General features: G+C 65.7%; 57 protein-coding genes and 2 tRNA genes (2 of these 59 cut by a window edge). 31 read left to right on the top strand and 28 right to left on the bottom strand.

Annotated elements, in window-relative coordinates; genetic code table 11:
* A tRNA-Val gene (locus tag KZ498_RS17795) sits at positions 1–61 on the bottom strand; it reaches 14 nt to the left of the window's first position.
* Between the two features lie 179 nt (positions 62–240).
* On the opposite strand from KZ498_RS17795, the gene trpD reads away from it, so the two are divergent.
* The 4 genes from trpD to trpG are packed head-to-tail and all read left to right on the top strand — an operon-like array spanning position 241 to position 4,098.
* On the top strand, positions 241–1,236 hold the full coding sequence (gene trpD / locus KZ498_RS17790) for an anthranilate phosphoribosyltransferase (protein WP_312620545.1): 996 nt from the start codon (positions 241–243) through the stop codon (positions 1,234–1,236).
* Complete coding sequence (locus tag KZ498_RS17785; protein WP_312620543.1) at positions 1,233–1,877, top strand: phosphoribosylanthranilate isomerase; 645 nt, start codon at positions 1,233–1,235, stop codon at positions 1,875–1,877. The genes trpD and KZ498_RS17785 overlap by 4 nt, the downstream gene beginning before the upstream one ends.
* Positions 1,874–3,478 carry an anthranilate synthase component I gene (gene trpE, locus KZ498_RS17780; RefSeq protein WP_312620541.1) on the top strand — a complete coding sequence of 535 codons (1,605 nt, stop codon included), beginning with the start codon at positions 1,874–1,876 and terminating at the stop codon, positions 3,476–3,478. The genes KZ498_RS17785 and trpE overlap by 4 nt, the downstream gene beginning before the upstream one ends.
* Positions 3,475–4,098: an anthranilate synthase component II gene (trpG, locus tag KZ498_RS17775; RefSeq protein WP_312620540.1), complete on the top strand. Its 624-nt coding sequence runs from the start codon at positions 3,475–3,477 to the stop codon at positions 4,096–4,098. The genes trpE and trpG overlap by 4 nt, the downstream gene beginning before the upstream one ends.
* Here trpG and KZ498_RS17770 read toward each other — a convergent pair.
* Positions 4,095–4,280: a hypothetical protein gene (locus KZ498_RS17770; protein WP_312620538.1), complete on the bottom strand. Its 186-nt coding sequence runs from the start codon at positions 4,278–4,280 to the stop codon at positions 4,095–4,097. The two genes, trpG and KZ498_RS17770, sit on opposite strands and share 4 nt — an antisense overlap.
* A gap of 78 nt (positions 4,281–4,358) precedes the next feature.
* Between KZ498_RS17770 and KZ498_RS17765 the strand changes: the two genes are divergently transcribed.
* Positions 4,359–4,559, top strand: a complete 201-nt coding sequence (locus KZ498_RS17765; RefSeq protein WP_312620536.1) for a hypothetical protein — start codon at positions 4,359–4,361, stop codon at positions 4,557–4,559.
* Here KZ498_RS17765 and pyrF read toward each other — a convergent pair whose 3' ends face one another.
* Complete coding sequence (gene pyrF, locus KZ498_RS17760; RefSeq protein ID WP_312620534.1) at positions 4,560–5,393, bottom strand: orotidine-5'-phosphate decarboxylase; 834 nt, start codon at positions 5,391–5,393, stop codon at positions 4,560–4,562.
* A gap of 117 nt (positions 5,394–5,510) precedes the next feature.
* Between pyrF and KZ498_RS17755 the strand changes: the two genes are divergently transcribed.
* Positions 5,511–5,993 carry a hypothetical protein gene (locus KZ498_RS17755; RefSeq protein ID WP_312620533.1) on the top strand — a complete coding sequence of 161 codons (483 nt, stop codon included), beginning with the start codon at positions 5,511–5,513 and terminating at the stop codon, positions 5,991–5,993.
* 49 nt (positions 5,994–6,042) lie between these two features.
* On the opposite strand, the gene KZ498_RS17750 is transcribed toward KZ498_RS17755, so the two are convergent.
* On the bottom strand, positions 6,043–6,387 hold the full coding sequence (locus KZ498_RS17750; RefSeq protein WP_312620532.1) for a hypothetical protein: 345 nt from the start codon (positions 6,385–6,387) through the stop codon (positions 6,043–6,045).
* Complete coding sequence (locus KZ498_RS17745) at positions 6,387–6,827, bottom strand: DUF2240 family protein (protein WP_312620531.1); 441 nt, start codon at positions 6,825–6,827, stop codon at positions 6,387–6,389. The genes KZ498_RS17750 and KZ498_RS17745 overlap by 1 nt, the downstream gene beginning before the upstream one ends.
* 90 nt (positions 6,828–6,917) lie before the next feature.
* Between KZ498_RS17745 and KZ498_RS17740 the strand changes: the two genes are divergently transcribed.
* Positions 6,918–7,289 (top strand): 30S ribosomal protein S8e, encoded by a 372-nt coding sequence (locus tag KZ498_RS17740; protein ID WP_312620530.1) that lies wholly within the window; start codon positions 6,918–6,920, stop codon positions 7,287–7,289.
* A gap of 55 nt (positions 7,290–7,344) precedes the next feature.
* Here KZ498_RS17740 and KZ498_RS17735 read toward each other — a convergent pair whose 3' ends face one another.
* Positions 7,345–8,343, bottom strand: a complete 999-nt coding sequence (locus tag KZ498_RS17735) for a PhoU domain-containing protein (protein WP_312620529.1) — start codon at positions 8,341–8,343, stop codon at positions 7,345–7,347.
* 342 nt (positions 8,344–8,685) lie between these two features.
* Between KZ498_RS17735 and KZ498_RS17730 the strand changes: the two genes are divergently transcribed.
* From KZ498_RS17730 to pstB, 4 genes are all read left to right on the top strand, one after another.
* Positions 8,686–9,708 (top strand): phosphate ABC transporter substrate-binding protein PstS family protein, encoded by a 1,023-nt coding sequence (locus KZ498_RS17730; RefSeq protein ID WP_312620528.1) that lies wholly within the window; start codon positions 8,686–8,688, stop codon positions 9,706–9,708.
* Positions 9,709–9,793: 85 nt separating this feature from the next.
* Positions 9,794–10,804, top strand: a complete 1,011-nt coding sequence (pstC, locus tag KZ498_RS17725) for a phosphate ABC transporter permease subunit PstC (RefSeq protein WP_312620526.1) — start codon at positions 9,794–9,796, stop codon at positions 10,802–10,804.
* The gene (gene pstA / locus KZ498_RS17720; protein ID WP_312620525.1) at positions 10,805–12,448 is read left to right on the top strand and encodes a phosphate ABC transporter permease PstA; all 1,644 of its coding nucleotides are present in this window, start codon (positions 10,805–10,807) and stop codon (positions 12,446–12,448) included.
* Positions 12,448–13,326 (top strand): phosphate ABC transporter ATP-binding protein PstB, encoded by an 879-nt coding sequence (pstB, locus tag KZ498_RS17715; protein WP_396276142.1) that lies wholly within the window; start codon positions 12,448–12,450, stop codon positions 13,324–13,326. The genes pstA and pstB overlap by 1 nt, the downstream gene beginning before the upstream one ends.
* Before the next feature lie 35 nt (positions 13,327–13,361).
* Here pstB and KZ498_RS17710 read toward each other — a convergent pair whose 3' ends face one another.
* Both KZ498_RS17710 and KZ498_RS17705 read right to left on the bottom strand, forming a co-directional pair.
* Positions 13,362–14,207 carry a TatD family hydrolase gene (locus tag KZ498_RS17710; RefSeq protein WP_312620523.1) on the bottom strand — a complete coding sequence of 282 codons (846 nt, stop codon included), beginning with the start codon at positions 14,205–14,207 and terminating at the stop codon, positions 13,362–13,364.
* A gap of 42 nt (positions 14,208–14,249) precedes the next feature.
* Positions 14,250–14,696 carry an NYN domain-containing protein gene (locus KZ498_RS17705; RefSeq protein ID WP_312620521.1) on the bottom strand — a complete coding sequence of 149 codons (447 nt, stop codon included), beginning with the start codon at positions 14,694–14,696 and terminating at the stop codon, positions 14,250–14,252.
* A 167-nt stretch (positions 14,697–14,863) separates the two neighbouring features.
* Between KZ498_RS17705 and KZ498_RS17700 the strand changes: the two genes are divergently transcribed.
* The 6 genes from KZ498_RS17700 (at position 14,864) to KZ498_RS17675 (ending at position 25,258) form a co-directional block, all read left to right on the top strand.
* Positions 14,864–16,672 carry a PAS domain-containing protein gene (locus KZ498_RS17700; protein WP_312620519.1) on the top strand — a complete coding sequence of 603 codons (1,809 nt, stop codon included), beginning with the start codon at positions 14,864–14,866 and terminating at the stop codon, positions 16,670–16,672.
* Positions 16,673–16,793: 121 nt separating this feature from the next.
* On the top strand, positions 16,794–17,888 hold the full coding sequence (gene gcvT / locus KZ498_RS17695; protein WP_312620518.1) for a glycine cleavage system aminomethyltransferase GcvT: 1,095 nt from the start codon (positions 16,794–16,796) through the stop codon (positions 17,886–17,888).
* On the top strand, positions 17,885–18,268 hold the full coding sequence (gene gcvH / locus KZ498_RS17690) for a glycine cleavage system protein GcvH (protein ID WP_312620516.1): 384 nt from the start codon (positions 17,885–17,887) through the stop codon (positions 18,266–18,268). Before gcvT ends, gcvH begins: the two co-directional genes overlap by 4 nt.
* 106 nt (positions 18,269–18,374) lie before the next feature.
* Positions 18,375–19,718, top strand: coding sequence for an aminomethyl-transferring glycine dehydrogenase subunit GcvPA (gene gcvPA, locus KZ498_RS17685; RefSeq protein ID WP_312620515.1), 1,344 nt, complete (start codon positions 18,375–18,377; stop codon positions 19,716–19,718).
* Positions 19,719–19,872: 154 nt separating this feature from the next.
* Entirely contained in the window at positions 19,873–21,294 is a 1,422-nt protein-coding gene (gene gcvPB / locus KZ498_RS17680; RefSeq protein WP_312620513.1) for an aminomethyl-transferring glycine dehydrogenase subunit GcvPB, read from the top strand.
* Between the two features lie 76 nt (positions 21,295–21,370).
* Complete coding sequence (locus tag KZ498_RS17675; RefSeq protein WP_312620511.1) at positions 21,371–25,258, top strand: PAS domain S-box protein; 3,888 nt, start codon at positions 21,371–21,373, stop codon at positions 25,256–25,258.
* Here KZ498_RS17675 and KZ498_RS17670 read toward each other — a convergent pair.
* The 3 genes from KZ498_RS17670 to KZ498_RS17660 all read right to left on the bottom strand — a co-directional run bounded on the left by KZ498_RS17670 (position 25,255) and on the right by KZ498_RS17660 (position 26,104).
* On the bottom strand, positions 25,255–25,623 hold the full coding sequence (locus KZ498_RS17670) for a response regulator (RefSeq protein ID WP_312620509.1): 369 nt from the start codon (positions 25,621–25,623) through the stop codon (positions 25,255–25,257). The genes KZ498_RS17675 and KZ498_RS17670 overlap by 4 nt on opposite strands.
* Before the next feature lie 38 nt (positions 25,624–25,661).
* Positions 25,662–25,865, bottom strand: coding sequence for a hypothetical protein (locus KZ498_RS17665; protein WP_312620508.1), 204 nt, complete (start codon positions 25,863–25,865; stop codon positions 25,662–25,664).
* A 68-nt stretch (positions 25,866–25,933) separates the two neighbouring features.
* Positions 25,934–26,104 (bottom strand): hypothetical protein, encoded by a 171-nt coding sequence (locus tag KZ498_RS17660; protein WP_312620507.1) that lies wholly within the window; start codon positions 26,102–26,104, stop codon positions 25,934–25,936.
* 91 nt (positions 26,105–26,195) lie between these two features.
* On the opposite strand from KZ498_RS17660, the gene msrA reads away from it, so the two are divergent.
* From msrA to KZ498_RS17635, 5 genes are all read left to right on the top strand, one after another.
* Positions 26,196–26,864 carry a peptide-methionine (S)-S-oxide reductase MsrA gene (gene msrA, locus KZ498_RS17655; RefSeq protein ID WP_312620506.1) on the top strand — a complete coding sequence of 223 codons (669 nt, stop codon included), beginning with the start codon at positions 26,196–26,198 and terminating at the stop codon, positions 26,862–26,864.
* Positions 26,865–26,944: 80 nt separating this feature from the next.
* A complete protein-coding gene (locus tag KZ498_RS17650; protein WP_312620504.1) occupies positions 26,945–27,481 on the top strand; it encodes a cob(I)yrinic acid a,c-diamide adenosyltransferase in 537 nt (178 codons plus the stop codon).
* 103 nt (positions 27,482–27,584) lie between these two features.
* Complete coding sequence (gene mvaD, locus KZ498_RS17645) at positions 27,585–28,559, top strand: phosphomevalonate decarboxylase MvaD (RefSeq protein ID WP_312620502.1); 975 nt, start codon at positions 27,585–27,587, stop codon at positions 28,557–28,559.
* Positions 28,560–28,629: 70 nt separating this feature from the next.
* Positions 28,630–29,772: an FAD-dependent oxidoreductase gene (locus tag KZ498_RS17640; protein WP_312620500.1), complete on the top strand. Its 1,143-nt coding sequence runs from the start codon at positions 28,630–28,632 to the stop codon at positions 29,770–29,772.
* A gap of 138 nt (positions 29,773–29,910) precedes the next feature.
* A complete protein-coding gene (locus KZ498_RS17635; RefSeq protein WP_312620499.1) occupies positions 29,911–30,228 on the top strand; it encodes a DNA-directed RNA polymerase subunit M in 318 nt (105 codons plus the stop codon).
* 241 nt (positions 30,229–30,469) lie between these two features.
* On the opposite strand, the gene KZ498_RS17630 is transcribed toward KZ498_RS17635, so the two are convergent.
* Together KZ498_RS17630 and KZ498_RS17625 are read right to left on the bottom strand one after the other, a co-directional pair.
* Positions 30,470–31,453 carry a chemotaxis protein CheW gene (locus KZ498_RS17630; RefSeq protein ID WP_312620498.1) on the bottom strand — a complete coding sequence of 328 codons (984 nt, stop codon included), beginning with the start codon at positions 31,451–31,453 and terminating at the stop codon, positions 30,470–30,472.
* Positions 31,450–32,352, bottom strand: coding sequence for a ParA family protein (locus tag KZ498_RS17625; RefSeq protein WP_312620587.1), 903 nt, complete (start codon positions 32,350–32,352; stop codon positions 31,450–31,452). The genes KZ498_RS17630 and KZ498_RS17625 overlap by 4 nt, the downstream gene beginning before the upstream one ends.
* 173 nt (positions 32,353–32,525) lie before the next feature.
* On the opposite strand from KZ498_RS17625, the gene KZ498_RS17620 reads away from it, so the two are divergent.
* Together KZ498_RS17620 and KZ498_RS17615 are read left to right on the top strand one after the other, a co-directional pair.
* On the top strand, positions 32,526–33,011 hold the full coding sequence (locus tag KZ498_RS17620; RefSeq protein WP_312620497.1) for a FlaD/FlaE family flagellar protein: 486 nt from the start codon (positions 32,526–32,528) through the stop codon (positions 33,009–33,011).
* A 139-nt stretch (positions 33,012–33,150) separates the two neighbouring features.
* A complete protein-coding gene (locus tag KZ498_RS17615; RefSeq protein WP_312620495.1) occupies positions 33,151–34,245 on the top strand; it encodes a hypothetical protein in 1,095 nt (364 codons plus the stop codon).
* Here the strand turns inward: KZ498_RS17615 and KZ498_RS17610 are convergent.
* Entirely contained in the window at positions 34,242–34,427 is a 186-nt protein-coding gene (locus KZ498_RS17610) for a hypothetical protein (RefSeq protein ID WP_312620494.1), read from the bottom strand. The two genes, KZ498_RS17615 and KZ498_RS17610, sit on opposite strands and share 4 nt — an antisense overlap.
* A gap of 210 nt (positions 34,428–34,637) precedes the next feature.
* Here KZ498_RS17610 and KZ498_RS17605 point away from each other — a divergent pair, with 210 nt between their 5' ends.
* Together KZ498_RS17605 and KZ498_RS17600 are read left to right on the top strand one after the other, a co-directional pair.
* Positions 34,638–36,134 (top strand): hypothetical protein, encoded by a 1,497-nt coding sequence (locus KZ498_RS17605; protein ID WP_312620492.1) that lies wholly within the window; start codon positions 34,638–34,640, stop codon positions 36,132–36,134.
* Between the two features lie 572 nt (positions 36,135–36,706).
* Positions 36,707–38,818, top strand: a complete 2,112-nt coding sequence (locus tag KZ498_RS17600) for a GH32 C-terminal domain-containing protein (protein WP_312620490.1) — start codon at positions 36,707–36,709, stop codon at positions 38,816–38,818.
* Positions 38,819–38,861: 43 nt separating this feature from the next.
* Here KZ498_RS17600 and KZ498_RS17595 read toward each other — a convergent pair whose 3' ends face one another.
* Both KZ498_RS17595 and KZ498_RS17590 read right to left on the bottom strand, forming a co-directional pair.
* Positions 38,862–40,199 (bottom strand): glycoside hydrolase family 68 protein, encoded by a 1,338-nt coding sequence (locus tag KZ498_RS17595; RefSeq protein WP_312620489.1) that lies wholly within the window; start codon positions 40,197–40,199, stop codon positions 38,862–38,864.
* Between the two features lie 136 nt (positions 40,200–40,335).
* Positions 40,336–40,617: a hypothetical protein gene (locus tag KZ498_RS17590; protein ID WP_312620488.1), complete on the bottom strand. Its 282-nt coding sequence runs from the start codon at positions 40,615–40,617 to the stop codon at positions 40,336–40,338.
* An 86-nt stretch (positions 40,618–40,703) separates the two neighbouring features.
* On the opposite strand from KZ498_RS17590, the gene KZ498_RS17585 reads away from it, so the two are divergent.
* On the top strand, positions 40,704–41,750 hold the full coding sequence (locus tag KZ498_RS17585) for a phytoene/squalene synthase family protein (protein WP_312620487.1): 1,047 nt from the start codon (positions 40,704–40,706) through the stop codon (positions 41,748–41,750).
* A 60-nt stretch (positions 41,751–41,810) separates the two neighbouring features.
* Here the strand turns inward: KZ498_RS17585 and KZ498_RS17580 are convergent, their stop codons facing one another.
* The gene (locus tag KZ498_RS17580; protein WP_312620485.1) at positions 41,811–42,254 is read right to left on the bottom strand and encodes a DUF6653 family protein; all 444 of its coding nucleotides are present in this window, start codon (positions 42,252–42,254) and stop codon (positions 41,811–41,813) included.
* A gap of 119 nt (positions 42,255–42,373) precedes the next feature.
* Between KZ498_RS17580 and KZ498_RS17575 the strand changes: the two genes are divergently transcribed.
* The 3 genes from KZ498_RS17575 (at position 42,374) to KZ498_RS17565 (ending at position 44,473) form a co-directional block, all read left to right on the top strand.
* Entirely contained in the window at positions 42,374–43,615 is a 1,242-nt protein-coding gene (locus KZ498_RS17575) for a hypothetical protein (protein WP_312620484.1), read from the top strand.
* 75 nt (positions 43,616–43,690) lie between these two features.
* Complete coding sequence (locus KZ498_RS17570) at positions 43,691–44,071, top strand: hypothetical protein (protein WP_312620483.1); 381 nt, start codon at positions 43,691–43,693, stop codon at positions 44,069–44,071.
* Between the two features lie 54 nt (positions 44,072–44,125).
* On the top strand, positions 44,126–44,473 hold the full coding sequence (locus KZ498_RS17565) for a hypothetical protein (protein ID WP_312620482.1): 348 nt from the start codon (positions 44,126–44,128) through the stop codon (positions 44,471–44,473).
* A 142-nt stretch (positions 44,474–44,615) separates the two neighbouring features.
* Here the strand turns inward: KZ498_RS17565 and KZ498_RS17560 are convergent.
* Positions 44,616–44,690 (bottom strand) — tRNA-Val (locus KZ498_RS17560).
* A gap of 48 nt (positions 44,691–44,738) precedes the next feature.
* A complete protein-coding gene (locus KZ498_RS17555) occupies positions 44,739–45,008 on the bottom strand; it encodes a hypothetical protein (protein WP_312620480.1) in 270 nt (89 codons plus the stop codon).
* Positions 45,009–45,157: 149 nt separating this feature from the next.
* Between KZ498_RS17555 and KZ498_RS17550 the strand changes: the two genes are divergently transcribed.
* Positions 45,158–46,105, top strand: a complete 948-nt coding sequence (locus tag KZ498_RS17550) for an MBL fold metallo-hydrolase (protein WP_312620478.1) — start codon at positions 45,158–45,160, stop codon at positions 46,103–46,105.
* Positions 46,106–46,181: 76 nt separating this feature from the next.
* On the opposite strand, the gene KZ498_RS17545 is transcribed toward KZ498_RS17550, so the two are convergent.
* From KZ498_RS17545 to KZ498_RS17505, 9 genes are all read right to left on the bottom strand, one after another.
* The gene (locus KZ498_RS17545) at positions 46,182–47,732 is read right to left on the bottom strand and encodes an NADH-quinone oxidoreductase subunit N (RefSeq protein ID WP_312620476.1); all 1,551 of its coding nucleotides are present in this window, start codon (positions 47,730–47,732) and stop codon (positions 46,182–46,184) included.
* Positions 47,733–49,268 carry a NuoM family protein gene (locus tag KZ498_RS17540; RefSeq protein WP_312620474.1) on the bottom strand — a complete coding sequence of 512 codons (1,536 nt, stop codon included), beginning with the start codon at positions 49,266–49,268 and terminating at the stop codon, positions 47,733–47,735.
* Entirely contained in the window at positions 49,269–51,365 is a 2,097-nt protein-coding gene (gene nuoL, locus KZ498_RS17535; protein ID WP_312620473.1) for an NADH-quinone oxidoreductase subunit L, read from the bottom strand.
* A gap of 3 nt (positions 51,366–51,368) precedes the next feature.
* Complete coding sequence (nuoK, locus tag KZ498_RS17530) at positions 51,369–51,671, bottom strand: NADH-quinone oxidoreductase subunit NuoK (RefSeq protein WP_004518191.1); 303 nt, start codon at positions 51,669–51,671, stop codon at positions 51,369–51,371.
* On the bottom strand, positions 51,668–52,024 hold the full coding sequence (locus tag KZ498_RS17525) for a proton-conducting membrane transporter (protein ID WP_312620472.1): 357 nt from the start codon (positions 52,022–52,024) through the stop codon (positions 51,668–51,670). The genes nuoK and KZ498_RS17525 overlap by 4 nt, the downstream gene beginning before the upstream one ends.
* Positions 52,021–52,290, bottom strand: a complete 270-nt coding sequence (locus KZ498_RS17520) for an NADH-quinone oxidoreductase subunit J (protein WP_008313036.1) — start codon at positions 52,288–52,290, stop codon at positions 52,021–52,023. The genes KZ498_RS17525 and KZ498_RS17520 overlap by 4 nt, the downstream gene beginning before the upstream one ends.
* Before the next feature lie 476 nt (positions 52,291–52,766).
* Positions 52,767–53,228, bottom strand: coding sequence for an NADH-quinone oxidoreductase subunit I (locus KZ498_RS17515; protein WP_004518194.1), 462 nt, complete (start codon positions 53,226–53,228; stop codon positions 52,767–52,769).
* Between the two features lie 46 nt (positions 53,229–53,274).
* On the bottom strand, positions 53,275–54,315 hold the full coding sequence (locus KZ498_RS17510) for a complex I subunit 1 family protein (RefSeq protein ID WP_312620466.1): 1,041 nt from the start codon (positions 54,313–54,315) through the stop codon (positions 53,275–53,277).
* A protein-coding gene (locus tag KZ498_RS17505; RefSeq protein ID WP_312620464.1) for an NADH-quinone oxidoreductase subunit D crosses the window boundary here: on the bottom strand, positions 54,315–55,199 show its 3' portion. 798 nt of this gene lie beyond the right edge of the window; the window shows 885 of its 1,683 coding nt (coding positions 799–1,683); the start codon falls outside the window, past its right edge — the gene reads right to left on this strand; its stop codon occupies positions 54,315–54,317. Before KZ498_RS17505 ends, KZ498_RS17510 begins: the two co-directional genes overlap by 1 nt.

Genomic DNA, 55,199 nt, shown 5'->3' with positions numbered 1-55,199 from the left:
TTTGAACCGCCGGCCTCCTCCATGTCAAGGAGGTGTCATAACCGACCTAGACCACGAACCCTCACTGCGAGGTACACCACATTGTTTCCGGTGGGTGTAATTGAAGGTTTCGGATTCCGTATCGCCACGTTGTCTGTTGATTGCCCACACATGTACGAAGCGGAACAGGGAGTCCCGATAGGCTTAAGTCAATGTACGGATTTGTACATTACAACACGAAAAAGTCCATTGGTGAATACAATGAAAGAGTACATCGAACGCGTCACTGACGGTGAAGACCTGACACAGGAGGAGGCACGGGCCGTTGCAACGAACGTCTTCGAGGATGCGACCGAAGCACAGATCGGTGCGCTCCTGACGGCGCTGCGGGCGAAGGGAGAGACAGAGGCCGAGATCGCCGGCTTCGCCGAGGGGATGCGCGACGCCGCACGGACCATCCGGCCCGAGCGGGCGGGGCTGGTCGATACCTGCGGGACCGGCGGCGACGACTACAACACGATCAACGTCTCGACGACGAGCGCCATCGTCGCGGCCGGGGCCGGCGTCCCGATCGCCAAGCACGGCAACTACTCCGTCTCGTCGTCGTCGGGCAGTGCCGACGTCCTGGAAGAGGTCGGCGTCGACATCGAGGCCGAACCGCCGGAAGTCGAGGACACTATCGAGCGGGAGGGCATCGGCTTCATGCTCGCGCCCGTGTTCCACCCGGCGATGAAGGCCGTCATCGGCCCGCGCCAGGAACTCGGCATGCGGACCGTCTTCAACATCCTCGGGCCGCTGACGAATCCCGCCGACGCGGACGCGCAGGTGCTGGGCGTCTACGACCCGGACCTCGTGCCCGTGATGGCAGAGGCGCTTGCCCGGCTGGACGTCGAGCGGGCGCTGGTCGTCCACGGCGACGGCCTCGACGAGATCGCAATCCACGGCGAGACTACCGTCGCGGAGGTCACCGGTGACCGCATCGCGGAGTACACCATCACCCCGGAGGATATGGGTCTGGAAACGCACGACATCGAGGCAATCGCCGGGGGGTCGCCAGAGGAGAACGCGGCCGACCTCCGCGGCATCGTCTCCGGAGAGGTCACCGGCGCGAAGCGGGATATCATCCTCGCCAACGCCGGCGCGGCCATCTACGTCGCCGGCGTCGCCGACACACACGAAGAGGGAGTCGAACAGGCCCGACAGGCCATCGAGTCGGGCGCGGCGGCCGACAAACTCGACGACCTGATCGGGGCATGACGCGCGTGAAGATCTGTGGCGTGACAGACAGTGCGGACCGCGACGCCGTCGTCGCGGCCGGCGCTGACGCGGTCGGTCTCATCCACGGGGTCCCGGTCGACACCCCGCGCGAGGTCGACGAGGCCACCGCCGAGACACTCGCCGACGGCGTCCCGCCGTTCGTGACGAGCGTGCTGGTGACGATGCCGACGACGGTCCAGGAGGTCGTCAGGCGTATCGACAGGATAGAACCCGACGCGGTACAGGTCCACGACGGGCTCTCGCCGGCGGAACTCGGGGCCCTCGACAGCCGGATCACCCAGGACATCGTCGCTGTGGTCGAGGCGGACGCGCCGGCCATCGAGGACTACGCCGACCACGCCGACGCCCTGCTCGTCGATTCGGTCGACGCCGACGGCGGCGGCGGCACGGGCGAGACACACGACTGGGAGCGCACGCGCGAGGTCGTCGACTCGCTGGACGTCCCTGTCGTGCTGGCGGGCGGGCTGACCCCCGAGAACGTGGCCGAGGCCGTCGAGACGGTCGGGCCGTTCGCCGTCGACGTCGCCAGCGGCGTGGAATCCTCGGGCGGCAGGAAAGACCACGACGCCGTCGAGCGGTTCGTCCGGAACGCCACGCGGGCGTCGGAGGGCGCGGTATGACCATCGACATCTCCCGGGAGGCGTTCGTCGAACACGCCAAGGCCGACCGCCCGGTCGTCGTCCGCGCGGCCGCGCAGCTGGACGTCGACGTGGAGCCGTTGACCGCGTACGCGGCCCTGACCGGCCGCACGAGCGACGTGGCCGCAAGCGACTACACGTTCCTGCTGGAAAGCGCCGAGAAGGTCGCCTCCAGCGACCCCGACGGCGCGTTCGCGCCGGAGACCGACGACCGCCACGCCCGCTTTTCCTTCGTCGGCTACGACCCGCGGGCCGTCGTCACCGTCACTGGCGACGACAGCGAGGTCGAGGCCTTTGACGACCGCTACGCCGACCTCGTGACGACCGACGGCGGCGACGTGGTCGACGACCTCCGGGCGGCGATGCCCGACGTGGCGCTGCGGAACTTCCCGGCGATGGACCGCCAGCACCTCGAAGGCGGCCTCGTCGGCTTCCTCTCCTACGACGCTGTCTACGACCTCTGGCTCGACGAGGTCGGCATGGACAGGCCCGACTCGCGGTTCCCGGACGCCCAGTTCGTCCTCACGACGTCGACGGTCCGCTTCGACCACGTCGAGGAGACCGTCTCGCTCGTGTTCACGCCGGTCGTCCGCCAGGACGAGGACGCCGGCGAGCGCTACGACGAACTCGTCACAGAGGCCGAGCGGGTCGAGGCTGTGCTCTCGGACCTGTCACCGCTTGCGACCGGTGGCTTCCGTCGTGAGGACGAGGTGGCCGGACCCAGAGACGAGTACGAGGCAGCCGTCGAGCGCGCCAAGGAGTACGTCCTCTCGGGCGACATCTACCAGGGCGTCATCTCCCGAACGCGGGAACTGTACGGCGAGGTCGACCCGCTGGGCTTCTACGAGGCGCTCCGGGCGGTGAACCCGTCGCCGTACATGTACCTGCTGGGCTACGACGACCTGACCATCGTCGGCGCGAGCCCGGAGACGCTGGTCTCGGTTGCGGGCGACCACGTCGTCTCGAACCCCATCGCGGGGACGTGCCCGCGCGGGAACTCACCCGTCGAGGACCGCCGCCTCGCGGGCGAGATGCTCGCCGACGGGAAGGAGCGGGCCGAACACACGATGCTCGTCGACCTGGCGCGCAACGACGTGCGCCGGGTCGCCGAGGCCGGGAGCGTCCGCGTTCCCGAGTTCATGAACGTCCTCAAGTACAGCCACGTCCAGCACATCGAGTCCACGGTGACGGGGCGACTCGCCGCGGACAAGGACGCCTTCGACGCCGCCCGGGCGACGTTCCCGGCGGGGACCCTCTCGGGCGCGCCGAAGATCCGCGCGATGGAGATTATCGACGAACTCGAACGCTCGCCGCGTGGGCCCTACGGCGGCGGCGTCGGCTACTTCGACTGGGACGGCGACACCGATTTCGCCATCGTCATCCGCTCGGCGACGGTCGAAGACGAGGGAGACCGGGACCGCATCACCGTCCAGGCCGGGGCGGGCATCGTCGCGGATTCGGACCCGGAAAGCGAGTACGTCGAGACCGAGCAGAAGATGGACGGCGTGCTGACGGCACTGGAGGAAATCGAGGACGCGGGCGACCAGTCGGCCGCCGACACTCCAGAGAGGGTGCCCCGATGAGCGCGTCACGGCCCGCCGGCGAGGACGCCGTCAGGGACGACCTCCGGGTGCTGTTCGTGGATAACTTCGATTCGTTCACCTACAACCTCGTCGAGTACGTGTCCGAACACGCCGAAACGGAAGTCGTCCGGAACACCGCGTCCCTCGACGACGTCGAGGCGTTCGACCCCGACGCAATCGTTCTCTCGCCGGGCCCGGGCCACCCGAAGAACGAACGGGACGTCGGCGTCACGCTCGACGTGCTCCGTGAGGTCAGCCCCCACGTGCCGACACTGGGCGTCTGTCTCGGCCTCGAATCGGCGGTGTACGCCTACGGCGGCACCATCGGTCGCGCGCCGGAGCCGATTCACGGCAAGGCGTTCCCCATCGACCACGACGGGAACGGCGTCTTCGCCGGCCTCGAACAGGGGTTCCAGGGCGGGCGCTATCACTCGCTGGTCGCCGAGGATGTTCCCGAGGAGTTCGTCGTCAGCGCGACGACGGAGACCGAGGACGGCACAGAACTGGTGATGGGCGTGCGCCACCGCGAGCACCCCATCGAAGCCGTCCAGTTCCACCCGGAGTCGGTCCTGACCGCGGTCGGTCACGACGTCATCCGGAACTTCCTCGCCGGACTCTAGAGCACCTGGAAGCCCAGGATTCCGAGCAGCCAGAGCACAGCGACCGCGATGATGGCGATGATGACGAGCCGCCACGCTACTTTCATCATGAGTCGCCCGACCAGCAGTACCACGGCGATGGCCAGCAGGCCGACGAGTATCGCCGGCGGTGAGAGTGAGCCGAGCTGGAGGAGTGGCAACATAATACAGATAGGAATGCCCACGGGGAAATACTTCGTGGCCGCCAAAGATACAAACCGCCAAGTGTGCTATATGGTCGCATGAGCGTCGCCGGACTCTGTGAACTCTGTGAGCGCCCCGACGTGGACCACACCTGCGACAGGTGTGGGCGACTGGTCTGTGACCGCCACTGGGACGAGGACACCGGGATGTGCGTCGAGTGCGGCGCGGAGGTCGGTCGGCCAAGCGACCGAATGTCGCCCGAAGACATGCCTGACGGCGTGGACACGTACCGATTTTGATTATCGGAACTGGTTCAGTCGCTGTTTGAGCTGTCTGGCGGACTGTCCAGCGGCCTTGAAGAACGCGTCGCCGGAGTCGCCCCGCCGCGTGTCGGCGTCCTCGCCGGCGAAGATGATACCCCGAGAGGAGTTGACGAGGCCCACGCCGTCGGCGAGGCCGTGTTCGACGGCCGCTTCGGCGTCGCCGCCCTGTGCGCCCACGCCGGGGACGAGAAACGGGATGTCCGGGACCAGGTCACGTATCTCTTCGAGTTCGTCGGGGTTGGTCGCGCCGACGACCAGGCCGACGTTGCCGTTCCCGTTCCAGAGGTCCGCGAGGTGGACCACCCGTTCGTACAGTTTCTCGCCGGAGGCCAGTTCGAGGTCCTGGAGGTCCTCGCCGCCGGGGTTCGAGGTGCGCCCGAGGACGAACACGCCCTTGTCCGCGCGCTGGAGGAACGGCTCCAGCGAGTCCCGTCCGAGGAACGGGTTGACCGTGATGGCGTCGGCGGCCGGTCCCTCCTCGTCGTCGAGTATCTGGGCGTACTGCCGCGCCGTGTTGCCGATGTCGCCCCGCTTTGCGTCCAGCAGCACGGGCACGTCCTTCCCGTGTGCGTAGGCGATGGTCTCCTGGAGCGAGCGCCAGCCGTCGGGGTCCTCGTAGAAGGCGGCGTTTGGCTTGTAGCAGGCGGCGTGTTCGTGTGTGGCATCGATGATGCGGCGGTTGAACTGCCAACGGGGCAGGTCGGCGTCCAGCACGCTGTCGGGGAGGCGGTCCGGGTCCGGGTCGAGGCCGACCGACACCACGCTGTCGGCGGTGGCGATGCGGTCCGCGAGGCGGTCGAAGAAGTGCATAGGTACCGCGCCGGTTGGCAGCGACACAAGCGTTTCCTTCTCACGTCGTGGGCCCCGTGGAATCAGATTTGATAATTTCGCCCCTGTCTATTTTACATCGCAGGTAGAAGCCCGCTCATGGACCGTTTCGTGGATGTCGGCCACGTGGCCGAGACGCTCCCGGACCTGAGTGAAGCCCTGGAAGACCCACGGCTACGGCAGTTCGGACTCGTCGGTGGTGTCGGGCTCGTTGCCGTCGGCGCGCTGCTGTCGCTCGCGCCCACGTCCGGGCAGTGGCTGTTCTGGTCGTACGCCGTCGCCGCGACGCTGGTGTTCATCGGCGTCCCGCTGCTGTGTCTCGGCCTGGCCGCCCCCGACCCGGAGCCCGGGTCGCTGTTCCATCTCGGCATCGAACTGACGACGACACAGCGCCGGGCCGTCGCGCTGGGCTCGCTCTGTATCACCGTGACGCCGATCGTCATCGCAGTCGGAACGCCGCTGGGCCTCCCGACGCTGGTGCTTGCTATCGCTGCCGCGATGGCGGTCGTCGGTTCCGTACTCGTTCTCACCGGCTTCGTCGCGTGGACCTCCGCAGCGATCGCCGAGCCCAGCCGCCACTGATTGCAGACCGAAGCCCCAGCCACTGGTTCCTGCCGTCCGGAAACCCGTCCTACCCCGAGAGAGACTGCGCAAGCACGTCGACCGCGGCTTTCACTGCCGCGCCGCTGTGTACGACCACGGTGGTCCCGTCGACGGTGATGTCGTCGCGCGCCGGCACGGCTTCGGGCTCTCGGTCCAGGACCAGGCGGGCCGTCTCCGGCGTCACCTCGACGACCGCTATCTCGGTGCCGTCGGCCGTCACGCGGTAGGCGAAAGCGCCCGCCGCTGTCGGTTCCACTTCCCTGTCCGCATCGACGACGGAGACCTCGGCGAGTGGCCCGCGCTGGAGGCCGGTCAGCTCCGAGGCGAGAAGCTGTCCGATCCGTCGGCCGTCAGTGATTCTGTCTTTGACCATTAGAGCTCCTCCCGAACGCTCGCCGCGATGTCTCCGACGTCGACGCCCTCACTGCGCGCGTACACCACGGCCGCGGCCTCCAGCGTGACGCCGATTTCGGACTGGAGGGCGTTGATGCCGGCGACGGCGGTCTGCTTCTCGATGCCGGCCTCGACGACCGCGTCGAGCACCCGCTCGAACGTCGACCGCGACTGGAGGATTTCCTCGCCCGGCGTGAACCCGTCCGGAACCTCGGTGTGTGTGGCGTCGAAGGCGACGACGATGTCGTCGTCGTCCCGCTCGAGTAACCCCTCGCTCGCGGCCACGTCGACCAGTGTCTTGGCCTGGTCGGGCGAGAACCAGTTCCGGTCCAGCGAGAGCGCGACGACGAACTCGCTTTCCGCCATCCGGTCGGTTCCACGCTGGCGGAACGGTGCGGCGACGGCCGTCTTCAGACTCATCGTCAGAGTAACCAGCCGGCGCGGGGGTAACGATTACGATGGCGAGTCGGCATCGAACGGTTCAAGTAGCCGCTGGGTCTTCCTTCCCGTATGAAAGACCAGGGACGCTCCCCTCGCAAGCGGACAGGCGGACGCCGACGACCGAACCACAAGAAGAAGAAACACGAGCTCGGCAAGGACACCATCGAGACCCAGGTCGGCGAGCAGCGACTGAAGACCGTCGACGCCCGCGGGAACACCCAGAAGATCCGCGCCGTCCAGACCAACGTCGCGAGTGTCGCTGACGGCGCGGAGACCGTCGAAGCGACCATCGAAAACGTCGTCGAGAACCCGTCGAACCCGAACTACGCCCGACGGAACATCATCACGAAAGGCGCAATCATCGACACGTCCGAGGGACAGGCCCGCGTGACCTCCCGCCCCGGGCAGCACGGTCAGGTCAGCGCCGTGCTGGTCGAGTAACCCGGCGAGCGAGCAGTTTTTCCGGCTGTCTGCGGTCACGCAGCGACTGCACCGGTCAGGGCCGCGGGGCAGCCTTCTGAAGCGCGCTCTCGGCGATGTTGCCGCCGTAGTCGGCGGTCCGGGACAGGGAATCGACGACGCGACCGAGCAGTTGGGCGCTCTGTGGGTCTAGCTCCCTGACCTTCCCGTCGACCCCGCGGGCCGTTTCGTCGACGTCGGGAATCCTGGCACGGGCCTCGTTTGCCAGTTCGACGGCTTCGTCGCTGTCGTCGGCAAGGAGGGCGTCCATCGCGGTCTCGGGGACCGCGGTGGCCTCGGTCTCCAACTGGTCGAGGAGGTCGGCGGTTTCGCCGGTGATCTCGCCGATTTCCTGGGAGAGGCCGGCGATCTTGGTCGCGTGGTCGGCAATGCGTTCCAGTTGGCGGGCGCTGGACTGGTAGTCGAACACCGTCTCGCGCGGGAATCCGATCTCGTTGGCAGCCGTCGGATTACGGAGGACGGTACGGAACACGCGCGAGACCATGTACCAGAGGCGGTCCACGTCGTCGTCGCGTTGCATCACGTCGGCCGCCAGGTCGTCGTCGTCCTCGATGAGGGCCTCGACAGCGTCCGAAAGCATCGTCAGCGAGACCAGCCGCATGCGCGTGATGGCGTTGAGAACGGACAGTTCCGACGAGTCGAGCAGGTCCTGCAGGACGACCCGGTCGGCCGTCTCCTCGATCATCTCCAGGCCGACCAGTCCCTGTGTCGCATCGCGGATGATGCGTCGCTGCTCGGCCGTTATGCGCGAGGCCTCCAGTCGGATGATATCGAAGCCGCTGACGTACATCGTCATCACGGCCCGCGTGAGCTCGTGCCTGTTGTCGAGGCCGGTCACGTCAAGCGTTCCCTCGACGTGCTCGTCGCCGTGCTGTGGCGAGACCAGTAGCAGGTCGTCTTCGGCGTAGAACTCGACGATGCTGCCGCTGTCGACGCCGTTCTCCGTCGCCCACTCTTTGGGCAGTGAGACGGTATACGTCGACCCGCCCGTCAGCTGCACCTTGCGCGTCTCCATAGTACTACTAATACACGCTGGTGATTTATAAAAGATGCCGTAACTATATATTAGCGGTCGGAATCGGGACCCGCGTCGTCACTGGACGACCGGCCGAAACTACCCCTGTTCGTCACTGGATTACCGGACAAAACTACCCTTGGCGACGAGTACGCGTGCGACACCCCATCCCGGATAACGGGGCTCCAATCCGACGATGCACGGGTCTCAGACTGCCGGTGTACCGTCCCGAACACGCGATATCGTTGCGACTGCAACAGCTATATAGTAGTATATAACGCTCATATCGGGATATAGGGCTAATAGTAGGGTACTTATTCGCTCTTCATCTCCCAACAGGTGATGACAGATTCACCGAACGGTGGTTTCTCACGTCGTCGTTTCCTGACAGGCACCGGTGCGGTCGGGGCGCTGGCACTGGCCGGGTGTACCGAACAGTCGGGCGGCAGTGACGGCGGGGCCGACAACAACGGTGGCAGCACTGACGGCAGCGGTGGCAGCCAGCTGTCCGGTGAGATTACGATCACTGGGAGCAGTACGGTGTTCCCCCTTGCGACGGCCGTCGCAAACGAGTTCCAGAAGCAACACGGCCAGGTCGACATCAGCCTCTCCTCGACCGGGTCCGGTGGCGGCTTCAGCAACCACTTCTGTGTCGGAAACTCCGAGTTCAACAACGCCTCCCGGCCGATATCGAGCGAAGAGGAGCAGCTCTGTGCCGACAACGACATCGAGTTCCACGAGATCAACGTCGCGACGGACGCAGTGACCGTCATTGTCAACCCCGAGAACGACTGGGTCGACTGCGTGACCCCCGACCAGCTCAGACAGATGTGGCGCGCGGACGGCGCGTCGACCTGGGCCGACGTGAACGCCGACTGGCCCGACGAGCCGATCAGCCGGTTCGGTGCCGCCGACACGTCCGGGACGTTCGATTACTTCAACGAGGCGATTCTCGGCGAGGAAGCCGACCACACCAGCAACTACGAGGCCACCGAGCAGGACAACCTCATCCTCCAGGGCGTCCAGCAGGACCAGTACGGCATCGGCTACTTCGGCTTCGCCTACTACCAGAGCAACACGGACGCGGTCAAGGCACTCAGCATCGACAACGGCGACGGCTGCGTCGAACCCTCGCTGGAGACGGCCAAGGCCGGCGACTACCAGCCGCTCTCGCGCCCGCTCTTTACCTATCCCCGAAAGAGCGCGCTCGCGGAGGAACACGTCGCCGAGTTCGCCCGGTACTTCGTCGAGCAAAGCGCCAACACCGAACTCGTCTCCGAGGAGATCGGCTACGTCCCACGAACCGAGGAGGCGATGCAGGAGGAACTCGACGCCCTCAACAGCGTCATCGACGAAGTTCAGTAACGAGTCAGATATATAGACGATAGAGAACTACGGATACAATCCGGGTACTTTTTCCCGAGATACACAGAATGAGCGAACAACACCGATGAGCAACGAAGGACAGGCCCCGGACCTGGCGGGCGACCGGGGATTCAGGTCAGTCCGTGAGTCGGCATATAAATACGCGCTGGCGGGCTGTGCCGTCCTGTCCGTGCTGACGACGGTGAGTATCATCGGGGTGCTCGTTCTGGACGCCGCGGAGTTCTTCGCCGAGGTGCCCGTACTGCGGTTCCTGACCGGCACGACCTTCAGCCCGAACCTCGAACCGGTCTCGTTCGGCGTGTTGCCGCTCGTGCTCGGGACGATTCTCATCACCATCGGCGCGGGTGCGCTCGCGCTCCCGACCGGCGTGTTGACCGCGATCTATCTCAGCGAGTACGCGAGCGACCGGACGCGGTCGATACTGAAACCGATGCTCGAAGTGCTCGCCGGCGTCCCCACTGTCGTCTACGGCTACTTCGCTATCGTCTACGTCACGCCCGCGTTGAACACTGTGATTACCGGATTCAACGGCCTGCTGGGGACTGAGTTCGGGACACTGGGCCTGTTCAACGGGCTCTCGGCCTCTATCGTCGTCGGCATCATGATCATCCCGATGGTCTCCTCCATCAGCGAGGACGCGATGAGTTCGGTCCCGGACTCGCTGCGCCAGGCCGGCTACGGCCTCGGAGCCACGAAGTTCAACGTCTCGCTTACCATCGTGGTCCCGGCGGCGGTCTCGGGCATCGCTTCCTCGTTCATCCTCGCCATCTCGCGGGCCATCGGCGAGACGATGGCCGTCGTGCTGGCCGCGGGGTCCCAGCCGCCGGACATCCCGCCGGTCCAGCAGGCCTTCGGCATCCCGTACGTGGCCCCGATGGACGTGCTCGGGCTCTTCACCGAGAGCTCCGCGACGATGACCGTCGCGATGGTCAACATCGCCCAGGGGGACATCTCCGGCGGGTCGACGGCCTACCAGTCGCTCTTTGCTATCGGGCTCACGCTGTTCGTCATCACGCTGGCGATGAACGTCGTCAGCGACCTCGTGGCGAGTCGCTATCGGGAGGTCTACGAGTAAATGGCCACGACATCACCGACCGAAACTGAGTTCGGCGAGGTCAGCCGAATCAAGGGCATCGTTTTCAAGTACATCTCGTTTGCCGCGTCCATCGTCGGCATCCTCGCACTCGGCGTGTTGCTCGCCTACGTGTTCTGGGACGCGCTCGGACTGGAGACCGCCGGCACCGGGTGGTATCTCGCGTACACGGGCACGCTACTCGTGCCGCTGCTCGCGTTTTTCGCCTACGCCCGGACCCGACCGGAGGTCGTCGCGGGGGCGTTCGAACTGTTCAGTATGACGCTTGCTGGCGTCCTGTTGACCGGGGCGGGCGTCATTATCCTCTCGATTATCGCCAGTCCGGACGTGTGGTTCGCGTACTTCCTCACCGTCGTCGGCCCGACCCTCGGTCTGTACGTCTACGGCCAGTACGATCGCAAGGCGACCTGGGTCGGACTGGCGATGCTGGTGGTACTGATTCTGGGCCCGATTGTCGGAACGCTGGGCCTCGGTGTGTTGACCTCTGTCGGTTCGCTGCTGGGCGCGCCCGGTATCTACTTCGTGTCCCTCGTGGTCCCTGCGGCAGCGATCGCCGCGTATCTGTCGGCGGAACGGCTTGCTCTCTCCCGGCGTCGGAGTCTGGCCATCGGCGCTGGCTTTCCCGTCCTCGCGATCGCCGCGGTCCCGCTCGTCGACACCGTTCCGGCTATCTCGCGGTCGGTCTGGCTTATCGGGCTCGTGTTGCTTGGCCTCCCGGTCGGGTTCGCGGTCGCAAACACGGCACAGACCCGCAGCCGGTGGCCCGCGTTCGCGTTCCCGGCGATCCTCGGTCTCGGGTTCCTCGCGGGCGAAGCCGTCGTCGCCGCCATCGGAGCGACGACGCCGACGCCGTGGCTCGACTGGCAGTACGTCACCAGCGGTCCGTCCCAGACCGCGGCTGAGGCGGGGCTGTACCCCGCCATCATCGGCTCGATATTCCTCATCGTACTGGTGAGCGTGTTCACGTTCGTCTTCGGCGTCGGCGCGGCCATCTACCTCGAGGAGTACGCGCCGGGGACCGGCCCCCTGGCGAGCGTCACGCGAATCATCAAGGTGAACATCTCGAACCTCGCCGGCGTCCCGTCGGTGGTGTACGGCCTGCTGGGCCTGGGCATCTTCGTGAACATCGAGTCCCAGGTCGGTCCGTTCACCTACGCCGGCTTCGGCGTCGGGACGGTGCTGACCGCCGCGATGACCCTGTCTCTGCTCATCCTGCCCATCGTCATCATCTCGGCACAGGAGGCGATCAGGTCCGTGCCGGACTCGCTGCGGCAGGCGTCCTACGGGATGGGCGCGACCCGGTGGCAGACGATACGGAACGTCGTCCTCCCGCGGTCGCTGCCGGGCATCCTGACCGGGACGATTCTCGCGCTCGGGCGAGCGATCGGGGAGACCGCGCCGCTCATCATGATCGGTGCGGCGACGACGAAGTTCTCACCGCCGAGCGGACTGTTCGGTAAGCTCACGGCGATGCCGATGCAGATCTTCGCCTGGGCGTTCGAACCGAGCGACGAGTTCAGATACGGCGTCGTCGCGGCCGGCGTCGTGACGCTGCTCATCGTCATGCTGACGATGAACTCCGTCGCGATTCTCGTACGCAACAAATATCAACAGGAGGCGAACTAATGACTTCACAGGACATGGCCAGCGAAACTGACGTTGAGACCGACGACGACTCCCTCGTGACGACCGACCCGGGCAAGGGCGGCCTAGACGAGAACGCCGACCGCGGGTCGGTCGGGCAAACGGGGGCGGGGACGGTCATCGAATCCCGCAACCTCGACGTGTTCTACGGCGAGACGCAGGCGCTTCAGGACATCGACCTGGCCATTCCGGAGAACCAGGTGACGGCTATGATCGGGCCCTCGGGCTGTGGCAAGTCGACGTTCCTGCGGTGTATCAACCGCATGAACGACCTCATCGACATCGCCCGCGTCGAGGGCGAACTCACGTTCAAGGGGAAAAACGTCTACGACGCCGACGTCGACCCGGTGGCACTGCGGCGCCGGATCGGGATGGTGTTCCAGCATCCGAACCCGTTCCCGAAGAGCATCTACGACAACGTCGCCTACGGCCTCCGCATTCAGGACAAGACGGACAACATCGACGAGGTGGTCGAGCAGTCCCTGAGGAAGGCGGCGCTGTGGGACGAGGTCAAGGACCGCCTCGACGGGTCCGCGCTTGACCTCTCCGGTGGGCAGCAACAGCGACTGTGTATCGCCCGCGCCATCGCCGTCGACCCCGAGGTCATCCTGATGGACGAGCCGGCGTCGGCGCTCGACCCCATCGCCACCTCACAGATCGAGGACCTCATCGAGGAACTGGCAGAGGAGTACACGGTTGTCATCGTCACCCACAACATGCAACAGGCCGCCCGCATCTCGGATAAGACGGCCGTGTTCCTCACCGGCGGCGAGCTGGTCGAGTTCGACGACACGGACAAGATCTTCGAGAACCCCGACAGCCAGCGCGTCGAGGACTACATCACCGGCAAGTTCGGATAGCTGTCGCCCGCAGACCCGCTCTTTCCCGTCGCCACTCACCGCTCCAGCGTCGCTTCGGTGTCGATACCGTACACGTCTGCCGGCGTCTCGACGTGTGCCGTCCGCACGGCGTCTTCGTGGCCGTTCTCCAGCAACCAGTGGACGCGCCGTGGCACGGTTTTCGGCCCCAGCACCGCGCCGGGGCGGTCCGGGTCGTCGATGTAGTCCGTTTCCATCAGGAACGGCTCGTCGGTCTCGACGGCGATCTCCAGTTCGTCCTTGTCCGCGAGCACTGATTTGACCGGGCCGCGGAGCCGGCCCCCGGAGTAGTGCTTGACCACCTGCGTGCGGTCGAGGCCGCGCTGTTCTGCCCAGCGGGCGACATCCTCGAAGTCCTCGCCGCCCTCGGTGTGGAGCTGTATCGCACAGCCCACGTCGGCGGCGCGTTCGAACCCGTGGCACATCACGTCGTTCGAGGCATCCCAGACGGCGTCGTCCACGTCGTAGTGCGGTCGGCCGGACTTCATCGCGAGCGCCCTGCCGTCGGCGGCGTACTCTGCCGCCACGTCGAGGCCGGTCTGCATGATGTCCCGCGCCTCCGGCGGCGTGTAGCCGTCGTCGACGAGTTTCGAAATCAGGGCCGGGTGGACTCCCAGTACCGGCCACGCTCGCCCGTCGAGTACTGCCGACGCCTCGGCGGCGGCACCGACGGTGAGGTCGAACGCCTCCCGGAACGTCGCTTCCTCGGTCGCTGCCTCGACGAGATGCCAGGACGGTTTGTTGAGCACGAGCAGGTGCGTCCCGCCGTGGTCGGCGAACTCCTGGGCCGCGGCGACGTTCCGTCCGTTGACCGGGTCGAGGTGGAGGTGGTTGTCCAGTACCGGCGTGTCGTCGATGTCCATACGCGGGCAATGGCACTGGCCGGAAAAACAGTTGGCGTCTCCCTACAGGGTCACCGCGTCCTCCGCCGCGTTCCGCAACGCGTCGGAACGGCCGTACTCCCCCGGCGCGACGGCGACCGTTCTGACACCCTCTCTGGCGGCCACTTCCAGCGCCGGCTTGAAGTCCGTGTCCCGCGAGGCGACGACCAGGACGTCTATCTGGCCGGAGACGGCGGCGTCCGTCGCGTCGACGGCCAGCCGCACGTCCACGTCGCCGCTGGTGGTCCGGACCTCGAACCCGCGGGCTTCGGCAGCCTGGATAAGCCCCGGCGAGGCGTTCTGGTCGACGTAGAGGCGGGTCAGCGCCAGCGGGCCGTACTCGGCCGCGATGTCGCGGACCTCGTCGAGGTCGACGTCGAACTCCGACCTGAGCACGTTCGGGCCGTCGACGAACAGTCCGACCCGACGGCGCGAGTCTATCTCCCCGAATATCCGACGGAACAGCTCCATGCGCCCCTTTCCCCGCCCGCCCCGCTTATGCGTGCCGTTTCACGTTCTAAACCAATATTCGCTATATTAAACGCGTATGCGCAAAACTTAGGAGGGTACCTACCCCACCTCTCGAATGGTATTTCGAGACGGAGTCGACCGGCGACAACGGATCGATACTCGGTATCATGACTGATCAATCTCTTCCCGATACTAACGTGCTAAGCGGGCTCTGTGAGATTATCTCCGACCCGGCGGTCGTCATAGACGCCGAGGGCGTCTTCGTCGACGTTATCCACAACGCCCACAACGGGGCCTTATTCTACAGAGACCCGGAGACGCTCCTGGGAACAGATCTCTGGGACGTGTTCTCCACACCACAGGCTGACCGGTTTTACACAGTCATCGAGGACGCCTTACAGACGGGTGAGACCCAGCAGATGGAGTACCAGCTCTCGCTCGATGGTGTAGACAGACACTTCGAGGCCCGCGCCACGCCGGTCGGTGGCGATGCGGGACGCGTGGTATGGCTGGCGGAAGATATCACGCAACGGAAGCAACGCCAACGGAAGCAGGCCCTCATCGAGCGGGTGTTCGAGATAAGCCCGGTCGGTCTCGTCGTCGTGGAGCCGTCCGGCGATATCTCGACGGCTAATGCCCGTGCCGAAGAGCTGCTCGGTCTCGAACGCGAGGAAATCACCCGGAGACGGTACAACCAACCGGAGTGGGAGATATACTACGAAGACGGGACCCCGATCCCCGAGTCGGAGCACCCGGTGACGCGGGTCTTCGAATCGGGTGAACCGGTGTTCGGGTTCGAGCACTGGATAGAGCTTGCCGACGGTACAGAGCGGTGGTTCTCCAGTAACGCCGCGCCGATACTGGGTGCTGGCGGGGATGTCGAGCGCGTCGTCGTTGGACTGGACGACGCGACGAGACTGAAACAACGAGAGGAGCAACTGGAGTGGCTCGTCGGCACTGAAATCCTGGCCGACGTCGGCGGCTGGGAACTCGACCTGGAAACTGGGCAGATAGGGGGGACTGCGGGTATGAGGCGCCTGTACGGGATGCCGGAGTACAACCCGACACTCGAGGAGGCCATCGAGCAGTACCATCCCAACGATAGAGCGGCCGTTCGCGATGCAATCGATACCTGTCGTGAGACCGGCGAACCGATCGAGCTGGAAGCGCGCCGAAAGACTGCGGACGAAACCGAGCGCTGGTTCCGACTCCGGGCCGAAAAAACTGTTCGGGACGGGACGCCAAAGCTACGAGGAATCGTTCGAGACATCACCCGGGACAAGGAGCGAGAGCAGCGGATAATGGTCATGAGCCGGATTCTCCGGCACAATATCCGAAACAAGTTGACCGTGATACGGGGGAACACGCGACTCCTCAAAGAGGAACTCGGGTCGTCCGAGTTCACCGCTGACGCCGCTCGGGGACACATCGACAGGATCGACCGCGCGTCGAGGGAACTCGATTCGGTGGCCGAGCGAGCACGGACCTTCGACCGGGCCATCGAGCGTGACCCCCGAGATGGAACAGTTCACCTCCGGCAGGCCCTCACCGATGTCCGGGACGCTCTCGCAGAACAGCATCCCGAGGCCACCATCGAGGTAGGAACCACCGATGCGGAGGTATCGGGTGACAGGATGGCTATCGACCTGATACTCGACATTCTTGTCGAGAACGCACTGGAGTACACCGAAACGCCCGACCCGACCGTCGAACTTGCTGCCGAACCGACGTCTTCGGGGCAGGTCACCGTCACGGTCGACACCGACGAGTCCAGTATCCCCGACATAGAGCGCAACGTTCTGACGTCGGAGACGGAGGGCCCAGTAGCACACAGTCGCGGCCTCGGGTTGTGGGCGGTCACGTGGCTCGTCCGCCGCATCGGCGGGTCCGTGACGCTGACGGAAGCCCCGGACGGCGGGACGCGGGTCGAACTCACGTTCCCGCGGGCGCGAGAGGAGACGAACGCGGGCGGCTAATTTTCGACCGTGGTCTCAGGGTCGCATCTGACCAAATCGCGGATTTGATATCGTCGCATATGATTTATCGGCGCGCCACGGGGGCCAAACGGTAAGACCACGCGGTACGACGTGTCCGCGTATGTCACTGCGGTCACCACCGCTCTCTGCGGTTCACGAAACTGCCGACGCCTCGTTCACCGATTTCGGCGGGTGGGAGATGCCGGTCGAGTTCGAATCGATTCGCACGGAACACGAGGCGGTCCGGAGCGAGGTTGGGAAGTTCGACGTGTCGCACATGGGAGAGATAACCGTGGCCGGTCCGGACGGGGCCGAGCTGACACAGCGGCTGATCACCAACGACGTGACAGCGCTGGAACCGGGCGAGGCTCAGTACGCGGCCATCACTGACAAGGACGGGGTCATGCTGGACGACACCGTGGTCTACCGGCTGCCGGAGGGGGCGACCGACGAATTCCTGTTCATCCCCAACGCCGGACACGACGGGGAGATGACCGAACGGTGGCTCTCGGAACGGGACGAACGAGGCCTGGACGCGACCGTGAGGAATCGGACCGAGGAGTACGCGATGCTCGCCGTCCAGGGTCCTGCCGCGCCGGAGTTGCTGGCGGCTGAGACGGAGGGCATCACGCTCTCAACCCTGTCTCGCTTCGAGGTGGCCGACGGGGCTGTCGCCGGCGTCGACTCGCTGATCGCCCGGACGGGATACACGGGCGAACGCGGCTTCGAAATCCTCTGCCCGTGGGACGACGCCGAGGCGGTCTGGGGCGCGCTGGAGTGCCAGCCTTGCGGACTGGGCGCTCGCGACACCCTCCGTCTGGAGATGGGCTTTCTGCTCTCGGGCCAGGAGTTCCATCCGGTCGACGAGCCCAGAACGCCCTACGAGGCCGGTATCGGCTGGACGGTCAAGCTCGATACGGAGTTCACCGGTCGGGACGCACTCGAAGGGGTCGCCGCGGAGGGTCCCGAGGAGAAGCTCGTCGGTATCGAACTCGTCGACCGCGGCGTCCCACGGCACGGCTACGACGTGACGACGCCGGACGGGGAGCCGCTCGGTCACGTCACGAGCGGGACGATGAGTCCGACGCTGGGGGCGCCAATCGCCCTCGCCTACGTCCCGGCGGCCCGTGCCGAACCGGGCGAATCCGTCCGCGTCGTTGTCCGTGGAGAACCGAAGAAAGCACGTATCAGGAGCACGCCATTCCTCGATAGATGAGCTTCGACGTTCCCGACGACCTGCGATATCTGGAGTCACACGAATGGGCGCGCGTCTCCGGCGACACTGCCGAGGTCGGCATCACCGAGTTCGCACAGGACGAACTCGGCGACGTGGTGTTCGTTGAACTGCCCGAGGAAGGAACAGAGCTGACCGCGGGCGAGGACTTCGGCGTGGTCGAGTCGATCAAGGCTGTGTCCGACGTGTACGCCCCCGTCTCCGGCACCGTCACGGCTGTCAACGACCGGCTCCGCGACGAACCGGAACTGCTGAACGAGGACCCGTTCGGTGACGGCTGGATGCTCGAGGTCGAGATCGCCGACGAGAGCGACATCGACGACCTGCTCTCACCCGCCGCGTACCGCGACCAGATCGAATAACCCCGGTGGCAGTGCCCCCCTTGAGGGGGTAAAAGGAGTACTCTAATGTGGACACGGTCGTTAGCTTCGCTATCATGTCACCCCGGCGCTACTGGGTGGTTCTCCAATGAGCGATAGTGATTCACACGCGACAGGCAGTCCGTACGCACCGCAGACGGCCGCAGAGACCGCGGCGATGCTCGATGCAGTCGGAGCCGACGACCTCGAATCGCTGTTCGACGTTCCCGAGTCCGTGGCCTTCGACGGCGAGTTCGGTATCGACGCCCGGAGCGAGCGGGCGACGCGCCGGGAAGTCGCCGGCCTCCTGGGTCGCAATGCCGACCTCACCGAGTTTCTCGGCCGTGGCCACTACGACCACTACGTCCCGAGCGTGGTCGACGACCTCGCCAGCCGCTCGGAGTTCCTGACCTCCTACACGCAGTACCAGCCCGAGGTCGCCCAGGGCTTTCTGCAGGCCCTCTTCGAGTTCCAGTCGATGCTGGTCGAACTCACTGGGCTCGACGTCGCCAACTGCTCGATGTACGACGACGCGACGGCGCTGGGCGAGGCGGCGACGCTCTCCCAGCGAGTACGTTCGGTGTCCGGCGACCGGATTCTGGTTCCCGAACACCTCCGCGACGGCAAGCGCGCCGTCCTGTCGAACTACGCAGACGGTCCGGACCTCACAGTCGCGTCCTACCCGATGACTGACGGTGTCGTCGACGTGGCGGCGCTGTCCGACCAGATCGGCGACGACACCGCGATGGTGTACGCCGAGTCACCGACGGTCCGGGGCGTCATAGAGGAACGGCTGGGCGCGGTCGGCGACATAGCCCACGACCACGACGCACTGTTCTGTCTGGGCTCGGACCCGATTGCGCTGTCCCTGCTGGAACGCCCTGCAGACGTCGGAGCCGACGTGGTCGTCGGCGACGCCGCGTCACTGGGGACCGGCACCGCCTACGGGTTCGGGCTGGGGATGTTTGTCACCCGGGAGGCGTATCTGCGGCAGGTCCCCGGCCGCCTCGTCGGGGCGGGCGAGGACGCCGCCGGCCGCCGCGCGTACACGCTGACCCTGCAGACGCGAGAGCAACACATCCGCAAGGAGCGGGCCACCTCCAACATCTGTACGAACCAGGCGTGGGTCGCGCTCCGGACCGCGATGCACGCCGCGTGGCTCGGCCCGGACGGGCTGGTCGACCTCGCCGAGGACTGCGTCACTCGCGCCCGCGACCTCGCCGACCGCCTCGACGACATCGTCGGCGTGAAGGCACCGGTCCACGGCCGCCACCACTTCCGGGAGTTCCTCGCCCACACGGACCAGCCGGCCAGCGCGATTGTCGCCGACCTCGCGGACAAGGGCTACGCGGTCCACACCGTCGACGACCACCTGGTGCAGGTGTGTGCGACCGAGACCACCGCCGAGGCCGAAGACGAGTTCGTCACGGCGTTCTGGGAGGTGGCGAAATGACACTCGCCGCACTGCCTTTGGCGAACCGCCGTGGGACAGTCGTCCCACGAGCTTCACGCTCGACACGGGGGTGTCTCTTCGCCTCGCGATACTCGGCGAAACACCGTGGGACAAGCGTCCCACGAGCTTCACGCTCGACACGGGGGTGTCTCGCGTGAAATACGACCAGGCCCGCTGGACCGACGACAGCGACGACCGCTACGAACCGCTGCTCTCGGAGAAGGCGAACGAAACGACCGAAATCGAGGACTCGCCGCTGCCGGAAGACCTGACGCGGGACTCGCTTACGCTCCCGGACCCCGCCGAACCGGAACTGGCCCGGCACTACACGCGCCTCTCGCAGATGAACTACGGCGTCGAGAGCGGGCCGTTCCCGCTTGGCTCGTGTACGATGAAGTACAACCCCTCCTTCACCGAGGACGTGGCCGCTCGGGCGGACGCCGCCGTTCATCCGAGCCGGCCCGACTCGACGGTCCAGGGGACGCTGGCGCTGTGTCACCGCCTGCAGGACTACCTCGGCCGCATCGGCGGCATGGACGCGGTGACCCTGCAACCGCCCGCCGGGGCGGCCGGTGAGTTCACCGGGATACAGGTCGCCAAGGCCTACCACGAGCACAACGACCACGAGCGCTCTGAGGTCGTCATCCCGGATTCCGCCCACGGCACGAACTTCGCGACGGCGGCGATGGCCGGCTACGAGGTCGTGGAGCTACCGAGCGGCGACGACGGCCGCGTCGACATCGAGGCGCTGGAGGCGGCCGTCGGCGACGACACCGCCGCGCTCATGCTCACGAACCCCAACACGCTGGGGCTGTTCGAGCGCGACATCGAGCACGTCGCCGACATCGTCCACGACGCCGGCGGCCTGCTGTACTACGACGGCGCGAACCTCAACGCCCTGCTTGGACGGGCTCGCCCCGGCGACATGGGCTTTGACGTGATGCACTACAACGTCCACAAGACGTTCGCGACGCCCCACGGGGGCGGGGGCCCCGGTGCCGGCCCGGTCGGCGTCCGCGAGGAACTGGCCCAGTTCCTCCCGGCTCCACACGTCAGAGAGACTGACGGCAACTACGAACACTACGAGCCGGCGAACTCCATCGGGAAGGTTCACGGGTTCTACGGCAACTGGCCGGTACTCGTCAAGACCTTCGCCTATATCGCCAGGCTCGGCGACGAGGGGCTCCGGGACGCCAGCGCGAAGGCCGTCCTGAACGCGAACTACCTCGCCGAGCAGATCGAGTACGAGGTGCCCTTCGGCCCGTTCCACCACGAGTTCGTCGCCAGCGCGGGCGAGCAAGACGCCGCGGACGCGGCCAAGCGGATGCTCGATTACGGCGTCCACCCGCCGACGACGAAGTGGCCCGAAACCGTCGACGAGGCGCTGATGACCGAGCCCACCGAGGGAGAGACCAAACGCTCGCTGGACCAGCTCGCGGCCGCGTTCAACGCCGTCGCCGGCGACTCCGACGCCGAACTCGCCGACGCGCCGTCGCGTCCGGCGGCCAAACGCATCGACCAGGTGACTGCCGCCCGGAACCCGCGGCTCTCCTGGCAGTCGCTCGACGACACGTAGCCGCTCGTTTCGATATTTGATACTTCCGCCAGAGCGTATATGCCACCCCGCTGTATAGCAGTCACAACCGAACGCTATGTCCGATACGCCGCATCTGTTGTACGTTGGGTCCGCCGACGGGGACGCGGGCACAGCCACACCTGACGCTGCAGTCTCGGTCACGACAGGGACGGACGCGCTGTCGGAACTGGCCGACCGCGCCTACGACGCAGTCGTCTGTGAACAGGACCTGTCGGGAGCGGAGTCCGGGCTGGACGTGCTGGCGGCGATACGCGAGCAGTACGCGGCGCTTCCGGTCGTCCTCACGACGGCCGAACCGGACGGTGTGGTCGCCGCACGCGCGACGCGCCTCGGCGTCACCGAGTACGTGCCCCGCAGCGAGGCGGCGCTGGCCGACCGAGTGAACGACGTCGTGAGCCAGCGGCGCGGGGACCCGGAGCCCGCTACAGACCGCGGGACAACGGGGGAGGGAGCCGGCGAAGTGGCTCCGAGAACGCCGTTGCCGACGGAGATCGTGGACTCCTTCGACGCTATCGCCGGCAGTATCTCCGACGCCGTCGTCACGATCGACGCCGAGAGCGAGATAGTGTACGCAAACGAGGGCGCCTCCGAGCTGACGGGATACGACCGCGGGGACCTGGTCGGAGACGACTTCCTGAAGCTGATTCCCGAGCACCTGCGAAGCACTCACCTCGACGGGGTGAACCGCTATCTCCGGACCGGCGACCGGAACGTCGACTGGGACTACCTCGAACTCCCGCTCGTGACCGCCGCCGGGGACCAGGTGACTGTCGCGGTCTCGTTCGGCGATTTCGAGCGCGAGGGGCAGTGGTTCTGTACTGGGGTCCTCAGGGACATCTCCGACCGCAAGGAGCGCGAGCGGGCTCTCGAAGAGACGAACCGGCGGCTCGACCTCGCGCTCGACGGAACGGACACCGGCGTCTACGAGTGGAACCTGGGGACCGACGAGATGGTCTGGGACGAAGCGACCGCGGCCCTCTTCGGGACGACCCCGGAGGCCTTCGACGGCACCGTCTCGGCGTTCCACGAGTACGTCCACCCCGACGACCGCCAGTCGCTCGAAGCGGCGTTCGAGCGACTGCCCGAGAGCGACGAGCGATTCGACGCCGAGTTCCGGGCCGTCGTCGACGGAGAGACGCGATGGCTCCGGACGAGCGGCGTCGTCGAGGAGCGCGACGCACAGGCCCCGCGCCTCGTCGCCATCGCCACGGATATCACGGAGAGCAAGGAGCGCGAACAGACGCTGCGTGCCAACAACGACTCGCTGCAGGAGCTGACACAGCTCGCCACCGGCAACGGGCTCAGCGAGGCCGAAACAGTCGAGCGGGTCATCGAAATCGGGCTGGAGCGCCTCGACATGGCGTTTGGCTACCTGAGCCGTATCGAGGACGGTGTTCACGAAATCCAGACGATTACTGGCCGCTCCTCGCTCGAGTCCGGGACCCGGACACCGCTGGAAGACACCTACTGCCAGCGGGTGCTCGAATCCGGCGACCTCTACGCGACTACCGACGCCGCAATGGAGGGCGGCCATGCGAGGGACGTGTACCAGCAAAGCGGTGTCGCGTGTTACGCCGGCGGCCTCATCACGGTCGACGGCGAGCCCTACGGAACGCTCTGTTTCGGTGATGAGCGGCCCCGGTCTGAGTCGTTCTCCGAGAGCGAGGAGGCGTTCATGAACGTCCTCGTGGAGTGGGTGAACCACGAACTCGAACGCCGCCACCGCGAGGACGAGCTCGAGCGCTACGAGAACATCATCGAAGCGGTCGACGACGGCGTGTACGCACTGGACTCAGAGGGGCACTTCGAGTTCGTCAATCAGGCAATGACGGACCTCACCGGCTATTCGAAAAGCGAACTGCTCGACTCCTACACCGGGTTCATCAAGAACGACGGGGTCGTCGAGCGGGCCACGTCCATCGTCCAGGAGATGATATTCGAGGACCGCGACGACGAGGAGACGTTCGAGCTGGAGATCCAGCAGGCGTCGGGGGACTCGTTCCCGGCCCAGGACCACATGACGCTGCTGTACGACGACGACGAGCGATTCGCCGGGACCGCGGGGGTCATCCGGGACATCACGGAGCAGAAACGGCGCGACGAGGCGCTGTCCGGACTGCTGGATACGACCCGGTCGCTCATGCAGGCCCAGACGCCCCAGGAAGTCGCCCAGACAGTCATCGAGGCCACCGAGTCGGACCTCGGGTTCGACCACTCGCTCGTCAGGCTGTACGACGAGGAGACGGACACGCTCAGACCGGTCGCCGCAAGCGACACCGTCCCCGAGCGACCGGTGTACGACGCCGACGAGGGGTTCCCCGGCGACGCGTTCCAGCGCGGCGACCCGCTGGTCGTCGACGAGTTCGAACGGGTCGATAACTACGATTCCGACGTTCTGGCCGCAGTGATGTATCTCCCGATCGGTGACCACGGGGTCGTAAGCATCGGCACGCGAGAGGGTCACGAGTTCACCGACTCCGACGTCTCTATCGGGGAGATTCTCGCATCCAACGCGGCCGCCGCGTTCGACCGCGTCGAGCGCGAACGGAGCCTGTTGCGGTACGAATCGGTGGTCGAGAACGTCCGTGATATGATGTACGTCCTCGACGACGAGGGCCGCGTCCGACTGATTACCGAACCGCTCGCGGAGTGGCTGGGCTACGAGCGGGAGACGCTGCTGGGCCAACATCCGCGTGCTGTGCTCGACCGGGACGCAATCGGCGAGTTCGATAGCCGTATCACCGACCTCCGCCAGCAGGGCGAGACCGGGTCGCTCCAGTTCGAAACGACGCTGGAGACGGCCGCCGGGGAGCAGCGCCCGGCCGAAATCGAGGTGTCGTTGCTCGACGAGGACCAGTTCCGTGGCACTGTCGGCGTCGTCCGGGACCTGACAGAACTCAAGCAGGCGCGGGCGGAGCTGGAAGACGAGCGCGACCGGTTCTCGTATCTGTTCAACACGCTCCCCGACGCCGTCATCGAGACGGAGACGGTCGGAGACGAGTCGGTCGTCAGGTCGGTCAACCCCGCGTTCTCCGACGTGTTCGGGTACAGCCAGGACGGAGCCGTAGACAGTCCGCTCTCCGACCTCCTCCGGCCGCCGGACACCACCCACGGCGAACTGCCCCGGTTCGACGACAAGCAGGCGGACGGTGACCCCTTCCAGACCGAACTCCGGCTGATGACCGAGACGGGGTTCCGTGACTTCCTCTTCCGGGGCGTGCCGTACAGCCGGGACGGTGACAGCGTCCGTGGGTTCGGCATCTACACCGACATCACCGACCAGCGGGAGCGCGAGCGTCGGCTGAAACTGCTCAACCGCGTGCTTCGGCACAACCTCCGGAACGACCTGACTGTCGTCCTCGGGATGGCTGACGCGCTTGAGGAGCGAATCGACGACGGGGACCTCCGTTCCATTCTCCACAGACTAAAGCGGAAGGCCGAGGAGATGGCGTCGCTGAGCGAGCGCGCACGCGACATGGAGCAGTCCGTCCGACGCGACCAGTTCAGCACAGACCCGATCGACGTCCACGCCGCCGTCTCGAATATCGTCTCCTCGTACCGGGAGGACCACGCTGGCCGGATAGAGACGGCCCTCCCGGACACGTCGGTTACAGCGGGCGACGGCCGCCTGCATCGGGTTCTCGGCGAACTCATCGAGAACAGTCTCGAACACGGCGGCGACGACCCGTCCGTCCGCATCGACGTCCAGGCTGACAAGCGAACCGTCTCGATCACTGTCGCCGACGACGGGCCGGGGATTCCACAGCACGAACTCGACGTCGTGACCGGCGACGAACCGATCACGCAACTCCATCACGGGACCGGGCTCGGCCTGTGGCTGGTCGTCTGGGTGACCGAGACCTACGGCGGCACGGTCGACTTCGCCGGCGGTCGGGACGGTGGGACAGTCGTCACGCTAGAACTGCCTCGGATAGATACCTAGACGGCGTCGCGGATCCGGTCGGCGAGCACGCCGTACTGCTCGGTCCCCGTCCCCTTCTGGACCACGGCAGTGACGCCGTGTTCCGCGGCAGCATCCGCGACGTCGTCGTGTTCGCGGGCCGTAAACAGGAGAAAGGGGATGTCGACGTCGTTGTCCCGGAGCGCGCGACACAGCTCCATCCCGTCGAGCCGGGGCATCTTGTAGTCGCTGACGACTGCGTCGAAACCGCCCTCTGTTGCCAGGTCCAGCGCCGCCTCGGGGTCGTCCTCAGTCGTGATCTCGAACCCGTCTTCCTGTCCCAGGAACGTGCCGACGATCTCGAGAACGTCTACGTCCTCGTCTACCAGTAGGACCTCGATGCTCATCGGTTCTATGTCCGTGGTTCCCCGGTAAAAACTCTCGGTCACCGCACCGCGTCCAGGTCGACGACAACCGCCCTGTCCACGGTAATCCACGTCGACAGTTTGGCAACGCCGGAGAGCCCCCGCGGCGCCACGGTACAGCGGTCCGGTTCGCCGGTGTACTCGACCACGGTCATCGACAGTTCCTGTGGGGCCCGCGTTCGCTCGTCTGTCGCGCTCTCTGTACCGCCCGTGTCGAGGCTCATCGGTAAGAGAGACCTCTCGGGGATAGTGTAAAACAACTGCTAAGAGGGCTCTATACCGCTCGGGAGAGCTATGCTGCCTGGCCCGTGTCGACTTCGCCGTCGATGCGGACGAACCCGTAGTCACACTCCGGGCAGTGCCACTTGACCTTGGTCCCCAGGTGCATCGTCGTGCTCGCGACCTTCCAGAAGTCGCGGTACTCTTCGCATTCGGGACAGTAATGTTCGAGTTCGAGGCCCATGTGGAGTTGTTTTCGCAGGGGTACAGTTGAATTTCCCGGTTCCACTCGGGCCGTCGAAGCAGGCAAACCGCCGGAACCCCTTCGTTCAGGTATGACCCCGAGCGCATACGAGCCGACCTGCCCCACAGAACTGACCGTCGATGCCGAGGCACCGCCACCGTCGGCGACGGAAACGGCGACGTTCGGGATGGGCTGTTTCTGGGGACCGGACGCGCGGTTCGGCGCGATGGCGGGCGTGGTCAGGACGCGGGTCGGCTACGCCGGCGGGACAGACCCGGCCCCAAGCTACTACTCGCTTGGCGACCACACCGAGGTCGTTCAGGTCGAGTACGACCCCCACGTGGTGAGCTACGAGGAACTGCTGGACGTGTTCTGGGCGAACCACACGCCGTTTTCGGCGCCCCGGAAGCGCCAGTACCGCGGCGTGGTGCTTGCACACGACGACCAGCAGCGCGAGACCGCCAGGCGGACGCGCGAGGAACTCGAATCACGGACGGGGAAGTCCGTCGAGACGGCGGTCGAAACCCTCGACCGGTTCTACCTTGCGGAGGACTACCACCAGAAGTACGAGCTCCGGTCGACGCCGGTGGTCGCCGACGAACTCGCAGACAGCTGTGGCGATGCGTTCGTCGATTCGACGGTCGCCGCCCGGCTAAACGGCTTCGTCGCCGGCCACGGGGACGCCGACGAGCGCGAGGCGCTGTTCGCCAGGCTGGACCTCTCGCCGGCCGCGCTCTCGGAGGTCCGCCGCCGGCTCTGACGCCGCTTTCGGTGCCACGGTCGCCCGCCCCCAAACGATTCGCCCACGAGTATAAGACGCTGGCAGTGCCAGATTCAGGTATGACTATCTACACCGGTCGCGGCGACCAGGGCCAGACAGACCTCCGGAACATGGAGCGGGTATCGAAGGACAGCCGCCGAATCGAGGCCTACGGCACCGTCGACGAGGTGAACGCGCTGGTCGGCGTCGTCAGGCCGACCGGCCACGACGACATCGACGAGAAGCTCCGGGTCATTCAGAACCACCTCCACATCGTCCAGGCCGACTTCGCAAACCCCAGTCCGGACGAGGACGACCCACGGATCGAAGAATCCCACGTCGAAACGCTCGAAGACCTCATCGACGAGGCCGACGCGGAACTGGACCCGCTCGAATCGTTCATCCTCCCCTCCGGGTCGGAGCCAGGGGCGAAACTCCACCACGCACGCGCGGTCTGTCGGCGCGCCGAGCGCCGCTGTGTCAGCTTCGCCGCCCAGGAGGCCGGCGTGAACGAGGCGGCCATCATGTACCTGAACCGGCTCTCCGACGCCCTGTTTACGCTTGCCCGGCTCGTCAACAAGCGCGAAGGCGTCCGCGAAGAGAACCCCGAGTACTGACGACTCCGACACGCTCCTTTCAGTCGGTCGCTGCCGGCGGTTCGGCGCCGTGCCAGCGACGGCGGTTCGCAATAGCAAAGTGACAGGCCCGGAAGGGTGAGGTATGAAAGCGACCGCGAAGGCACATCCGATCCAGGGGCTGGTCAAGTACCACGGGATGCGCGACGAGGAACTGCGACTGCCGTACCACGACAGCATCTCCGTCTGTACCGCGCCGAGCCACTCGAAGACGACGGCCGCCTTCGAGCCGGACCGCGAGGAGGACGTGTACGTCATCGACGGCGAGGCGGTCACCGGCCGCGGGGCCGAGCGCATCGACGCCGTCGTCGACCACGTCCGGGACCTCGCGGGCATCGACCACGGCGTGCGGTTCGAGTCGGCGAACAACTTCCCGACGAACATCGGCTTTGGCTCCTCCTCGTCGGGCTTTGCCGCCGCGGCGATGGCGCTGGTCGAAGCGGCCGGGCTGGACATGACACGGCCCGAAATCTCGACCGTCGCACGTCGGGGCTCCTCCTCGGCTGCACGCGCGGTGACGGGTGCGTTCTCCCACCTGCGGACCGGGATGAACGACCGGGACTGCCGGAGCGAGCGCATCGAGACGGACCTCGAAGACGACCTGCGCGTCGTCGCCGGGATGGTCCCCTCCTACAAGGAAACCGAGGAGGCTCACAGGGAGGCCGCCGAGAGCCACATGTTCGAGTCGCGGATGGCCCACATCCACGGCCAGATTTCGGACATGCGCGACGCGCTGTACGAGAGCGATTTCGACGCCGTCTTCGACCTCGCCGAGAAGGATTCACTCTCGCTTGCCGCCGCGACGATGACCGGTCCCGCGGGCTGGGTGTACTGGCAGCCACGCACCATCGAGATATTCAACGCCGTCCGAGAGCTCCGCAACGCCGAGGACATCCCGGTGTACTTCTCCGTCGACACCGGCGCGAGCGTCTACATCAACACCACCGAACCGTACGTCGACCGCGTCGAGGAGACGGTCGCCGACTGCGGCGTCGACACCCGCGTCTGGGATGTCGGCGGGCCCGCACAGGTTCTCGACGAGGACGAGGCGCTGTTTTGAGTTGAATCGGGGTGGTCGGCTATCGCCCTTGCACAGGATTAACCGGACGCCGCCCTAACCGGGCGGTACAATGCGCGTCGCCGTTCTCGGAGCCGGATACGCAGGGCTCACGCTCGCCAGGAAACTCGAACAGACGCTTCCAGATGATGTCTCGCTGGTCGTCGTCGACGAGGGGGACGAGCACCTCGTCCAGCACGAACTCCACCGGGTCGTCCGGCGGCCGTCGCTGGCCGAGGAGATCACCGTCGACCTCGATACGGTGCTGGACTGCGAACTCCGACGGGCGACGGTCACGGACGTGGCTCCCGACGAGGGGACGGCGACGCTCGACGGCTCAGAGACGCTGTCCTACGACGTCGGTGCGATGTGTCTCGGCGCGCAAACGGCGTTCTACGACCTTCCGGGCGTGCGCGAGCACGCGACGCCGCTGAAGCGCCTCGACGACGCCCGCGAGATCCGCGAGCGGTTCCTCGACCTCGGCGACGGCGACCGCGCGGTCGTCGGTGGCGCCGGCCTGTCGGGCGTCCAGGTGGCCGGCGAACTGGCCGAGATGCGCGACGGAAGCGATATCGAGGTCCTGCTGCTCGAACAGGAAGACGCCGTCGCGCCGTCGTTCCCGGCGTCGTTCCAGTCGGCGGTCCACGACGCGCTGGTCGATGTCGGCGTGACGGTCAGAACCGGAACCGGTGTGGCCGGGGCCGATGCCGACGCTATTACGCTCGGAGACGGCTCGGACATAGCGATGGACCAGTTCGTCTGGACCGGCGGCATCGAGGGGTCGCCGGCGCTGGACGCCGACCGGCCCGTCGTCCGGGCGGATCTCCGTCTCGGCGACTCGACGTTCGCCGTCGGCGACGCCGCCCGGGTCGTCGACAGCGACGGCGAGGCCGTGCCGGCGAGCGCGGCGGCGGCCATCCGCGAGGCCCGCGTCGCCGCCGACAACATCGGAACCGTCATCGACCACAGGCAGAACAGCTCCGGCGAGTTCCAGCCCCGGCTCACCCAGTACCAGTTCGACGTGCCGGGGTGGCTGGTCTCGGTCGGCGACGACGCCGTGGCGAAGGTCGGCCCCTCTATCCTCACCGGGCGGGCCGCGCTGGCGCTCAAGACGACCGTCGGCGCGGGCTATCTGGGGACTGTGGGCGCCGTCGAAAACGCGGTCGACCTCGTCAGGGAGGAACTGGACCTTGAGGAGGAGTCGGACAGCGAGTAACAACACCGGAAAAACAGCCTCGGTGACACCCTCAACCGAAAATGGATTTTCGCGGCCGTCAGCACGAACCGTTGCCTGAAACCCACGGCGGAGCGGAAGTTAACACGTATATCCGACACCCGTGTATTCGGATTTTATATGCAATTCTGTGACGAATGTGGTTCAATAATGCATACGGAGGGTGACACCTGGGTGTGTCGCTCCTGTGAGCACGAGGCGCCGCGGGACTCGCAAGCAGAAGCGGCGATGGCGACCCAGGATGGACAGCGGGACGACGGGGCACCTGCCGTGGCCGACGCGACCCAGGACTCCTCCGAGACGATACAGGAACCCTGTCCGGCGGACGACTGCGACAGCGACCGGGCCTACTACGAGATGCTGCCGAAGCCGGGCGGCTCCTACGAAGTTCGGCTGTTCACCTGCGTCGAGTGCGGCCACAAGTGGCGCGAGTCCTGACGGCGCATCTCGCGACCCCCGCCGGTTACATATACACAGATCGCCACATCAGACTCCCAACTCCCGGGAGTACTCGGTCTCACGTGGTGCCACACATCGACTCCAGACAAACTCCCCTCGGGCTTCTGGAGGCTCAGTGAGCAGCTGGTTCCACATCTCCGACATAAAAAGAAGCCGCCGTGCTGCATGGCGCCTCTGTATCGGTCAGGAAGGGGCTTCAACCAGGCCGGAAAACAGCGCGTCAGTCCTCGCCGTCTTCGGTCGCGTTCTCGAGCACGTCGTCAGGTTCGATCCAGATGACGAACTCGTCCTCGTCGTCGCGGTCGACGACGCCGTTGATGTACTCGCCGTCGACCGGGGCGGCGTTCACTTCGGATTCGGCGACGGGGACCACCTGCCGGACCTCGTCGACGATCCAGCCCATCGCGCCCTGTTCCTCGAACACATCAGCGTCGAAGACCACGATGAGGTTCTGCGTGCCGTCGCTGTCGATGTCCATCATCGCCTTGGGGTCGAGAATCGTCGTGATCTGGCCCCGGAGGTCGACGACGCCCTCGACGTAGTCGTCGGTGTTTGGAACGCGGGTGACCGACTCGCGTTTGACGATCTCCTCGACGTAGTCGATGTCGAGACAGTAGTACTCGTCGCCGAGCGCGAACTCGAGTACCCGGACCAGTTCCTCGGTCTGGGCGGACTCGTCGTCGACCGCCGCGGCGCGAGCGCCGCCTTCGGTCGTCGCGGCGGTGCCCGACTCCATCGCCGCCTCGATGAGCTCCTGGTCGGGTAGTTCGACGCCGGTCGGCCCCTGCATCGGGGTGGCCGACGCCGACAGGTCGTCGGTCGGCTGGTCGGCAGCGTCAGTGCCGGTGTCAGCGTCGCCTGCCACCTGTGCAGAGGCCTCAGCCGCCCGCTGTGCCGCGGCCATCGCGTCGGTGTCGTCCTGGTCAGGGGGTGTGCCGCCGGTGTCTGTGTCGGCGTCGCCGTCGTCGGCAGCCACTCCGTTGGCCCCGCCCCCGTCGCCGGTCGCGTCGTCGCTGGCGGCGGCCGCTGGCTCCGTGGCTGTCGGTTCGGTGGCTGCGTCCTCGGCCGCGTCGTCGGAACGCCCACCGGCCCCGTCCGCCGAGGCGTCGTCCGTCTCCTCGGTGTCGTCGGTACTTTCGGCCTTGTTCCCCTCGCGCATCTGTCGGATGCGCTCCGCCCTGTCCATGCGTTCGTCGTCACTCATGCTGGTACCTCTGTGTCGGTAAAGCCGAACTGCTCGTCGAGTTCCGCGGCGATGTCCTCGAAGACGGCCGCCATGTCACACGATTCCTCGGTCGCGAAGATAGACCGGCCGGCGCTGAACGCCCGCTGGAGCGCCACCCGTTTGCGGACCTCCCAGACGGGGCTGTCCGGGAATGCCATGTTGAACCACTCGAGCATCGTCTCGTCCTCGGCGGTGGTCTCGATGCGGTTGGCGACGACGCCGAGCGTGTTTATCGACGCGTCGGTCCCGCGCTCCATCGCGGCCATCTGGTCCATCAGCAGTTCGATGGCCCGCTCGGAGGTCGCCTCGGTCAGTGCGGGAACGAGGACGTTCTGTGCGGCGTACATGCCGGTGTCTGTCAGTTTCCCGTAGAACGGCGGGCAGTCGATGATGACGTAGTCGTAGTCGGTATCGAGCGTCGACAGCGCCCGGTCGAGCGTGTCGAGCGCGTGTGACCCCGTCACCATCTCCGGCGTGACGTTGATGGCAAACGAGGCAAGGTCGGCCTGGTCGATATCCCCGCCCCGCGTGTTGACTCTGGCAATGAGGTCCGCGATGGTCAGTTCGTGTTCGGCCTGGAGCATATCGATGCTCGACGGAATCACGTCCATCTCCTCACCCTCGCAGATAAGCTCTCCCAGCGCCGACGGGTCGCCGGTCAGTGCGTCGAACAGCGTCGGTGGCTCGGCGTCGTAGGCCTCGACCAGGCCGACGCCCTCCGTGGCGTTGCCCTGCGGGTCGAGGTCGATAAAGAGGACGTCCCGGCCGCGGTCGTTCAGTGCACCGGCTACGTTGATCGCAACAGTCGTCTTTCCGGTCCCGCCTTTCGCGTTGGTCACGCAGAAGCGGGCTGGACCGGTTCCTGATTGCCGGTTCATCGTCGGAGTATCCACAGGTCGACCCCGAGTCACTATAAAAATGTGGTCCCGATTATCAACGTCGCAACTCGGAGACGGAGCGGGGGTGAACCGGAAACGCCCGCGAGCGCGTGCATGACGGCCGTCTGACGGTGTGCAAGATTTATGATTGTTCGGATTGAAGGGCCAGTATCATGACTATCAACCCGCGTGACTACGACCTCGACGAGCTGCGGAAGATGGCTCGTCAGCGTGGGAACGGGATGAGCGACGAGGACGTCCCGGACCCGACGGACCTGGACATAGGACTGGACGACGCCGGCGAGGAAGTGCCCGCGGGGAGTTCCTTTCGCTCCGGGCTGTACCGTGAACTGCTGCCCTTCCTCGGCGGCGAGGCCCAGGAGAAGCCCTATCTCGAGACACTGCCCGAGACCTACGCCGCGGAGTTCGTGGTCTTCGAGTGGCTGGAGTTCCTGCTGATGCACTCCGGGTACCAGGGGGCCGACGAGGCGCTCGAGTACTACCGCTCCATCGACTGGATAACCGAGGACGTACAGGACGACCTCTCGGACTACCTGCTGGGCATCGACGAGTCCGCGACCAACGACGACAACGAACTGAGCGTCGACGACCACATGCTGAGTCTCGTCTACGTCGCGAAGCTCACTGCGATGACGTAATCTTCGTTTTCAGAAACAATTCTCTGTCTCGAACCCCTGATATTGACGGGTTTCAGCCCCAGCTACCGGAGGGGGCAGCTATCAGTCCTGAATACTAGGGAGAGGATATATATCGGGTGGTCAACAAGGACGACCGTACATGAGTGACGACGATGCGGACGACGGCACCGGGTCCGAATCGGACGCCGGTGTGTCGTCAGGCGGCGCTGCCGCTGTTCCGGTCGGGGTAAAGCTCGGGAGCACCCGGACTGTCATTGCCCTGCCGGGCGAACACGGCACGGAGAACCGAATCATCAAGACACTGACCTGCATGGCGACCTACGAGGACGCCCTGACCGGCGAGGAGAAGATCCTCTACGGCGAGGAAGCGGCCCGCGAGTACCCGGACCGCGTCCAGTACATGCTCCGGTCGGGACTGCCCGAGGACGCTGACCGGGCCGAGATGACCAAGACGTTCTTCGAGGCGATCATCGAGGAGCACGACATCCCGGCCCACAGCGGGGTCGTGTACGCCATCCCGACCATCGACAACCCGACCGGGCTGGAGAATCTCAGGGACGTCATCGAGAACTCCTCTATCGGGCTGGACCTCGTCGAGAGTTATCCGGAGTCGCTGTGTGGCTCCATCCCGGCCTTCGGCGACGACCTCGAAGCCATCGACGAGATTTTCGTCGCTGTCAACATGGGGTCGACGAACCTCGAGGCCTCCGCCTACCGGCGCGGCGAGCAGCTCTCACCCTTCACGACGGGCGCGGTGACCGGGAACGAAGTCGACCGGATGATCGCCAACTACGTCGAGGAGGAGACCCAGGGCCGTGTCAACATCGACAACCAGACCGCCCGCGAGTACAAGGAAGAACACGCCGACTTCGTCGATTTCGAGCCGTTCACCGACATCATCCAGCAGCCCGGCGGCGGCTCACACGAGTTCACCATCGAGCGCTCGGTGATGGACGCGCTCGACGAGTACCTCGACGACGCCGTCGACGAGCTGGCGAACACGTTCCTGCCGGAGCTGGCAAACGACTACATGAAGGTGTACCAGCTGGCGCTCGACAGGCCCATCGCCATCACCGGCGGCATGGCCTGCATCCCTGGCATCGTCGACGAGTTCGAGCAACGGCTCAGTGCGGAGCTGAACCGCGACATCGAAGTCATCGCCGCCGACGAGCCGGACGTCGCTCCGACCATCGGCGCTCAGCGCATCGCGGCGCGGCTCGTAGAGACCAACTAGGGGTTCTGCCAGCAGTTCAGCCACCGCTCGATTCTGGGCTCGGTCCGTGCCATCCTGTGCTCCCGACGGGCCGAAAGCAGCTCGAACACGTCGGTATCGATTCCGAGGCGGGTCGTGTCGGCCGAGAGAGCACCACCCTGTCGGTCCCGGGACGACCCCCCGCCGAGACGGGTACGTGGCATGTCGACGACTACGGAGACATGACACCTAAAGCCAAGTCAGACGCCTGTCTGCCGACTGCCGGACGAGCCGCGAGACACGCTGGCCATCGACGGCCGTGGCCTCGGCCGGGGACCGACAGTATAATCCACTTATAAACTATATTAATTTATCCAACCAATATCAGAATAGATAAGTGAAACTCAAGGCCTCAGACGTATTTCAACCCGATAATGGGAAAAATTATCAACTTAGATAATTTAGAGGGGGACCCGCCCGACGTTCTCACCGGCACCGGTCCGGGCGGGCTCTTCTCGTCCGGGTATCTCCACGACGGGCCGGCACTCGCAGCCGTCGACGACGACGAGACGCCGCAGTTCGCCCTCACCAGCCGCAAGCACGGCATCGAGATCGGTGCGGGTGAGTCCGGGGAGACGGTGCGGCCGGGAAGCAACTACCGCATGATCGGCGTCGTGACGGACAGGCGACTTCTGGTACTGGTGGGCCACGACGACGGCGACACGCAGTACACCGTCCCACACGTCGACATCGACCAGGTCGCGGGCGACCGGTCGCTGGGACACGGCCGGATCACGTTCCGGCGGTGTGGCGACACGGAGTGGCGGGTCCACTGTGGCAAGCAGGGACTCGTCGACCTGACCGCGTATCTCTCGCACGCGTCGCAGGCGTGGGTCCGCGTCGAGAACATCCTGGACGAGGTCAAGCGGATGCTCGTGACGGCAACCGAACAGCGCGACCGGGGGGACCACGAGGAGGCACTGGAGACGGTGCTGGAAGCCGAGGACCGCCTCGACACGGCCGGCGAGACGGCCGCCGAGTTCGCCCCGCCAGGAGATGCGAACGCGCTCGAAGGGCGCGTCGCGACGGTGCGGGCGCGCTACATCGGGACACTCACGGAAGTCCGCCGCAGTCGCGCCAGACGGGCCGTCGACACCGGCGAGCGACACTGGCGACAGAACGAGTTCGAGGCGGCGTACGACGCCTACGACGCGGCACGGGCGGAGTACGACGAGATTTTCTCGCTCCCGACGGAGGACGTCCCCGACCTCGCCGACGTCCGCGCCGAGCGGAACCGGCTGGACGACGTCGTCGAGGACCTCGAACGGTCGCCGCTTCGCACCGCGGTCGCAGCCGACAACGAGGCTGTCGCGGCAGCGGACCCAGCTGTCGCCGCCGACCACTGGGCCGAGGCGCTCGAATCCTACCGCGAGGTCCTGGAACTCGACTGGGGCGCTGACGAGCGGCGGTTCGCCGGCGACCCAGAGAAGGTCCGGGACCGACTGGGGGCCGTCGCGGAGAACCTCGTCGCCGCCCGGCGGACGGTCGCGACGGACGCGATGGAGGCCGGGGACTGGTATGCCGACGCCAGCCAGCCCGACGCCGCCCTGGAGGAGTACGAGACGGCACGGGCGGCCTTCGAGACGGCACTGGCGGACGCCAGGGACTGCTATCCGGACGCCACCGACCACCTGGAAGCGGAACTCGACGCCGTCGAACACCGGCTCTCGCGGACGGAAGCCAGACTCGATGGCGAGCCCGTCGACGTGGACGACCGCTTCGACGAGGCCGCAACGGCGCCGGACCTGGACCTGACGGCCGCCGAGGAGCGCTCGCCGTCACCGGCCGACCCGACCGACCTCTCGGACATCGAGAACGCTATCGAGGACACCGACCCGAGAATCGACCCGACGGGACACGGCGGGTCATAGTCCGCGCCAGCGTTCTCGGCCGGCCGCCTGTCGTCGGTGACCGTCCGCGTTCTGGGGACCCTGTCCAGCACCACAGGATGGGGGTCCCAGCGGTATCATGTGACAGTATAGCATAATCCAGCCGTTTCAGGCCGTCTCTCGCCCGAGCCGACTATGGGCGGGAGAAAGTTTATACTCTTTAGTTGAATATATACAATTATAATGTACTGTACCAACTGTGGCACACGGATGTCATACAACGACCAGACGACGAAACTCACCGAGTACGTCTGCCCCAGTTGCCACGACACCGTCATCGACTGGAAGGCCCAGGCTCGCAACGCCCGCGTTCACTGACCGGTTCCAGTCCCCTTTTCACCGATACTCCCGCTTGCAGCCACTGCCCCGTCGACTGACCGCTGGGGCTCGCCGCAGTGGCATCGTCGCCGACCCGTGCTGACGGACCCGTACGCCCGCGCTGGGGCCCTGAACCCCTCGCTGGCCATCCCGACGATATAGTCTACAAGAGCGTGCATATTCGTTCAGAAACGATTGCCGAATGTTTTTATATTTCAGGAGAAGATAACGGAGCAATGGGAAATTCGCTACGCATCGGCTGTCTCTACGTCGACTCCTGTACGGACGAGCAGGCGGCGGCGTACGACTGGTGTCAGGGGGCAGTCGACGATGCCGAGCGATGCGCACTCTCGTCGGTCGAGCCGACCGAGTACGACGTCCTCTGGTGGCATCGGGACGAACTGTTCGACGAGCGGGCGCTGGCCGACGCGCCGGCGCTGGCCGCGTACGTCCGCGACGGCGGTTCACTCCTGTTGACACTGAGCGCGCTGTCCGCCGTCGAACCGCTCGGGTTCGACGAAGTCGGGCCCGACGCCGTCGGCTGGGAGGAGATTCCGGAGCCGACCGGCCACCTCTGGCAGGCGCTGTACGCCGACCATCCCATCCATACGGACTACGACACCCTTCGCGTCCACACCCGCGGCGCCGGCGTGACGATCCCCTACGCGAGATACGAGTCCATCGCGCCCCAGTCCGGGGACGTGCTCGCGAGCACGGTCCGGGGCGACACCGACGTCGTCAAACAGATGGCGATTCTCTCCTGGGAGCCCGACGACGGACAGGTGCTCGGCATCGGGTCGTCCGTGGCGTTCGCCCAGCCCACCCACGACGTCTGTCAGGGCAACCGCGAGACGCTCATCGGGAACGCACTGGAGTTTCTGGGAACTGACCAGCGCCACCCGCTGACCGGCCGCCCGAAGGACGTCGACACGTTCGGCCAGTTGCGCGAGTGGTTCGACGACGACCCGTGTCGCCCGTCCTATCACGTGACGCCGCCGGCGAACTGGCTCAACGACCCGAACGGCCTCATCCACTGGAACGGTCGCTACCACCTGTTCTACCAGTACAACCCCGCCGGGCCGTTCCACAACACGATCCACTGGGGCCACGCCGTCAGCGACGACCTCGTCCACTGGGAGGACCGCCCGGTCGCGCTGACACCCTCGCCCGACGGCCCCGACCGGGACGGCTGCTGGTCCGGCTGTGCGGTCGACAACGACGGCGTCCCGACCGTGCTGTACACTGGCGGTCGAGACAAGCGCCAGCTCCCCTGTATCGCCACGGCCGCGGACGACGACCTCACGGCCTGGGACAAGGACCCGGACAACCCTATCATCGAGGAGTTGCCGGCCGAACCGGAGGTGCTCCGGACAGAGGACTGGGAGGGGGAGTTCCGGGACCACTGTGTCTGGCGCGAGGACGGGACCTGGTACCAGCTCATCGGGGCCGGTATCGAGGGCGGCGGCGGGGCGGCGCTGCTGTACGAGTCGTCGGACCTCCGGGACTGGGTGTATCAGGGCCCGATTCTGGCCGGCGACCGCGACACCGCCGGGACCGTCTGGGAGTGTCCGGAACTGCTGGATTTCGGCGACCGACAGCTCCTGCACATCTCGAACTACGAGGACGTGGTGTACTTTCTGGGCACCTACGAGGACGGCGAGTTCGACGTCGACCGCCGCGACAAGCTCGACCACGGCGACTTCTACGCCCCCCAGTCGATGTGGACCGACGACGGCCGCATCCTGACCTGGGGGTGGCTCCCCGAGGCCCGCGACGTGAGCGGCCAGTGGGACGCCGGCTGGTCCGGCGCGATGTCGCTCCCGCGGGAACTGTCCCTGGCCGACGACGGCGGCCTCTGTCAGCGACCGGCCCCCGAACTCACCGAGCTACGGGGCGAGAACACCAGCTACGACGTGGTGCGACTCGGCTCGGGCGACACCGAGCAGTTGCCGGTCGAGAGCCGGTCGTTCGAGCTCCGTGCCACGGTTCGACTGGAGGACGCCGAGGCCGTCGAGCTGTCCGTCCTCGAATCGCCTGATGGCGAGGAGCGGACGCCCATCCGGTACTCCTACGAGAGCGAGATCGCCGTCGACCGGTCGGCGTCGAGCACCGACCCCAAGGCGACCGCCGACACCCAGTCGATGCGGGTCCGGCCGTACGACGCGCCGCTGTCCCTGCGAGTCTTCGTCGACGGGAGCGTCGTCGAGGTGTTCGCCAACGAACGGCACTGCCTGACCAGCCGCGTGTACCCGACCCGCGAGGACGCGACCGGCATCTCGCTGTCCGCCGAGGGCGGGCACGCGACGATCGCGTCGCTGGACGTCTGGGAACTGGACTCCGTCTGGTAACCAGCCACGGCCGGATTCCCGCGAAACGGCGGTTCGGTGCCCCTTACTGCGACTCGGTCCCGGTCCGGGCGTCGTAGCCCCCTGAGCCGTCGTCGTCGCTTCTGGCGCGCCGAATCAGTTCCCTGTCGGTCAGTGGGAGCGTCTCGCCGTCCAGCGGGATGTGCCAGTGCCCGAGCGTCCCGATAATGGTCGTCCGGCTCCCCTCGACATCGAGGCGGAGCGTCGGGCCGAGCGAGCCGCCGAACCGGCGCATCTGCTCGGACTCGGACAGATGGGCGATCTCGTCCAGCGTCTCGCCGTCGAAGTCGTAGTAGTTGAAGAAGCTCTGGACCAGCATCTCGTCGCCGTGGGGAAACGCCATCCACGAGTACGACTGGAACGGCGCGTTCTCGGGGTTCGTGGCGACGAGCCCGGACTCGTTCAGCGGGACGTAGTCGCCGCGGAGTTCCTCGGCGACGAAGCCATACAGCGCGTCGAAGCCGGAAAGCCCCGGCGCGAACGTGTGGAGGTGACTGGAGACGAACAGGTAGTACAGGCCGTCCCGGTACACGATGTGTGGCCGTTCGAGTTCCTGATTGACGCCCACGGCGTCAAGCAGGGGGTCCTCGAGCTCCCACGCCAGCGGGTCGCCCGTCGGCGAGCGGGCGATCCCCACGCTGCCGTTGAATTCCTGGAGCGCGGCGTCGCCACCGCAGACGTCGCTCCCCTCCGGAACCGGCGTGTTCGCCTCGAACAGGAGCCACGTCTCGCCCGTCTCGGGGTCCTCGAAGAACCACGGGTCACGGAAGGTGTATATCATCCCGCGGGACTGGTCTTCGCGCTCGTAGCGGTCGCCGTCGGGCTGGAGCAGTTCGTGGTGGGTCCACGGGCCCGAGAGTTCGAACCCGTCTGCCGTCTCGATGCTGCCGCCGCCCGCACCGACGATACGCTGGGCGTAGGTCAGGTCTTCGGCGCCGTCCTCGCCGGCCGCAGTATAGAACAGATAGACGCTGCCGTCGTCGTCGTACAGCGCCGAGCCGGCCCACTGGCGCTGGCCCAGGGCGTCCTCGAACACCGGGCCGGCGTTGTGCCAGTTTCGGCCGTCGTCGGAGTAGAAACAGCGGATGGTCGCCACGTCGTGGCGCTTGCCGGGCAGCAGGTCGGACGGCGCAGTCAGCGAGAAACAGACCCGGTAGCCGTCGACTGTCGCCAGCGTGCCGTCGCGGTTCCGGAGGAACCAGGTGTCCCAGATGTGGACCTCCGGAATCTGTTCGGTCGCGGGTGGGTAGACGATCGGGGCCACGGTGTCGTCGGTCCGCTCTATCTGACTCGCCTGCTCACGTGTCCAGCCGGCGCGGGCTCCAGTTCCGGGACGACCCTCGCCGAGCGCCTCGTTTGTCATACCCGACGTTGGGCGGACCACGGCTATAAAGCTTGTCAGGCGGGTACTACAGGTGTTGTATGAAATATATGCAATACGTCCGGTCCGGGACGGCGACGATAGGAGGCAACTGATGGTGGACGGGCTCGACAGCCCGTCAGTCGCTAGATTCTTCGCTCTGGCTGACGCCTTCGGGACCGGTGATATCGATCGGACGGACCCACTCGTACCAGATAAAGACGACGCCGGCGCCGTACCCCAGCGCCCAGACGGCACTCCCGACCCAGGGGTAGCCGAGCGTGCTGAACCCCCAGTTCGCGAGGCCCGGGATGACAACCACGAGGACCACCGTCAGCGCCAGCACCACTGCGTCCTGACTGTTCACGGTCGTGGCCTCCCCGCCGCTTGGCCGTTCATACCCCTCGTTGGGCGTGGACACTCCTGAGTCTGTCGAAACGCCGAACCGGTGCCGACACTGTAGCCGTCCCATTTTTATCATCGTATGCCCTACCCCGGATGTCGGGAATGTCTCAGAACCACACAGACCGGTCGTCTTCGGAAGACATCGAGTGGTGCTACGATGCCGTCCATCGTGTGTCGCGAACGTTTAGTCTCACGATTTCGGAACTCAACGAACCGATGGCCCGGGACATCTGTCTGGGCTATCTTCTCTGCCGTGTGGCTGACACGATTGAGGACGCCGGTCACCTCCCTCCGGCGGTCCAGACCGAACTCCTGCGGACGTACAGCCGCTCGCTCGAACCGTCTAGCGGGACGACCGTCTCGTCGTTTCACGACGCCGTCGAGGAGTGGATTCCTGCGACGACGAACGCGGACTGGGAAGTCGTCGAGAACGCGGACCGTATCGTCGACGTGTTTCACACCCTCGACGACCACTCCACACAGACGATTCGCGGTCCGGTCCGGGAACTCGTCGACGGGATGGCGATGTTCGTCGACCGCTACGCCGACGCCGGCGGCCTGCGAATCAAGACCCTCGACGAACTCGAGGAGTACTGCTGGTACGCCGCCGGGACCGTCGGCACGCTGGTGACCGGGCTGGTCTCTCACGAGGCCACCGCCGAGCAGGTGGCCCGGATGGAGGAAAACGCCCGCTCCTTTGCCCTCCTGCTTCAGCTCGTCAACGTCGCCAAGGACGCTGCGACAGACATGGAAGAGGAGAACAACGTCTACCTCCCGCTGGAACTGCTCCACGAGCAGGGGCTCGACCACAGCGACGTGAGCGACACCGACAACGTCGAGTCGCTCGTGCCCGTCATCGAGCAGGTCACCGAACGGGCCGAGAGCTACCTCGACGACGCGCAGGCGTGGCTCGAAGCCATGCCGGAGACCCGCGGTAACACGCTCTCCGCCTGGGCGATTCCGTTCCTCCTTGCGGTCGGGACGATCCGTGAACTCCGGGAACGGCCCGCCGACGTCATCGAGCAGGGCAACGTCAAGATATCCCGCGAGGAGGTCCACTCCGTGACACAGCAGTTCGTCGGCGATGGGGACCCATCGATAGGGGAGCTACGGGCCAAAATCCGCCGGCAGCCGCTCCACCAGTACTGACGACCGACAGAGACATTCCCTTTCGCGACCGGCCGTTCCTGTCGCGTACGCGCCCGCTGGTCACTCCGTGCCGCGTGTGTCGTATCGCTGTACAATCTCATAGAGCCACCAGAGCTTCAGCCCGCTCATCGCAACGGTTGCGACTGCCGCGCTGACCGGCCGTCGGCGCCAGGCAGCGTACAGCGCAACGGCCGAGGCCAGCGCGCCGCCGGTGTTACAGACGTTCGGGTAGTCGAGCCCCATCGTTCCGTTGTCCTGCTCTCTGAGCCACCACAGCTCTGCCAGCACGGCCCGGGTCATCCAGGCGTCCTCGGTCTCCGGCGGCGCGAACAGGACCGGATTGATAGCTGTCCATAGCAGCGCCGCGGCCAAGAGTCGCCAGCGACGCTGATACACCGCGTACACGATGACAGCGCCGGTCGGGACCCGCGACCAGCCGCTCCTGGGATTCGAATGCCGGGCCCAGAACCAGTCCTGTACGCTGTCCGGTAGCGGTGCTGTCATGTGTTCCGCTTAGCCGTGTTGAATCATAACACTGCTGCCGGGCGGTGTGGGCTCCGAAGTCCGACGCGCTGGTTCTCCGGGGGCAGAACACTCATGTCCGCCCTGTGTGAACGCCGTCTATGGCCACAGCGGCGTCGGGGCTCTCGGAGCCACAGGTACTCGCCCGGACGAAAGACCGGCTGTTCGCGGAACGTGAGGACGCCTACGTCGTCGCGGATACGCAGTTCGCACAGCGGCGCTGGCTGGACGAGACGCCCATCGAGGCGTCCGTACAGGCGACGCTCGCGCCGTTCAACCACGTTCAGGTCGGGACGGGCTATCCCGACCTCGTCGGCGTACAGGCGCTCTCGGCGGACCTGCTGTCCGTCGACCGGCTCGGCGACCGGCCGCCGCTGATTGCCGTCGAGGCGAAGGGCTACACCGGCGACGGCGGGGTCGACGCCGAGCGCGGAGTCGTCCAGGCCCACGACCGCCTCAACGAAGCCAACGTCGCCTTCCTGACAGCTCCCCGGAGCGGCATCTCCACCGCCGCGCGGACGATGGCCCGCGAGCTAAACGTCGGCGTGCTGGGCGTCGAACCCGACGGCTCGGTCGCGGTCCTCGAACGGCCCCGCGTAGTCGGCCACGGGTCGATGGACGCCGCGTCGGCTATCCGGTTCCAGGCGGGCGCCCAGGGCGTCGCCGACCAGAACTTCGGGCTCAACCATCCGAAGAACTACGTCGCGGTGCCGCTTTCCGTCCACCACGACGGCGACGCACGGAACCTGCTGGCGACGCATGTCGTCGGCGCCGTCGACGGCGCCATCGCCGGCGCGGCGTTCCTGAACCTGGTCGATACCGGCCAGGGCTCGCTCACGCTAACACCGCTTGGCCGCGAGGTCGTCCGCTTCGCGCTCCGGACGGTCGGCGACGTCGATGCCGCCCTCCGACGGTTCGAGGACTGGCAACGCTCCCGCAAGCGGTTCATCGACGTCGCGCCACAGTGGGGCCAGCTCGTCCGCCGCGTCGTCGCCGACTATCCGGCGACGGAGCTCCTCGTCGACGGCCTCTACGCCTGCCATCGGGACGGCTACGACTTACCGTCGCTCGTCGAGTTCGTCGAGTACCTCCACGCGCTCCACCCAGAGTTCACCGTCGAACTGTTCCTCCGTGGCGACGAGGCCGTTCGCCAGCGGGTGCTGACCGGCGACGGCGCACTCCGCCGCTCGGAACTCACCGACGGGAGCGTCTACCACTCTCCCACCGTGTTCCAGTTGAAGGCGATATACTACCACGCCGGGGTCGTCACCGACCGCGGTGCGGAACCCTCGAATCTCGACCCCGAGACGGACGAGTGGGCGCTGTGTGACCCACTCGTGTAGCGAGGCCTGTAACGCGGTGTGCGTCGTGCTACCCACACATAATGCTGAAACGTGGGTAGCCCCTACGTCAGCGTGATGTCTCGGACCCTGGAGCTTCCCAACGGCGACGTCGTCTCGCCGGACGACGTGTTCTGCTACAACGATTACCCCTACCGACTCGTCTGGCTCGAGGGCGACACCCACGAGTTCGCGCTCTCCCCGCTGTACTGGGGCGACAGCGGCATGGACATCCCGTTCCGCGACCGGGAGGCGCTCGTCGACCAGTGGGAGGTCGACTCGGAAGGTCAGATGACCGCCGAGGAGTGGGCGGACTGGCTCGACGACGCGACGACGGACCCCCGGTTTAGCGACGACGAGGTCACGTCACTCGCGGCCGAACTGCCGACGGAGTGGGACCCCGAAGAAGGGGCTTCGGACTCCAGTGGTGGCGGCATTCGGGACCGCCTCGGACTGTAAGCGCCGTCGCCGGATTTTGAAAGGTACTAATCCGTTCGTCCTGCAACCCCATGCATGGAACCGATCTGGCTCGCTGCGGGCGGGGCTGCCCTCGCCGTGGGCCTCGCGCTGGCGTTCGCGATTACCCGCCGCTCGTCGAGTAATGCGTCGAAACGCGCCCACGAGGCCGCACAGGAGCGCGACCCACCGGTCGAACTCGGTGCGACCTACGAGTTCGGCATCACCGAATTTACCGACCACCACTCCGGCGACCGCATCGCCGTCGGGAAAGTCGAGGGGTTCGTCCTGTTCACCGAGGACGTGCCGTCGTCGGTGTCGGCCGGCGACGTGATCCGGGCGAAGGTGCTGTCGTTCAACAGAGACCACACCTCCGCCGACGCCCGGTTCGTCGAACGCGCGTGAACGAGGCGAGAACAGTTGTCACAGGCGGACTTATCACTCGTTCCAGTCGCTCTCTCCCGCGTAACATACACCACTGCAGGAGCTATTGTGTAGATGCCCGAAACAGAACCCCGCCCTCCTTCAGCAGCGTACAGCGAGCGGATGGGTTGGGGCGGATTCGAACCGCCGACTTCCTCCGTGTGAAGGAGGTATCATAACCGGACTAGATCACCAACCCGATGCACTCGAGTCTATTCGAGCGCATCCCTTAAGAATTGCTTTCCGACTACGCTTCCGTCTCTTCTTTGCCGCGATACTCGCTGATTTTCTCGCGAGCGTCGGCGATCGCTTCCTCGGCTTCGCCCTCGGCTTTCTCCTGTAGGTCCTTCAGATCAGCCCTGACGGCCTCCAGCCGGCTGGGTTCGGGCTCTGCTTCCTTTCCGGTGAGTTCGCGGAACCGGCCCTCGACCGGTTCGAGTTCCTCTTTGACGCCTTTGGTTGCCGTCTCGCCGGCGCGTTTCAGGTAGTACCGTGCGTCTTCGAAGTGCTTGTTCATATCTGACCTTACGCGAAGGACGAATATATCTCTTGTGCCCGAAAGAGAATAAAAAAGCCAGCACTAATCCAGGGACGGAAAGCGTCCACAGCAGTAAACGTGCTCCGCGGGTACGAACTGTTTTGCGCCACCACCTGCAACGGGAAGACATGTTCACACGGGTGTCGATTCCGACGCCGTTCCAGATCGGGGCAGTCAACGCCTACATCGCGAGACGGACCATCGTCGACCCAGGGCCAGACAGCGAAGAGGCGTGGTCGCGCCTGGTCGAGATGCTCGAGGCCCGAGAGCTCTCGCCGGCGGACATCGAGCAGGTGCTGGTCACGCACCCGCATCCGGACCACTTCGGATTGGCGAACCGGTTCGCCGAGCGGGGTGCGCGCGTCCTCGCCAGCGAGCCGGCAGCGGACATAATGCGCGATTTCGCGGCGCAGTTGCACAGCGAGCAGTCGTATTTCTCGGATTTCTTCGAACGCTGCGGGGTCTCACGCGAGACTGCCGAGACGGTCACACAGCTACCGGAAGCGTTCCTGCCCTACGCCCAGAGCGTCGATACTGACCGCGCCCTGGGAGCCGGTGACACCGTCACCGTCGACGACAGCGAGCTCACTGTCGACACCGTGCAGGGCCACTCCGCCGGCGAAATAATATTCTCGTACGACCATCAGGGCCGCCGTGAAGCGGTCGTCGGCGACAACGTCTTGGGCGATATCACGCCCAATCCGTTCCTCCAGATACCCGACGAGAGCGGGGCGCGCCCGCGAGTGTTGCCGGCGTTCAACGACTCGCTCCGGTGGCTCCGCGAGCAGGGCCACGACCGCTTTCTCACTGGCCACCGCGAGCCGGTCGAATCACCGCGGGAGCGCATTGACGACATCCTGGCGGAACACGACCAGCGCACCGCGGAAGTCGCCGACATCGTCTCCGGCGGGGCAACGACCCCAAGCGACGTGATGACGGCGCTGTTCGGTGATTTGCCGGCCACGGAGTACTTCGCCGGCATGAGCGAGGCCGTCGGCCACCTGGACGTACTCGAGGTCACCGGCCGTGTCGAGAAACGCGAGAGCGGCGGCGTGTTCGTCTACGAGTCGGCGTAGTCTCCTTCCGGCGTAACCTCGCTTCGGCTGTGACCGAGTGGGAGAGACGGAAAACAGCAGGCGCGTCAGTCCACTATTACAGCAACTGCGCGGCCTGGAACGCGATCTCGGAGACGCGGTTGAAGCCGGGCACGAGCAGCACCGTCACGATGGCCGCTCCCACCACGGCAGTGTACAGCCCCATCGGGTACGACTCGATGGTCCGACTGCCGTCCGAGTCTTCGATCCACATCGCCTTGACGACGCGGGAGTAGTAGAACAGGCTGAGTGCGCTGTTGATGATGAGCGCGGCGGCCAGCGACCACGCCCCGACGTTGAGCGTCGCCGAGAACAGGTAGAACTTCGAGAAGAACCCGCCGCCGATCGGCAGGCCAGCGAGGCTGAACAGGAACACCGTCATCGCCGCGCAGGCGACCGGCGCTTCCTTGCCGAGGCCGTTGTAGTCCTCGAAGCGGCGACCGACGCCCCAGTACTCGGCCAGCGCGATGAACAGGAACGCGCCCGTGTTCATGAAGCCATAGACGAGCAGGTGGGACATACCGGCGCTCAGGCTGAGGCTCAGCCCCTCGCCGGAACTGGACACGGCGGCGAGGCCGATGAGGACGTAGCCGGCGTGGCCGACGCTCGAATACGCCAGCATCCGTTTGACCGTCTCCTGGGTCGCGGCGGCGAAGTTCCCGATGAACATCGTCGCGATGGCGAGGATCTGGAACGCCATCACCCAGTTGATCGCACCGCCGGCGGCGAGCAGGTCACCGATCGGGAAGGCAACGGCGAAGACGCGGAACGCCAGTACGAAGCCGGCGGCCTTCGACGCCGAGGAGAGGAACGCCGAGATGGGTGCCGGTGCGCCCTCGTACGCCTCGGGTGCCCAGAAGTGGAACGGCACGGAGGCCGTCTTGAACGCGACGCCGCCGATGATCATCAGGATACCGACGCCGAGGATAGCCATCGGGACGGCCGGGTCGCCGGGCTGGGCCTGTACCGACCCGCCGACGATGGTCTGGACCGTGCCACTGGAGATGGCCGTCGCGACGCCGTCGAACCGGAGGACGCCCGTCGCGGCGTACACCAGCGAGATGCCGTAGGCAAGCACCGCCGAGGACACCGCGCCGATGAGGAAGTATTTGAGTCCGGCCTCGACGCTTCCCTTGTTGTGCTTGAGGAAGGCGACGAGCGCGTAGGACGGCAGCGACACCAGTTCGAGGGCGATAAACGCCGTCGCCAGGCTGTTGGCCGCGCTCAGGAGACTCATCCCGGTCGCGGACAAAAGCACCAGCGAGAAGAACTCGGCCTGGTAGTTGTGGCCGGCGATGTAGTCGTAGCTCGCAAGCACGACCAGGGTCGTCACGCTGCCGACGATGGCCATGAAGAACAGGGCCATCTGGTCGACGACGAGCTGGTTGTTGAACAGCGCGACGCCAGTGTTATCGGCTATCCCGGTGCCGGCGGTGATAAACCAGCCGGCGAACCCGAACGAGAACAGGGAGCCAAGCACCGAGATGCCGGCCAGCAGCCCCGTGTTCGTCGAGTCCGGGTCAATCGAGTCCGCCAGCAGCAACACCAGGGAGGCGAGGCCCAGCGAGAGCGCCGGGGCCAGCGCCATCCAGTCGGGAAGCGCGACCATCTATGCACCACCTCCGATCTCGAGAACCGGTGATATCGAGTCCTGTATCATAGCAAAGGAGAGGTCTGGCGCGACACCGAGTGCGATGACCAGCAGGAGCAACACGGCCAGCGGCGCGACGTCGTGGAACGCGGCCGGGCTGACCTCGTAGTCGGTCTCCAGGCTGAAGGCACCGAACAGCGTCCGCTGCATGGCCCACAGCAGGTAGCCGGCGACGATGACGATGCCGAACATCGCCAGCGAGGTCAACACCGGGGCGGCCCCGCCCAGCGTCGGCGCGTTGAACGAGCCCTGGAAGATGAAGTACTCCCCGGCGAAGCCGGCCATCAGCGGCAGGCCCATGTAGCCGAAGGCGGCGGCGACGAAGATGCCGACCGTCCATGGCATGCGGTCCGCGAGGCCGGACATGTCGCCGACCATGCGCGTGTGGGTCGTGTTGTAGATGACGCCGACGCACATGAACATCAGCCCCGAGATGAGGCCGTGAGCGATCATCTGGAAGGTCGCCCCGCCCATGCCGTAGGGCGTGAACGCGACCAGCCCCAGGATGACATAGCCCATCGAGGAAATCGAGGAGTAGGCGACGATGCGTTTGAGGTCCCGCTGTGCGAGCGCGAGCATCGCGCCGTAGATGACGCTGACGACGCCGATGATGGCCAGCGGCACCGCGAGCTGGCGCGCCGTGTCAGCGAGCATCGTGAAGTTGAACCGCAACAGTGCGTAGGTCCCCATCTTCAGGAGGACGCCGGCCAGCATGACCGACACCGGCGTCGGGGCCTCAACGTGTGCGTCGGGCAGCCACGTGTGCAGCGGGAAGACGGGCACCTTCACCGCGAACCCGAAGAACATCAGGATGAAGGAGATGGTCATCAGGTTGACGCCGGCGATGGTCGGCAGGCCGCTTGCGGTGCGGAACGCCTCGGCCATCGCGGGCAGTGACAGCGACGTGAGGTCCGTGCTGAACACGAGCGCGAACAGTCCCGCGAACATGACCAGCGATGCCACGTTCGTGTAGATGAAGAACTTGATGGCGGCGTACTTCCGGCGTGGGCCACCCCAGACGCCGATGAGCAGGTACATCGGGATGAGGACGCCCTCCCAGAAGACGAACCAGAGGAAGAAATCGAGCGCGGAGAACACGCCGATGAGGCTCACTTCCATGAACAGCATCAGCCCGTAGAACTGGGACTGGCGCTCGTCGATGGGCGTCCACGCGGAGACGATGGCGAGCGTCGTCAGCACCGTCGTCAACGCGAGCAGCGGCATGCTGATGCCGTCGAGGCCGACGTAGTACGACACCTCGAGTTCGCCAAGCGAGATCCAGGGTATCTGCTGGCCGAACGCGATATCGGCGGGCGACAGCAGCGCGTTGCCCGTGCCGCCGTACTGCGTGAGGTACACCCAGTACATGTAGAGGCTGCCAAGCGCCGGAACCGCACTGACGGCCGCGGCGAGCTTTCCAGCGTACCGGTCAGGCGAGAGGAACACGAGGCCGGTTCCCAGCAGGGTCACGAGCAGGAGCGCAGCGACCCACATCTAGAACCACCCTCCCATGATGCCGAAGGCAGCAAGCAAGAGCACGAGCCCGAGCGTCAGCAGCGTCGCGTAGTTGCTGACGACGCCGGACTGGATGCGTCGGATGCGGCTGCCGCCGAACAGGCTCACGCTGGAGATGCCGTTGACGACACCGTCGACGACACCCTGGTCGAACTTGTTCATCACACGGGCGAGCGGGTAGGTGACACCCGTCGCGAGCCACACCTGATATTCGTCCTGGTAGTAGTTGTGCATGAGTAGCGTCTTCAGACCGCCAAGCTTGTCGGTATGCTCGACAGGGTCGGCACCGCTGTAGAGGCTCCGCGCGACGAGCACGCCGGCGAGTGCCAGCCCGAGCGAGACAGCCGCCGAAACCAGCAGCGTACCGATTTCACCGCCCAGCGGATAGGCTGGGTCGACCTGCGGGACCTCGTGCAGCAGTTCCTCGTAGTGGTGCAGGTCAGTCGAGAGGAGCGCGGGCCAGCCGCCCTCCTCCGGCCCGGTCAGCCACTTGTGGAGATAGTCGATCGGCGCACCGGTGAGCTTCGCGACCGGGGCCATGTTGATGAGCCCGATCGTCGTGGCAAGGACGCCAAGCACCGCCAGCGGCCCTTTGACGTTCCAGCGGACGGGCTCGGGGTCACGCGCAACGTCGCTCCGCGCGTCGCCGTGGAAGGTCAGGTACACCATCCGGAAGGTGTAGAAGCCGGTGAAGAACACGGCCAGCAGTCCCATGGCGTACGCCGCGAGATAGGCCGTCCCGAGACCGCCCTCGGTGCCGAAGCCGTGGATGAGTGCCTCGTACAGCACCTCGTCTTTGGACCAGAAGCCGGCGAACGGAACGATGCCGGCCAGAGCGAGCGAGCCGGCGAGGAACGTCCAGTAGGTCACCGGCATCCGGTCTTTCAGGCCGCCCATGTCCCACATGTTCTCGTTGTGGTGCATGGCGATGATGACCGACCCCGCACCGAGGAACAGGAGCGCCTTGAACACGGCGTGGGTCGTCAGGTGGAAGACGGCGGCGATGTAGCCACCCGACCCCAGCGCGAGCATCATGTACCCGTACTGGGAGATGGTGGAGTACGCGAGCACCTGCTTGATTTCCTGTTTGACCAGGCCCATGGTCGCCGCGAACAGCGCGGTGAAGCCACCCACGAGCGTGATGACGGCGAGTGCCGTCGGCGAGATGGCGTAGAAACCGTACATGCGCGCGACGAGGTACACACCGGCTGCGACCATCGTCGCCGCGTGAATCAGGGCCGAAACCGGCGTCGGGCCTTCCATCGCGTCGGGTAGCCACGTGTGCAGCGGGAACTGCGCGGACTTCCCGATGACGCCGCCCAGCACGAGGAGACCGAGCACGGTGAACCAGGCCTGGGGCCCCATTCCGACCGTCTCCAGCATCGCGATGCCCGCCGTTTCGCCGTCGATGACGGCGTGTTCGGCCAGCATCGGGAAGCTCTCGGCGACCACTTCGCCGCCCTGCGTAATCGGGGCGAAGAGGCCGGTCCCGAAGGTGGCGAAGATGCCGACGACGCCGATGAGGAAGAAGTAGTCACCGAAGCGGGTGACCAGGAACGCCTTTTTGGCGGCGCTCGGCGGGCCGTCGTCGCGGAACCAGAAGCCGATGAGCAGGTACGAACACAGGCCCACCAGCTCGAAGAACATGAACGCCATCAGGAGGTTGTTGGCGACGACGAACCCGAGCATGCTCGCCGTGAACAGGCCGAGTCCGGCGTAATAGCGCGGCAGTCCGGTCTCGTCCTCGTCGTTCATGTAGCCAAGCGAGAAGATGTGGACGAGGAAGGATATGAGACAGACGATAAGCAGCATGAGCGCCGACAGCGGGTCGAGCAGTAGCCCGAAGTTTAGCTGAAGTGTCTCGACGCTTGCGGTCCACGTGTACAGTATCTCGTTGTGGACCGCCCCGCCGGCCACCGTCAGCGCGACCCAGATCGACAGCAGGAGCGATCCGCCCGTCGCGGTGATTCCAGCGAGCGCGCCGCCTTTCGGCATGCGGTCGCCGGCGAACAGCGCGACGAGGAACGATACGAACGGCAGCAGGACAATCGCCGGAGCGTATGTGAATGCAGCCATCTGTTACCACCTCATCGTCGTCGCCTTCGTCACGTCCACGTCTGTGAAGTTGCGGTACAGGACCAGGATGATACCGATTCCGATGGCGACCTCCGCGGCGGCGAGTGCCATCGTGAACAGGCTGAACACCTGGCCAGTGAGGTTCCCGTGTTGCAGCGAGAACGCGACGAGGTTGATGTTCGCAGCGTTCAGCATCAGCTCCACGGACATCAGGAAGATGAGCGCGTTCCGTCGAGTGAGGATGCCGAACAGGCCGATACAGAATATGGCCGCCGACAGGAGGAGGTACGTCTCGGCCGGAATCACGAGTCGTCACCTCCGTGGTGGGTGCCACCGTCGGCGATTGCTGTTTCCTCCTCGTCGTCGCGTTTCGCCAGCATCAACGCGCCGTCGAGGGCCGCGTCGAGGGCGACGGCGATGAGGATGAACGCCACGAGGAACCCTTCGGCGGGAACGGCCGCGTCGCCGACAAGCAGGCTCGGCTCGATGTCGAACAGAGCTGCCCCGAGGCTCTTTGTTATCGACGCGCCCTCGCCGAACCCGGCCGGCGCCGGAAACGAGACGCCCATGAACACCGCGCCGAAGACGACGAACAGGGCGATTGCGGCCAGTCCAGCGACGAAACTCCCCTCCGTCTGTAGTTCGGGCTTTGTGGTCATGGTGTCACCTCGATCACCGACTCGTCCTCGCGGGTCAGCATCACCGCGAAGGTGATGAGGATGAGGACGCCGCCGACATACACCAGGATCTGCATCGTTGCGACGAACGCCGCCTGGTTCATGACGTAGAACACTGCGACGCTGATGAGTGACACGCCCAGTAACAGCGCCGAGTGCCAGACGTCCCGGACTAACACGACGCCCGCAGCGCTGCCCACCGTTACCATAGCGAACAGCGCGAACGCAATTGACTCTGCCAGTGCCATCTTACTTGGAGACTCTTTCCGGCGTCCCTTTGAAGATTCCTCTTTCGTCTCGCCAGTAGAGCCACTGTTTGCCCGTATGACCCCCCAGATTGTGGGCACTCCCGTCCTGCTGGCGGAAATATGTCACCGGACAGAGTTGTTCCGGTGTCGGATACTGTCACACCACTCGCGAATCGCCAGTGAAAACTCGGCCCCGCTGGGCGAACAGACACGGTTCTGGAGAAGTCAATGACGGCAAGCAAATTACAGGAGGAACGCTCGAAGCGAGACGGAGAGGAGAACTGCGGAGCAGTCGCGAAACAGAGCGACTGATAATCCACTTCGCCGTCGCCCCGCCGGTCCACTCGCCCCAATCAGATCTTTCTCTCGCTTGGGTGGCCAGCGGTCACCACTCTCGACAAAACTGGACGAAACGGCCGCGTGCTCGCGGCACTCGCACCCGGAGAAACCGCACGCCGAGGGCGTGGGACGTTCCGCTATTGGTAGTCGACTTCGCCGTCGCCCTCGCCGATCCACGCGCCCCGGTCGGGTTCGCGTGACTCGAGCGGGTCGATGTCCTTGTACCACGGCACGTTCTTGAGTTGTTCCTTGTCGTAGGCGAACTCGTCTTTCGTGTCCGCGGTGAACTCGAAGTTCTGGGTCAGCAGGATGGCGTCGGTCGGACAGACCTCCTCGCACAGCCGGCAGTAGATACACTGCCCGATGTGGAGGTTGTACTGCTCGCCGTTGCGCTGCTCGTCCATCACGATCTGGATCGTGTTGTTCGGGCAGACGTTCTCACACTGCCGACACCAGATACAGCGCTCCTGGCTCCACTTGTGGACGCCGCGGAACCGGGGACTCACCTCGGGGGCGACGTCCGGGTACTCTACCGTGAACGTCTCCCCGTCGAGGGCGTGTTTCATCGTCGTCGCCATTGACTTCAGGATTCCAATCATGACAGGTCACCTCCGGTCGCTCGTGGGTCGGTTCGCGTGGCCGTCATCAGACGGTCACCCCGACGATAACCGCAGTCAGCACCAGGTTCGCCAGCGAGAGCACCAGCATTCCCTTCCAGCCGATCTCGATCAGCTGGTCGATCCGAACGCGGGGCACCGCCGAGCGGGCCCACTGCGTGAACAGGAAGACGCCCCAGATCTTGATGAGGAACCAGACGATGCCCGGAAGGACCGGCCCGGCCGGCCCACCGAGGAACAGCGTGGCGATGATCGCCCCGCCGAGGAAGATGTGGATGAACTCCCCGAGGTAGATGAGGACGAAGTACACTGAGGAGTACTCGGTCTGGTAGCCCGCGACAATCTCGGTCGGCGCTTCCGGGATGTCGAACGGGTTCCGGCCGACCTCCGCGAGGTTCGCGATCATAAAGAGCACGAACGCAAAGGGGTTCACGAACGCGTACCACGAGGGCAGCGGGCCGATCAGCGACTGCTGCTGTGCGGCGACGATCTCGCTCATCTGGAGCGAGCCGGCGAAGATGACCACCGACGCACCCGTCAGGATGAGCGGAATCTCGTAGGCGAGGTTCTGCGCGACGGCACGCAGCCCGCCGAGGAACGAGAACTTGTTGTTCGACGCGTAGCCGGCCATCACGAGACCGATCGACGTGGTCGAGGCCACGGCGAACACGTAGGCCAGCCCGACCTCGGGGTCGGCGAGGTGGATGCCGTTCCCCATCGGAATCACGGCAAAGCCAAGCAACGCGGTACTGGCGATGATCAGCGGCGCGAGGTCCCACGCCGGTCGGTCGACGCCCTCGGGAACGATTAGTTCCTTCGACAGCAGGCGAACGGCGTCGGCCACGATGATGAACAGCCCGTAGGGGCCGATACGGTCGACGGCGATTCGGTCGGTGAACGCGGCCGTAATCTTTCGCTTCGCCCACGGGCCGGCCAGCGCCGTGTTCGTCATCATGAGCGTCCCGATGAGCCCGGCCCCGATGAGACTCATCACGATCATCACGGCCGTGCTGTTGGGGTCAAGCCCCAGCAGGTTCGCGAGCGTTTCCGGTAACGGCGCCGACTGCATTACCGGTCCACCTCCCCGAGTACGATGTCGAGGCTCCCGAGCGAGGCAATCATGTCAGGGATGTATTCACCCTGGGACATCTCCGGCAGCGTCTGCAGGTTCGAGAAGCACGGGCTGCGGATCTTGAACCGGGCCGGCTTGTCCGTCCCGTCCGAGCGGATGTAGATGCCGAGTTCGCCCTTCGCGCCCTCGACGGAGCGGTAGACCTCTTTGTCAGGGTCCGGGCGGAGCGTCCGCGGGACGTTGGCCTGGATCTCGCGGTCGTCCTCCGGCCACTGCTCCAGGAGGTCCACACACTGTTCGATGATGCGGGCCGACTCTTCTACCTCGCGGAGGCGGACGAGGACGCGACTGAAGTTGTCGCCGCCCTGCTCGGTGACGACGTTCCAGTCCAGTTCGTCGTAGTAGCCGTAGGGGTCGTCGCGCCGGATGTCGTAGTCGACGCCGGAACCGCGTGCCACGGGACCGGTCGCGCCGTACTGCTTGACCTGCTCCGGGGAGAGGACGCCGGTGTCGACACACCGCATCTGGAAGATCTCGTTTCCGGTAACGAGGTCGTGAATCTCCTCGAGCTTGTGAGGGAGGTCATCGAGGAAGTCGCGAATCTTCTCGAAGTACTCCTCGCGGGGCTCGGGCAGGTCCCAGGCGACCCCGCCCAGTCGGAGGTAATTGAACATCAGTCGCTGCCCGGTCAGGTCTTCCAGCAGGTTCTGGACGATCTCGCGGTCGCGGATACCGTACTGGAAGACGGCGGTGAAGTCGCCGAACACGTCCAGCGCGAACGTCGCCAGCGCGAGTTCGTGCGAGGCGATCCGGCACATCTCCGCCGACATCGTCCGGATGACCTGTGCGTACTCGGGGACCTCGATGTCCGCGAGGTCCTC

This window comes from Haloarcula sp. 1CSR25-25, from assembly GCF_032027985.1.
Taxonomy (GTDB): domain Archaea; phylum Halobacteriota; class Halobacteria; order Halobacteriales; family Haloarculaceae; genus Haloarcula.
Note: the sequence above shows the minus strand (reverse complement) of the source record. Positions and strands in the feature narration are given on the sequence as shown.

Bases quoted from the DNA above. Each gene is read 5' to 3' on its own strand.
- KZ498_RS17545 (WP_312620476.1), bottom strand. From the start codon at position 47,732: ATGGTCGCGCTTCCCGACTGGATGGCGCTGGCCCCGGCGCTCTCGCTG.
- KZ498_RS17710 (WP_312620523.1), bottom strand. From the start codon at position 14,207: ATGGACATCGACGACACGCCGGTACTGGACAACCACCTCCACCTCGAC.
- KZ498_RS17600 (WP_312620490.1), top strand. From the start codon at position 36,707: ATGGGAAATTCGCTACGCATCGGCTGTCTCTACGTCGACTCCTGTACG.
- trpD (WP_312620545.1), top strand. From the start codon at position 241: ATGAAAGAGTACATCGAACGCGTCACTGACGGTGAAGACCTGACACAG.
- KZ498_RS17575 (WP_312620484.1), top strand. From the start codon at position 42,374: ATGGCCACAGCGGCGTCGGGGCTCTCGGAGCCACAGGTACTCGCCCGG.
- KZ498_RS17740 (WP_312620530.1), top strand. From the start codon at position 6,918: ATGAAAGACCAGGGACGCTCCCCTCGCAAGCGGACAGGCGGACGCCGA.
- KZ498_RS17770 (WP_312620538.1), bottom strand. From the start codon at position 4,280: ATGTTGCCACTCCTCCAGCTCGGCTCACTCTCACCGCCGGCGATACTC.
- KZ498_RS17700 (WP_312620519.1), top strand. From the start codon at position 14,864: ATGACTGATCAATCTCTTCCCGATACTAACGTGCTAAGCGGGCTCTGT.
- KZ498_RS17730 (WP_312620528.1), top strand. From the start codon at position 8,686: ATGACAGATTCACCGAACGGTGGTTTCTCACGTCGTCGTTTCCTGACA.
- KZ498_RS17540 (WP_312620474.1), bottom strand. From the start codon at position 49,268: ATGTGGGTCGCTGCGCTCCTGCTCGTGACCCTGCTGGGAACCGGCCTC.
- KZ498_RS17635 (WP_312620499.1), top strand. From the start codon at position 29,911: ATGCAATTCTGTGACGAATGTGGTTCAATAATGCATACGGAGGGTGAC.
- KZ498_RS17510 (WP_312620466.1), bottom strand. From the start codon at position 54,315: ATGCAGTCGGCGCCGTTACCGGAAACGCTCGCGAACCTGCTGGGGCTT.
- KZ498_RS17595 (WP_312620489.1), bottom strand. From the start codon at position 40,199: ATGACAAACGAGGCGCTCGGCGAGGGTCGTCCCGGAACTGGAGCCCGC.
- KZ498_RS17660 (WP_312620507.1), bottom strand. From the start codon at position 26,104: ATGGGCCTCGAACTCGAACATTACTGTCCCGAATGCGAAGAGTACCGC.
- KZ498_RS17745 (WP_312620531.1), bottom strand. From the start codon at position 6,827: ATGAGTCTGAAGACGGCCGTCGCCGCACCGTTCCGCCAGCGTGGAACC.
- KZ498_RS17640 (WP_312620500.1), top strand. From the start codon at position 28,630: ATGCGCGTCGCCGTTCTCGGAGCCGGATACGCAGGGCTCACGCTCGCC.
- KZ498_RS17650 (WP_312620504.1), top strand. From the start codon at position 26,945: ATGACTATCTACACCGGTCGCGGCGACCAGGGCCAGACAGACCTCCGG.
- KZ498_RS17755 (WP_312620533.1), top strand. From the start codon at position 5,511: ATGGACCGTTTCGTGGATGTCGGCCACGTGGCCGAGACGCTCCCGGAC.
- gcvPA (WP_312620515.1), top strand. From the start codon at position 18,375: ATGAGCGATAGTGATTCACACGCGACAGGCAGTCCGTACGCACCGCAG.
- KZ498_RS17750 (WP_312620532.1), bottom strand. From the start codon at position 6,387: ATGGTCAAAGACAGAATCACTGACGGCCGACGGATCGGACAGCTTCTC.
- KZ498_RS17585 (WP_312620487.1), top strand. From the start codon at position 40,704: ATGTCTCAGAACCACACAGACCGGTCGTCTTCGGAAGACATCGAGTGG.
- gcvT (WP_312620518.1), top strand. From the start codon at position 16,794: ATGTCACTGCGGTCACCACCGCTCTCTGCGGTTCACGAAACTGCCGAC.
- KZ498_RS17625 (WP_312620587.1), bottom strand. From the start codon at position 32,352: ATGAACCGGCAATCAGGAACCGGTCCAGCCCGCTTCTGCGTGACCAAC.
- KZ498_RS17630 (WP_312620498.1), bottom strand. From the start codon at position 31,453: ATGAGTGACGACGAACGCATGGACAGGGCGGAGCGCATCCGACAGATG.
- pyrF (WP_312620534.1), bottom strand. From the start codon at position 5,393: ATGCACTTCTTCGACCGCCTCGCGGACCGCATCGCCACCGCCGACAGC.
- KZ498_RS17675 (WP_312620511.1), top strand. From the start codon at position 21,371: ATGTCCGATACGCCGCATCTGTTGTACGTTGGGTCCGCCGACGGGGAC.
- KZ498_RS17705 (WP_312620521.1), bottom strand. From the start codon at position 14,696: ATGGAGCTGTTCCGTCGGATATTCGGGGAGATAGACTCGCGCCGTCGG.
- KZ498_RS17550 (WP_312620478.1), top strand. From the start codon at position 45,158: ATGTTCACACGGGTGTCGATTCCGACGCCGTTCCAGATCGGGGCAGTC.
- pstC (WP_312620526.1), top strand. From the start codon at position 9,794: ATGAGCAACGAAGGACAGGCCCCGGACCTGGCGGGCGACCGGGGATTC.
- KZ498_RS17785 (WP_312620543.1), top strand. From the start codon at position 1,233: ATGACGCGCGTGAAGATCTGTGGCGTGACAGACAGTGCGGACCGCGAC.
- KZ498_RS17765 (WP_312620536.1), top strand. From the start codon at position 4,359: ATGAGCGTCGCCGGACTCTGTGAACTCTGTGAGCGCCCCGACGTGGAC.
- KZ498_RS17520 (WP_008313036.1), bottom strand. From the start codon at position 52,290: ATGGCACTGGCAGAGTCAATTGCGTTCGCGCTGTTCGCTATGGTAACG.
- KZ498_RS17605 (WP_312620492.1), top strand. From the start codon at position 34,638: ATGGGAAAAATTATCAACTTAGATAATTTAGAGGGGGACCCGCCCGAC.
- KZ498_RS17665 (WP_312620508.1), bottom strand. From the start codon at position 25,865: ATGAGCCTCGACACGGGCGGTACAGAGAGCGCGACAGACGAGCGAACG.
- KZ498_RS17555 (WP_312620480.1), bottom strand. From the start codon at position 45,008: ATGAACAAGCACTTCGAAGACGCACGGTACTACCTGAAACGCGCCGGC.
- KZ498_RS17615 (WP_312620495.1), top strand. From the start codon at position 33,151: ATGAGTGACGACGATGCGGACGACGGCACCGGGTCCGAATCGGACGCC.
- pstA (WP_312620525.1), top strand. From the start codon at position 10,805: ATGGCCACGACATCACCGACCGAAACTGAGTTCGGCGAGGTCAGCCGA.
- KZ498_RS17565 (WP_312620482.1), top strand. From the start codon at position 44,126: ATGGAACCGATCTGGCTCGCTGCGGGCGGGGCTGCCCTCGCCGTGGGC.
- KZ498_RS17525 (WP_312620472.1), bottom strand. From the start codon at position 52,024: ATGACCACAAAGCCCGAACTACAGACGGAGGGGAGTTTCGTCGCTGGA.
- msrA (WP_312620506.1), top strand. From the start codon at position 26,196: ATGACCCCGAGCGCATACGAGCCGACCTGCCCCACAGAACTGACCGTC.
- pstB (WP_396276142.1), top strand. From the start codon at position 12,448: ATGACTTCACAGGACATGGCCAGCGAAACTGACGTTGAGACCGACGAC.
- KZ498_RS17670 (WP_312620509.1), bottom strand. From the start codon at position 25,623: ATGAGCATCGAGGTCCTACTGGTAGACGAGGACGTAGACGTTCTCGAG.
- gcvH (WP_312620516.1), top strand. From the start codon at position 17,885: ATGAGCTTCGACGTTCCCGACGACCTGCGATATCTGGAGTCACACGAA.
- KZ498_RS17580 (WP_312620485.1), bottom strand. From the start codon at position 42,254: ATGACAGCACCGCTACCGGACAGCGTACAGGACTGGTTCTGGGCCCGG.
- KZ498_RS17570 (WP_312620483.1), top strand. From the start codon at position 43,691: ATGTCTCGGACCCTGGAGCTTCCCAACGGCGACGTCGTCTCGCCGGAC.
- KZ498_RS17515 (WP_004518194.1), bottom strand. From the start codon at position 53,228: ATGATTGGAATCCTGAAGTCAATGGCGACGACGATGAAACACGCCCTC.
- trpE (WP_312620541.1), top strand. From the start codon at position 1,874: ATGACCATCGACATCTCCCGGGAGGCGTTCGTCGAACACGCCAAGGCC.
- KZ498_RS17620 (WP_312620497.1), top strand. From the start codon at position 32,526: ATGACTATCAACCCGCGTGACTACGACCTCGACGAGCTGCGGAAGATG.
- nuoL (WP_312620473.1), bottom strand. From the start codon at position 51,365: ATGGCTGCATTCACATACGCTCCGGCGATTGTCCTGCTGCCGTTCGTA.
- mvaD (WP_312620502.1), top strand. From the start codon at position 27,585: ATGAAAGCGACCGCGAAGGCACATCCGATCCAGGGGCTGGTCAAGTAC.
- KZ498_RS17735 (WP_312620529.1), bottom strand. From the start codon at position 8,343: ATGGAGACGCGCAAGGTGCAGCTGACGGGCGGGTCGACGTATACCGTC.
- trpG (WP_312620540.1), top strand. From the start codon at position 3,475: ATGAGCGCGTCACGGCCCGCCGGCGAGGACGCCGTCAGGGACGACCTC.
- KZ498_RS17610 (WP_312620494.1), bottom strand. From the start codon at position 34,427: ATGCCACGTACCCGTCTCGGCGGGGGGTCGTCCCGGGACCGACAGGGT.